Origin of the sequence: Vibrio sp. TRT 2004, from assembly GCF_050113735.1 — a bacterium.
GTDB lineage: Bacteria > Pseudomonadota > Gammaproteobacteria > Enterobacterales > Vibrionaceae > Vibrio.
Genome location: NZ_JBNJOH010000017.1, coordinates 1 through 57,671 on the forward strand (window position 1 = coordinate 1; position 57,671 = coordinate 57,671).

At 45.4% G+C, this 57,671-nt stretch carries 46 protein-coding genes and 2 riboswitches; of the genes, 37 read left to right on the forward strand and 9 right to left on the reverse strand.

Features of this window, described 5'->3' with window-relative positions; genetic code table 11:
• Positions 1–218: 218 nt before the first annotated feature.
• The gene (gene msrA, locus ACQEXR_RS09015; protein WP_427020155.1) at positions 219–845 is read right to left on the reverse strand and encodes a peptide-methionine (S)-S-oxide reductase MsrA; all 627 of its coding nucleotides are present in this window, start codon (positions 843–845) and stop codon (positions 219–221) included.
• Positions 846–961: 116 nt separating this feature from the next.
• Between msrA and tamA the strand changes: the two genes are divergently transcribed.
• From tamA to ACQEXR_RS09035, 4 genes are all read left to right on the forward strand, one after another.
• A complete protein-coding gene (gene tamA / locus ACQEXR_RS09020; RefSeq protein WP_427020156.1) occupies positions 962–2,677 on the forward strand; it encodes an autotransporter assembly complex protein TamA in 1,716 nt (571 codons plus the stop codon).
• Complete coding sequence (gene tamB, locus ACQEXR_RS09025) at positions 2,674–6,447, forward strand: autotransporter assembly complex protein TamB (protein WP_427020157.1); 3,774 nt, start codon at positions 2,674–2,676, stop codon at positions 6,445–6,447. Before tamA ends, tamB begins: the two co-directional genes overlap by 4 nt.
• Before the next feature lie 15 nt (positions 6,448–6,462).
• Positions 6,463–6,810 (forward strand): gamma-glutamylcyclotransferase family protein, encoded by a 348-nt coding sequence (locus tag ACQEXR_RS09030; protein ID WP_427020158.1) that lies wholly within the window; start codon positions 6,463–6,465, stop codon positions 6,808–6,810.
• Positions 6,811–6,873: 63 nt separating this feature from the next.
• Positions 6,874–7,233, forward strand: coding sequence for a DUF2799 domain-containing protein (locus ACQEXR_RS09035; RefSeq protein ID WP_426951996.1), 360 nt, complete (start codon positions 6,874–6,876; stop codon positions 7,231–7,233).
• A gap of 45 nt (positions 7,234–7,278) precedes the next feature.
• On the opposite strand, the gene fbp is transcribed toward ACQEXR_RS09035, so the two are convergent.
• Entirely contained in the window at positions 7,279–8,295 is a 1,017-nt protein-coding gene (gene fbp, locus ACQEXR_RS09040; RefSeq protein ID WP_138973855.1) for a class 1 fructose-bisphosphatase, read from the reverse strand.
• A gap of 307 nt (positions 8,296–8,602) precedes the next feature.
• Here fbp and mpl point away from each other — a divergent pair, with 307 nt between their 5' ends.
• The 5 genes from mpl to thiQ all read left to right on the forward strand — a co-directional run bounded on the left by mpl (position 8,603) and on the right by thiQ (position 14,129).
• Positions 8,603–9,955 (forward strand): UDP-N-acetylmuramate:L-alanyl-gamma-D-glutamyl-meso-diaminopimelate ligase, encoded by a 1,353-nt coding sequence (mpl, locus tag ACQEXR_RS09045; RefSeq protein WP_138973854.1) that lies wholly within the window; start codon positions 8,603–8,605, stop codon positions 9,953–9,955.
• A gap of 14 nt (positions 9,956–9,969) precedes the next feature.
• The gene (locus tag ACQEXR_RS09050; protein WP_427020159.1) at positions 9,970–10,593 is read left to right on the forward strand and encodes a flavin prenyltransferase UbiX; all 624 of its coding nucleotides are present in this window, start codon (positions 9,970–9,972) and stop codon (positions 10,591–10,593) included.
• A 53-nt stretch (positions 10,594–10,646) separates the two neighbouring features.
• A riboswitch (TPP riboswitch) is annotated at positions 10,647–10,767 on the forward strand.
• Between the two features lie 52 nt (positions 10,768–10,819).
• A complete protein-coding gene (thiB, locus tag ACQEXR_RS09055) occupies positions 10,820–11,827 on the forward strand; it encodes a thiamine ABC transporter substrate binding subunit (RefSeq protein ID WP_138973852.1) in 1,008 nt (335 codons plus the stop codon).
• Positions 11,828–11,836: 9 nt separating this feature from the next.
• Positions 11,837–13,441: a thiamine/thiamine pyrophosphate ABC transporter permease ThiP gene (gene thiP, locus ACQEXR_RS09060; RefSeq protein WP_426951990.1), complete on the forward strand. Its 1,605-nt coding sequence runs from the start codon at positions 11,837–11,839 to the stop codon at positions 13,439–13,441.
• Positions 13,425–14,129: a thiamine ABC transporter ATP-binding protein gene (thiQ, locus tag ACQEXR_RS09065; protein ID WP_427020160.1), complete on the forward strand. Its 705-nt coding sequence runs from the start codon at positions 13,425–13,427 to the stop codon at positions 14,127–14,129. The genes thiP and thiQ overlap by 17 nt, the downstream gene beginning before the upstream one ends.
• A 62-nt stretch (positions 14,130–14,191) precedes the next feature.
• Here the strand turns inward: thiQ and yjgA are convergent, their stop codons facing one another.
• On the reverse strand, positions 14,192–14,719 hold the full coding sequence (gene yjgA / locus ACQEXR_RS09070) for a ribosome biogenesis factor YjgA (RefSeq protein WP_138973849.1): 528 nt from the start codon (positions 14,717–14,719) through the stop codon (positions 14,192–14,194).
• 108 nt (positions 14,720–14,827) lie between these two features.
• On the opposite strand from yjgA, the gene pmbA reads away from it, so the two are divergent.
• Entirely contained in the window at positions 14,828–16,171 is a 1,344-nt protein-coding gene (pmbA, locus tag ACQEXR_RS09075) for a metalloprotease PmbA (RefSeq protein ID WP_426951986.1), read from the forward strand.
• Positions 16,172–16,229: 58 nt separating this feature from the next.
• Here the strand turns inward: pmbA and lysC are convergent, their stop codons facing one another.
• Positions 16,230–17,582, reverse strand: coding sequence for a lysine-sensitive aspartokinase 3 (gene lysC / locus ACQEXR_RS09080; protein WP_426951985.1), 1,353 nt, complete (start codon positions 17,580–17,582; stop codon positions 16,230–16,232).
• 113 nt (positions 17,583–17,695) lie between these two features.
• Positions 17,696–17,873: riboswitch (Lysine riboswitch) on the reverse strand.
• Between the two features lie 225 nt (positions 17,874–18,098).
• Between lysC and ACQEXR_RS09085 the strand changes: the two genes are divergently transcribed.
• Positions 18,099–19,220 (forward strand): pyridoxal-phosphate-dependent aminotransferase family protein, encoded by a 1,122-nt coding sequence (locus ACQEXR_RS09085; protein ID WP_427020161.1) that lies wholly within the window; start codon positions 18,099–18,101, stop codon positions 19,218–19,220.
• A gap of 38 nt (positions 19,221–19,258) precedes the next feature.
• Here the strand turns inward: ACQEXR_RS09085 and ACQEXR_RS09090 are convergent, their stop codons facing one another.
• The 4 genes from ACQEXR_RS09090 to ACQEXR_RS09105 form a co-directional block, all read right to left on the reverse strand.
• Positions 19,259–21,034 carry a PglL family O-oligosaccharyltransferase gene (locus ACQEXR_RS09090; protein ID WP_427020162.1) on the reverse strand — a complete coding sequence of 592 codons (1,776 nt, stop codon included), beginning with the start codon at positions 21,032–21,034 and terminating at the stop codon, positions 19,259–19,261.
• Between the two features lie 69 nt (positions 21,035–21,103).
• Entirely contained in the window at positions 21,104–23,926 is a 2,823-nt protein-coding gene (uvrA, locus tag ACQEXR_RS09095; protein WP_427020163.1) for an excinuclease ABC subunit UvrA, read from the reverse strand.
• Positions 23,927–24,061: 135 nt separating this feature from the next.
• Positions 24,062–24,937 (reverse strand): UTP--glucose-1-phosphate uridylyltransferase GalU, encoded by an 876-nt coding sequence (galU, locus tag ACQEXR_RS09100; protein WP_138973843.1) that lies wholly within the window; start codon positions 24,935–24,937, stop codon positions 24,062–24,064.
• Positions 24,938–25,053: 116 nt separating this feature from the next.
• Positions 25,054–25,707 carry a response regulator transcription factor gene (locus ACQEXR_RS09105; RefSeq protein WP_138973842.1) on the reverse strand — a complete coding sequence of 218 codons (654 nt, stop codon included), beginning with the start codon at positions 25,705–25,707 and terminating at the stop codon, positions 25,054–25,056.
• 281 nt (positions 25,708–25,988) lie between these two features.
• On the opposite strand from ACQEXR_RS09105, the gene ACQEXR_RS09110 reads away from it, so the two are divergent.
• The 26 genes from ACQEXR_RS09110 (at position 25,989) to tldD (ending at position 56,147) form a co-directional block, all read left to right on the forward strand.
• Positions 25,989–26,522 (forward strand): single-stranded DNA-binding protein, encoded by a 534-nt coding sequence (locus ACQEXR_RS09110; RefSeq protein WP_269377940.1) that lies wholly within the window; start codon positions 25,989–25,991, stop codon positions 26,520–26,522.
• Between the two features lie 170 nt (positions 26,523–26,692).
• Entirely contained in the window at positions 26,693–28,702 is a 2,010-nt protein-coding gene (gene csrD / locus ACQEXR_RS09115) for an RNase E specificity factor CsrD (RefSeq protein WP_426951981.1), read from the forward strand.
• Between the two features lie 6 nt (positions 28,703–28,708).
• A complete protein-coding gene (locus ACQEXR_RS09120; protein WP_426951979.1) occupies positions 28,709–30,145 on the forward strand; it encodes an MSHA biogenesis protein MshI in 1,437 nt (478 codons plus the stop codon).
• Entirely contained in the window at positions 30,145–30,795 is a 651-nt protein-coding gene (gspM, locus tag ACQEXR_RS09125) for a type II secretion system protein GspM (RefSeq protein WP_426951978.1), read from the forward strand. The genes ACQEXR_RS09120 and gspM overlap by 1 nt, the downstream gene beginning before the upstream one ends.
• A complete protein-coding gene (locus ACQEXR_RS09130; protein WP_426951976.1) occupies positions 30,788–31,117 on the forward strand; it encodes an MSHA biogenesis protein MshK in 330 nt (109 codons plus the stop codon). Before gspM ends, ACQEXR_RS09130 begins: the two co-directional genes overlap by 8 nt.
• 15 nt (positions 31,118–31,132) lie before the next feature.
• Positions 31,133–32,785, forward strand: coding sequence for a pilus (MSHA type) biogenesis protein MshL (gene mshL, locus ACQEXR_RS09135; RefSeq protein WP_426951975.1), 1,653 nt, complete (start codon positions 31,133–31,135; stop codon positions 32,783–32,785).
• 5 nt (positions 32,786–32,790) lie between these two features.
• Positions 32,791–33,630 (forward strand): ExeA family protein, encoded by an 840-nt coding sequence (locus tag ACQEXR_RS09140; protein WP_427020164.1) that lies wholly within the window; start codon positions 32,791–32,793, stop codon positions 33,628–33,630.
• A 3-nt stretch (positions 33,631–33,633) separates the two neighbouring features.
• Complete coding sequence (locus ACQEXR_RS09145) at positions 33,634–34,680, forward strand: tetratricopeptide repeat protein (protein WP_426951971.1); 1,047 nt, start codon at positions 33,634–33,636, stop codon at positions 34,678–34,680.
• Positions 34,670–36,394, forward strand: coding sequence for a GspE/PulE family protein (locus ACQEXR_RS09150; RefSeq protein ID WP_427020165.1), 1,725 nt, complete (start codon positions 34,670–34,672; stop codon positions 36,392–36,394). Before ACQEXR_RS09145 ends, ACQEXR_RS09150 begins: the two co-directional genes overlap by 11 nt.
• Before the next feature lie 8 nt (positions 36,395–36,402).
• Positions 36,403–37,623, forward strand: coding sequence for a type II secretion system F family protein (locus tag ACQEXR_RS09155; RefSeq protein WP_427020166.1), 1,221 nt, complete (start codon positions 36,403–36,405; stop codon positions 37,621–37,623).
• The gene (locus ACQEXR_RS09160; protein ID WP_426951968.1) at positions 37,607–38,095 is read left to right on the forward strand and encodes an MSHA biogenesis protein MshF; all 489 of its coding nucleotides are present in this window, start codon (positions 37,607–37,609) and stop codon (positions 38,093–38,095) included. Before ACQEXR_RS09155 ends, ACQEXR_RS09160 begins: the two co-directional genes overlap by 17 nt.
• A 69-nt stretch (positions 38,096–38,164) precedes the next feature.
• A complete protein-coding gene (locus tag ACQEXR_RS09165; protein WP_426951966.1) occupies positions 38,165–38,731 on the forward strand; it encodes a prepilin-type N-terminal cleavage/methylation domain-containing protein in 567 nt (188 codons plus the stop codon).
• A 27-nt stretch (positions 38,732–38,758) separates the two neighbouring features.
• The gene (locus ACQEXR_RS09170) at positions 38,759–39,235 is read left to right on the forward strand and encodes a type II secretion system protein (RefSeq protein WP_427020167.1); all 477 of its coding nucleotides are present in this window, start codon (positions 38,759–38,761) and stop codon (positions 39,233–39,235) included.
• Between the two features lie 124 nt (positions 39,236–39,359).
• The gene (locus ACQEXR_RS09175) at positions 39,360–39,818 is read left to right on the forward strand and encodes a prepilin-type N-terminal cleavage/methylation domain-containing protein (protein ID WP_427020168.1); all 459 of its coding nucleotides are present in this window, start codon (positions 39,360–39,362) and stop codon (positions 39,816–39,818) included.
• Entirely contained in the window at positions 39,818–40,378 is a 561-nt protein-coding gene (locus ACQEXR_RS09180) for a type IV pilus modification PilV family protein (protein WP_426951963.1), read from the forward strand. Before ACQEXR_RS09175 ends, ACQEXR_RS09180 begins: the two co-directional genes overlap by 1 nt.
• Positions 40,378–41,088: a PilW family protein gene (locus tag ACQEXR_RS09185; protein ID WP_426951962.1), complete on the forward strand. Its 711-nt coding sequence runs from the start codon at positions 40,378–40,380 to the stop codon at positions 41,086–41,088. Before ACQEXR_RS09180 ends, ACQEXR_RS09185 begins: the two co-directional genes overlap by 1 nt.
• Positions 41,078–41,530, forward strand: coding sequence for an MSHA biogenesis protein MshP (locus ACQEXR_RS09190; RefSeq protein ID WP_426951961.1), 453 nt, complete (start codon positions 41,078–41,080; stop codon positions 41,528–41,530). Before ACQEXR_RS09185 ends, ACQEXR_RS09190 begins: the two co-directional genes overlap by 11 nt.
• A gap of 6 nt (positions 41,531–41,536) precedes the next feature.
• Positions 41,537–45,313 (forward strand): DUF6701 domain-containing protein, encoded by a 3,777-nt coding sequence (locus ACQEXR_RS09195; protein WP_426951960.1) that lies wholly within the window; start codon positions 41,537–41,539, stop codon positions 45,311–45,313.
• 152 nt (positions 45,314–45,465) lie between these two features.
• Complete coding sequence (locus ACQEXR_RS09200) at positions 45,466–46,509, forward strand: rod shape-determining protein (protein WP_004747218.1); 1,044 nt, start codon at positions 45,466–45,468, stop codon at positions 46,507–46,509.
• Between the two features lie 53 nt (positions 46,510–46,562).
• A complete protein-coding gene (gene mreC / locus ACQEXR_RS09205; RefSeq protein ID WP_138973823.1) occupies positions 46,563–47,432 on the forward strand; it encodes a rod shape-determining protein MreC in 870 nt (289 codons plus the stop codon).
• A 5-nt stretch (positions 47,433–47,437) separates the two neighbouring features.
• Positions 47,438–47,926 carry a rod shape-determining protein MreD gene (gene mreD, locus ACQEXR_RS09210; RefSeq protein WP_269377959.1) on the forward strand — a complete coding sequence of 163 codons (489 nt, stop codon included), beginning with the start codon at positions 47,438–47,440 and terminating at the stop codon, positions 47,924–47,926.
• 3 nt (positions 47,927–47,929) lie between these two features.
• Positions 47,930–48,490, forward strand: coding sequence for a Maf family protein (locus ACQEXR_RS09215; RefSeq protein WP_427020169.1), 561 nt, complete (start codon positions 47,930–47,932; stop codon positions 48,488–48,490).
• 19 nt (positions 48,491–48,509) lie between these two features.
• On the forward strand, positions 48,510–49,979 hold the full coding sequence (rng, locus tag ACQEXR_RS09220) for a ribonuclease G (RefSeq protein ID WP_331417543.1): 1,470 nt from the start codon (positions 48,510–48,512) through the stop codon (positions 49,977–49,979).
• A gap of 9 nt (positions 49,980–49,988) precedes the next feature.
• Complete coding sequence (locus ACQEXR_RS09225; RefSeq protein WP_427020170.1) at positions 49,989–53,861, forward strand: YhdP family protein; 3,873 nt, start codon at positions 49,989–49,991, stop codon at positions 53,859–53,861.
• Between the two features lie 12 nt (positions 53,862–53,873).
• Positions 53,874–54,692: a carbon-nitrogen hydrolase family protein gene (locus ACQEXR_RS09230; RefSeq protein WP_138973818.1), complete on the forward strand. Its 819-nt coding sequence runs from the start codon at positions 53,874–53,876 to the stop codon at positions 54,690–54,692.
• Between the two features lie 9 nt (positions 54,693–54,701).
• Positions 54,702–56,147, forward strand: a complete 1,446-nt coding sequence (tldD, locus tag ACQEXR_RS09235; RefSeq protein WP_426951956.1) for a metalloprotease TldD — start codon at positions 54,702–54,704, stop codon at positions 56,145–56,147.
• A gap of 231 nt (positions 56,148–56,378) precedes the next feature.
• Here the strand turns inward: tldD and arcA are convergent, their stop codons facing one another.
• On the reverse strand, positions 56,379–57,599 hold the full coding sequence (gene arcA, locus ACQEXR_RS09240) for an arginine deiminase (RefSeq protein ID WP_331417540.1): 1,221 nt from the start codon (positions 57,597–57,599) through the stop codon (positions 56,379–56,381).
• Positions 57,600–57,671 lie beyond the last annotated feature (72 nt).

Sequence of the window (57,671 nt, forward strand, 5' to 3'; positions counted from 1 at the left end):
CTCGAATCGAGCAAGATCTTGCCCAGATCGAGCAAAAAGTTGCCCGGAAGCAAGAAATGCACCGAGGAGACTGTGAACCATCACAAATGATGAAAAATCAGAAAATACCCCACTGCTACAAAGGGGTCGTTCGCAACAGTATGGTTCGCTATCCAGTACGTTGCGAACACGTTAAGTGATAGGAGCTGGCCCAAATGGGCGTTTTTTTGCTTTTGTTCTTACTGGGGAGGGAAACAGACTCCAGTACCACCCAAACCACAGTAGCCGTTGGGATTTTTAGCCAGATATTGCTGGTGGTAGTTCTCTGCGTAATAGTACTTACCCGCGGGCAGAATCTCAGTGGTGATCGATTGCACATCGTCACCCAGTAGAGCTTGGTAAGCCTGTTTGGAAGCACTGGCGGTTTGATACTGTTCGTCACTATATACATAAATAGCAGATCGGTATTGAGTGCCGAGGTCATTACCTTGACGCCTACCTTGAGTAGGATTGTGTTTTTCCCAAAAAGCATGCAACAGTTGTTCAAAAGAGATCACTTGAGTATCAAAGACAACACGAACGACTTCAGTATGTCCTGTCTGACCACTACATACTTCTTGATAAGTTGGATTCGGTGTGAAACCACCAGAATAGCCGACCGATGTGCTGACCACGCCATCGAGTTGCCAAAAAAGTCGTTCAGCTCCCCAAAAACAGCCCATACCAAATAGAACTTGTTCGCAACCTTGTGGAGGTTCAGCGGTCAAACTGGATTGATTGACGAAATGACTATCGTCGATGGTGAGTGGTGTGTTTCTGCCTGGCAGCGCTTCTTGCGCGGTAATCATAGTTTGTTTGTTGAGCATCGTGAGTTTCCTTGCTGTGTATTATGAGATAGACCGCCTAGTTGACTGTTTTCATACAGACTTATTTTTTTTCAGGCGTTATTATTGCCTAACGTTATGGAGATAGATAATTAAGCATGATCATCAAACCTTTACCAGTCCTAATCACCCTAGCTTCACTCACTTTTCCAGTATGGGCAAATCAAGTTGATCTCAAGATCAATGGTGTCGATGGTGTACTATTGGACAATGTAGAAGCTTATCTATCTTCGATTCCTGAACAAGACTATGAAGTCAGCCTTAGGTTTAAAGCACGTTTAGAGCGCAACTTCACTGAATCACTAAATGCACTGGGTTACTACCATCCTAGTTACGATTTTAAAGTCTCTGATGATCAAAAACTGGTGACCGTTAATATTGATCCTGGCCCAGTAACGACCATAGCGCAGTTGGATATCCAGATAGCAGGTGAAGCAGAGAATGATCCTGAGTTCCAAGCCTTGATTGAGAAAAGTGGTTTGCAGCAGGGGAGTGCTCTACAACACAATCATTATGACTCACTCAAAAGTTCGATTCGTAACCTTGCTTTGCAGAGAGGATATTTCGAAGGCGAGTTTACGCAGAGTCGTCTTGAAGTTGCCCCTAGCCTAAATCAGGCGTTTATCCGACTCGAGTTTAATAGTGGTATTCGCTACCATTTTGGCGCGAATAGCATTACTGGAAGCCAAATCGAAGATGATCGCGTTGAGTCAATTTCACCGTACAAGCAGGGAGAACCTTACTTGGTGGCTAAGGTGGGCGAGTACAATCAAAACCTGTCCAATACCGACTGGTTTTCGTCAGTATTTGTGGAACCAGACTTGACTCAATTAGGCGAGGCAAGAGAACTGCCAATGAAAGTCTCTCTCGCGCCTCAGGCGAGAAACCAGCTTGAAACGGGTCTTGGCTATTCGACGGATGTGGGTGTCCGTGGATCATTAAAATGGAAGAAACCCTGGGTAAACAGCCGAGGTCATAGCTTTGACAGTAGTTTTTCTCTTTCTGCGCCTGAGCAGACGATCACCGCCGGTTATCGCATTCCGTTAGACGACGTATTGAAAGAGTACTACCGAATTCAATATGGTATGAAAAACCTTGATAGCCGTGACACCAAAAGTCTGGAATCCAATCTTGCTTTGGAGAGACACTGGGTGTTGGATAATGGCTGGCATAGAACGCTCTACATAAGATATCTACTGGAGAACTATGAACAGGGCTTACAAGATGACAATGCGCAGTTCCTTTTACCTGGTATCTCCTTTTCACGTAGTCGAATTCGAGGTGGGGCTATGCCAATGTGGGGTGACCGACAGAGCTTAACCGTTGAGTATGGTGACCCTAGCATGTTGTCAGAGACGCGAGTGACGCGTTTGCTGGGCGCGATGACATGGATTCGTGGTGTAGGTGAAAACCACCGAGGCATTTTCCGTATTGATGGTGGTGCTAACTTTGCTGAAGAGTTTGAGAAACTATCGCCATCTCTACGTTTCTTTGCTGGTGGTGACAACAATTTACGTGGTTATGGCTACGAATCTATCTCGCCAAAAGATACCAGTGGCGCTTTGACAGGTGCTAAGTATTTAGCGACCAGCTCACTGGAGTATCAATACCGAGTTTATGGTAACTGGTGGGGAGCCGTCTTCTATGATGTAGGTGACGCATTTAATGACACGCCGGATCTAAAACGAGGAACGGGGGTTGGTATTCGTTGGGCTTCACCCGTCGGACCAATTAGACTCGATTTTGCCTGGGGCTTAGACGCGGCAAAAGGCGATGAATTCAAGATCCACTTTACCTTAGGACCTGAACTATGACCCATGTTGTAATTAAGTGGTCAAAATGGATATCACTGATTTTTGCCGCATTAATGGTAATGATTTTACTGGCATTGGGTGGATTACTTTTTACCAATACCGGATTGAATCTTGCTCTATGGGGGGCTGAGAAATTTGTTCCTCAGCTAACGGTTTCTTCGACTCAGGGAGCGCTATTCCCTCGCTTTACGTTACATGGCGTCGTATTCAAAGATGACGACTTGCAAGTAGACACAAAGATTACCTCGCTTACTTTGGCCGTAACGCCAACGTGTCTCACTGAACCGAGAGTGTGTATCGATGAGTTAGCCATTAAAGGTCTGAATTTTTCTATGCCGCAGTTGCCTCCTTCAACTCCCGAGACAGAAACTGCGCCAGAAACGGCAACAACAAACATTACGTCACCAGTTCCAATAAAAGTGAGTTGGCTTAAGCTTGAAGATATTAATCTCGATGTGCTTGGAAACCAGATCTCTTGGCGTTTATTTACGTCGAGCGCTTCTTTTCAGGGTAATCGCTTACGCATTAACAAGACCAAGTTTCTCGACCCATTAGTCAAGCTTGCCCCAAGCTCAGATGAAGAAAGTAAGAATCCCCAAGAGTCGCCAGCATCTCCGACGACGGAAGAGGCACAAGCGATCACTCTACCAGAAGTGAAATTGCCGCTTCAGGTTGAACTCGTACGTCTCGATGTTGAAAACTTCAAGCTTGATCAAGAGACGCCGATCATTGTCAACCATCTTGGCCTTGCTGCCAAAGCGAAAGGTTCACAGGTCGTTATCGATACTTTAGAACTCGACATGCCTCAAGTTGAGGCGCAATTAAAAACAGACATTAAACTGAGCGGTGACTATCCGTTGTCGCTTGCACTAGATGCAACCATTAAAGAAGAAATTGCTGCGGGACAAAAGATAGATTTAAAAGTGTCAGGTAGTGTCGCGGATTTAGGATTAGCGGCGAACTTAACGGGTTTGGCTCAAGCTCAGTTATCTGCTCAATTACAGCCGTTAGAACCGAATGTTCCTTTTGATATCTCGTTGCTAAAAGCTAAAGCACAATGGCCGCTGACTGGGAAAGGTGATTACTTTGTTTCTCTCGACGAGTTAAAGGCTAAAGGTTCATTAGATGGATACCAACTCTCTCTTGTCACCGATGTAAAAGGTAAAGATGTTCCTGATGTTGGGGTGTCATTGCAAGGTGAGGGGGATTTGTCTCATGTTAATCTGAGTAAAATCGATGTCGATACACTCGGAGGCTCCGTGTCTGGCGACATAATGGCTGATTGGAGCGCTCCTGTGAACTGGGCCGCTAACTTATCTCTCTCTCATATACAACCTGGACTGCAATGGTCTGAAGCGGAAGGTGATATAAGTGGTGTTATTTCAACAACAGGTGCACTTACTGAACAAGGTGGCTGGACGATTGAAGTACCTAAGCTCGACATTGACGGTATCTTGCGCGATTACCCTCTCAATATCGAAGGAGCGCTGAGCGCTAAAGATAGCAAGGGCAACGGTGAGTTAAGTTTGCGCACTACCGGACTCGTATTGTCACATGGTCCGAATAGCATTAAAGCAAAAGGTGAATTGGATAAAGAATGGCGTCTTGATCTGGCGATAAACTTTCCTGATTTGATCAAAACCGTTCCCGATTTGCAGGGTAAAGCCGTGGGAAATGTCTCATTGCGTGGTGTGTTGAAAGAGCCGAAAGTTGGCCTTGCGTTAAACGTTTCAGCTGTTGATTGGCAAAAGCAAGCTCAAGTAGCAAAGATTGAGCTCAAAGGCAGTGTAACACCACTTCCCACTCCGAGTGGTCAATTAGCGTTGAAAGTCACTCAAGCTAAATATCAAGACTATCGAGTTGATAATGTCAGCATGAATTTTTTGGGCACACAACAGCAGCATCAGTTGCAGCTTGATGTTATTTCGAATATTGCCTCAACCAGTTTTGCGCTCAATGGTGTTCTGGTGGATAAGCCTGATTTTGTATGGAACGGCACCCTAGAGCGTATGAATATCTCTTCACAACAGGGTGAATGGCGTCTAAACCAAGCCACCAAACTGGGCTTTGAGATGGCGACGCAGCAAGTTGCAGTCGCTGCTCATTGTTGGCTTCAGGCGGATTCTAGCTTGTGTCTCGATAAGGATATTAAGGTCGGTCAAAGCGGCGAAGCAGCGTTGAGCCTGACAAGCTTCAACTTCGAACAGATCAAGGCTTTGCTGCCCAAAGAAACGCTCATCAAAGGTGTCGCCAATGCAAATGTGTGGGCTAAATGGGCTCCGGATAGTGCTCCGCAGCTCAAAGCTTCCGTCGATTTAACTCAGGGACAGGTAACGCAACAACTCGAACAGCCAGTTCAGATCGGTTGGGAGAGTGTTAACCTGAATGCTAACTTAGTCGACAATAAGCTCGAAGCAGACTGGATGTTGGACATTAGCAACAATGGTGATATCTCAGGTAACGTTACGATTCCTAACGTTTTAGAGAAAGATAAGCAGTTAGATGGTCGCTTTAAATTGAGCACATTTAACCTAGATTTCTTGGCGCCGATAATTGGTGAGTACAGTAAGTTAGAATCCAATCTAAGTACGGATCTACAGATTAGCGGTCCAGCGTTACATCCCAAGGTGAATGGTCAGTTTGTTGTCGATGATATCTTGCTTCAAGGGGACATCTCACCGGTCGAAGTTGATTCAGGACGTGTAGCTATTAATTTTGCGGGTTATGACGCTTCATTGGCCGCGACCATCCATACCCCAGATGGGAATCTAGAAGTTTCCGGTGACGCGGATTGGAATGATCTGAAAGATTGGAACTCCAACATTCGAGTCTTTGCAGAGGAGCTATTGGTTAACGTTCCGCCAATGGTGAAGATCAAAGTGCAACCGGATATGACCATTTCTGCTTCGCCAAAGGTCGTCCGAGTAGATGGAGACATCGCATTACCTTGGGGACGAATTGTGGTTGAAGAGTTGCCGCCAAGTGCGGTCGGAGTGTCCAAAGATCAGGTTTTACTGAACGATGATCTAGAGCCGATGGAATCGGAAAGTAAAGTCCCATTTGCACTAGAAACCAATATCAATATTAAGATTGGCGATGATTTTAAGTTGTCTGCATTTGGTCTTGAAGGTGGTTTGGTTGGTAAGCTCAATATTGCACAAAAAGACAAAGGACCATTTGTAACGGGTGAAGTTAACATCACTAATGGTTCGTACCGTTCATTTGGTCAGGATCTGATTATCAATGAAGGTAAGATCTTAATGAATGGTCCTGTTGATCAACCGTATGTGCAGATTTCTGCTATTCGAAATCCGGACAACACGCAAGATGATGTGACGGCAGGTGTTAAGGTGACAGGACCAGCCAGCGAGCCGACAGTGACCATCTTCTCTGATCCTGCGATGCCACAGGCAAATGCACTATCCTATTTGCTCAGGGGGCAGGATATTGATGGTGAGGCCGGGGGGAATGCTATGACCACCACTTTGATTGGATTGAGCTTGGCCAAGAGTGGCCGTGTTGTTGGTGAGATCGGACAAGCGTTTGGTGTACAAGATCTCCAACTTGATACAGCAGGCTCTGGCGATGACTCGCAGGTAACGGTGAGCGGCTATATTTTACCTGGGCTACAGGTGAAATATGGCGTCGGTATTTTTGATTCAGTGGGTGAGTTTACTGTGCGATATCGATTAATGCAGGATCTCTACTTAGAAGCAATTTCCGGTGTAGATAGTGCAGTGGATGTACTGTATCAGTTTGAATTCAACTAAGAGCGAAGGAAGGCGATGCAACATCTCGTTTTTGTCTATGGAACCTTACGTCAGGGTGAGAGAAACCATTATCTATTAGAGGACTCTCAATACCTTGGCAAGCATACGACCCCTCCTATTTACAGTTTGTATGATCTTGGCTCGTATCCAGCCGTATCAGATGGACAGAGTGCGATTTTCGGCGAGGTCTATCTAATAGATGAGCACACTCTTGAGCAGTTGGACTCCATCGAAGATGTTCCGGTCATTTATCGACGGAAGCAGATAGAGACAACATTTGGTCTTGCTTGGGTCTATATCTATCAAGATATTAGCCAGTTAGATGTATTAATCGCCTCAGGAGACTGGTGCCAGAAAGTGTAGTAATTTGCTCCAGTCTATATCAAGTAGCGAGGAAACTGCCCACTAAAGGTAAAGGAGGGGAGCATGAGATACATGTTAACACTGGGGTTGTTGTTGCTGGCGGGATGCGCTTCTCAACCGACCCCACTCAGTAGCGTAGAGAGTGATTGGTTCAATTATGGACTCTCTCGCGGAGACAAGGGTTATATACAGCAATCTGAGAAGCAACTTGCCAAGCTAGATAGCGGCAGCTTTTTTAATCAGGCACTTTATGACGCCTACACCAAAGGTTATCAACAAGGGCGTCTTAATTACTGCGGGCAGAATGCTTATATGTTGGGCGTGCGAGGAAGACCTTATCACGGTGTTTGCGATCAGCTCGATCCCTTCTTTAGTCAAGATTATATGTCAGGTCGAAACTCCACTGCGGGGTCGATGTTCTAACCTAGAAAAAGAGCCGACAACTGTCGGCTCTTTTGTGTGCAAAGGTTAGTTTTCTTCGCGATTAAGCTCTAAAAACTCTTCGACCTTTTTCACCATGTTTTTCGACCCGACAAAGAAAGGGACGCGCTGGTGAAGCTCGGTAGGTTTGATGTCCATGATTCGGTTTACACCGTCAGAGGCAACACCGCCCGCTTGTTCAATGATATAAGCCATAGGGTTGCACTCGTACAATAGACGAAGTTTACCGTTTGGGTGGCTTTGCGTACTTGGGTAAAGGTAGATACCGCCCTTGAGTAAGTTACGGTGGAAGTCAGCAACGAGTGAGCCGATATAACGTGAAGTATATGGGCGATGTTCACTTGGGGCGTTTTCCTGACAGTACTTGATGTATTTCTTCACGCCAAGAGGGAAACGAATGTAGTTACCTTCGTTAATCGAGTAGATGCTGCCATCTTGTGGGATCATCATATTCTCGTGAGAAAGGCAGAACGTACCTAGCGATGGATCGTAGGTAAAGCCATTAACCCCGTTACCTGTTGTGTATACCAACATGGTTGAAGAACCATAGATAACATAACCTGCAGCAACTTGTTTGTGGCCTGGTTGAAGGAAATCTTCTTCTGTCGGTGGTGTGCCGATAGGGGACACACGACGGTAGATTGAGAAGATAGTACCAACAGAAACGTTAACGTCGATGTTGGAAGAACCATCTAGTGGGTCCATCAAAACAACGTACTTAGCATTTTTGTTGAGTTCTTTATTAAACGCTACCGCTTCATCTTCTTCTTCACTCGCGACACCGCACACTTGATCTCGAGCTTCAAGAGCGGCTTTAAATTTGTCGTTAGCATAAACATCTAGCTTTTGCTGGTCTTCGCCTTGAACATTCGCAGTGCCAACAGCACCAGTAATATCACCTAGGCCAGCTGCGTTAATTTCTCGGTTAACAATTTTGGCCGCAAGACGAATAGAAGAGAGTAGGGATGATAGATCACCGCTAGCGTGGGGGAAGTCCGCTTGCTTTTCAACAATGAACTCGCCAAGGGTGCGCATTCCAGACATGGTTTTTCCTTTAAAAAGTCGCTCAAAAATATGGGGGATGGACAGTGTCTATCTCTTACGGATCTTGAATCAGTGCCCGTGTTAATTCTAAAAGTAAGATCTTTTTATTGGTAATGAACTAACTGCTTGAGATCTCAATTTATTTGTCGACTCATCTTCGGCTTGCATTGATGACCACGCCAGTTTGTGTGGATGAAGAGTAATCAACTGAATGGGTTAACATCATTATTGGTGATCAAAGTAGTTCGCTTTTCAGTGCTTTGTCGCCATAATGAACAGATAATTTTTGCCTAGGACAAAGTCAGTTATGCACATTCATATCTTGGGAATATGTGGCACCTTCATGGGTGGCGCAGCGATACTCGCTCGTCAGCTTGGACACAAAGTGACAGGTAGTGACGCGAATGTTTATCCACCGATGAGTACGTTGCTGGAATCGCAAGGTATTGAAATCATAGAAGGCTTTGACCCATCTCAGCTTGACCCAGCACCGGATCTGGTTGTTATCGGTAATGCAATGAGTCGAGGTAATCCGTGCGTTGAGTACGTGCTAAACAGCCAAATTCGTTACACTTCTGGACCGCAATGGTTGCAAGAGTTTCTACTCCATGACCGTTGGGTGCTAGCGGTGTCGGGTACACATGGCAAGACAACGACTTCGAGCATGCTTGCTTGGATCTTAGAAGACTGTGGCTATCAGCCAGGATTTCTTGTTGGTGGCGTACTAGGAAACTTCGGTGTTTCAGCACGTTTAGGCGAAAGTGTCTTTTTTGTCGTCGAAGCAGATGAATACGACAGTGCTTTTTTTGACAAGCGTTCTAAGTTTGTACATTACCACCCACGCACTTTAGTGATGAACAATCTTGAGTTCGATCATGCGGATATCTTTGATGATTTAGAAGCGATTAAGCGACAATTCCATCACCTTGTTCGTACCGTTCCTGGAAATGGTCGTATTCTCGCGCCTAAGCAAGATGCTGATCTTGCAGATGTATTAGAACGCGGTTGCTGGAGTGAGACTGAATTTAGCGGTGAAGAGGGCGATTGGCAGGCTGAGAAGCTGATTGTAGATGGTTCTCAGTTTAAGGTGTTCTTCCAAGGCGAAGAAGTGGGTATTGTTCGATGGGACTTGGTTGGTGACCACAACGTCGATAATGCCTTGATGGCGATTGCAGCGGCGCGCCATGTCGGAGTGACACCAGATTTGGCCTGTGAGTCATTGGCTAAATTTATTAATACTAAGCGTCGTCTGGAACTGAAAGGTGAAGTGAACGGTGTGACCGTCTACGACGATTTTGCTCATCATCCTACCGCAATTGAACTTACCCTAGGTGGATTACGTAACAAGGTCGGCAAAGAGAAAATTATTGCGGTATTGGAACCGCGCAGCGCAACGATGAAACGTGGTGTTCATAAGGAAACCTTAGCGGCATCATTGGCAACCGCTGACGAAGTGTTTCTTTACCAGCCTGACAACATTGATTGGTCGGTGGAAGATGTAGCCAATCAGTGCCACCAACCTGCCCAAGTGAGCGCACAGATTGATGAACTTGTGGAGAAGATCGTGACGAGTGCGAAAGCGGGTGATCACATTCTTGTGATGAGCAATGGTGGCTTTGAAGGTATTCACACTAAGCTGGTGGATAAACTGGCTCAATAACGTAGTTTTAAAGAATGAACAAACAACATAAAGCCATCACTTTAGCTTTTACTGGAGCATCCGGTGCGCCTTACGGATTGCGGCTGTTAGAGTGCTTACTTGCTGCGGACTATCAAGTTTATCTGCTGATTTCGTCTGCCGCTCGTGTGGTTCTCGCTACCGAGCATGATCTGAAATTGCCCGCTCACCCTGAAGCCACACAGCAAGCGTTGGTTGACCATTTTAAATGTGCCCGAGAAAAACTGGTTGTCTGCGGCAAGGATGACTGGTTTTCTCCTGTTGCTTCGGGATCTGCGGCACCAAAACAGATGGTAGTGTGTCCTTGCTCAGCCGGTAGTGTAGCCGCGATTGCACATGGGATGTCGGATAATCTAATCGAGCGAGCAGCGGATGTGGTGATGAAGGAGCGTGGACAGCTTCTTTTGGTGGTGAGGGAGACTCCGTTTTCGACTCTTCATTTGGAAAACATGCTCAAATTGTCGCAGATGGGTGTCACGATTATGCCTGCGGCTCCAGGTTTTTATCATCAACCCAAGTCGATAGAAGATCTTGTCGATTTCATGGTCGCACGTATTTTAGATCATCTTGGCATTGAGCAGGGCTTAGTACCGCGTTGGGGATATGACCAACGTAGTTAAGAGTTCTTCTCATCAACTCTAGCTATTGAGTCACATAACTATTACAATTTGTCCGTTACTCATCGGGGAGCGATAGAGGCCATTTATATTGGACTCAGCTGAGATCGAGCTTTGCTCGGGACCCGTGTACCTGAACCAGATAATGCTGGCGTAGGAATTGAGTCTGGACATCCTTAACCACATTGTCCCTCAAGCCTGTGCCGCTCATACAAGGAGAGAGCGAGCAGTGAAAACCACTCTAAATACCATTTCAATCAGTACTCTGGCTGTTGTTAGCCTAACGTCCTTTTCTGCTCTTGCGGCAGACAAAACCTTGACTGTTTACACTTACGATTCCTTCGCCGCAGATTGGGGTCCAGGCCCTACGGTAGAAAAAGCATTTGAAGCACAGTGTGGCTGTGACGTTAATTTTGTCGCGTTAGATGATGGTGTATCGATACTAAATCGCTTACGTCTAGAAGGGGAAAACAGCAAAGCGGACATCGTTTTGGGGTTAGACAACAACTTAATGGCAGAAGCGAAGAAAACGGGTTTGCTTAGCCAACATAATGTCGATACCAGTGCTGTGACTCTGCCGAATGGCTGGGATGACAAGACCTTTGTTCCTTATGACTTTGGCTATTTTGCTTTTGTTTACAACAAGGAAAGATTGGCGAATCCACCTAAGAGCTTGAAAGAGTTGGTTGAATCTCGTGAAGATCTTAAAGTTATCTACCAAGACCCACGTACTTCAACGCCGGGACAAGGTTTAATGTTATGGATGAAGTCCGTCTACGGTGATGACGTTTCTCAGGCATGGCAAAAGTTAGCGAAAAAAACCGTTACCGTAACCAAAGGCTGGTCAGAAGCGTACTCGATGTTCCTTGAGGGTGAATCTGATTTGGTTCTTTCGTACACCACTTCACCTGCTTATCATTTGATTGCTGAGAACGACGCGAAATTTGCGGCAGCAGACTTCGCTGAAGGTCATTACACTCAAGTGGAAGTGGCAGCCAAAGTTAAGGGTTCAAAAAACGAACAGCTTGCTGATGAGTTTATGAATTTTATCCTCAGTGACGGTTTCCAATCGGCGATGCCAACGGGTAACTGGATGTATCCAGTAACGGGAGTTGCATTACCGAAAGGTTTTGAGACTCTGACAGTACCAAGCAAAGCTCTCGGTTTTAGTGCTGATGAAGTGGCGGATAATCGCAAGTCATGGATTCGTGAGTGGCAAAGCGCATTAACTTTCTAAGGTTGTCTTTTGCGTAACATTCCCAAAATAGGCATTTGGGTCGCGATATTTATCGCGGCCTTTGTTATTTCTGCCTTAGGTGCATTGCTGGTCAATGCGCCAACTCTCGATGTGAGTCATGTTTGGAGCGATCCTTACTATCGTCATGTTACCAAGTTCAGCTTCTACCAGTCATTCCTTTCGACTGTGATCAGTGTAGGTTTGGCGATTCCTGTGGCGCACGCGCTCTCGCGTCGACAGTTCCTAGGCAAAGCGTTATTACTCAAGCTGTTTGCGACCACGCTCGTTTTACCTGTGCTGGTTGGTGTTTTTGGGCTACTGGCTATTTATGGCAATAGTGGTTTAGTGGCTCAGTTATTTACCAGTTTAGACAGTAAACTCCCATTTTCGATTTATGGGTTGAATGGTATTTTGCTTGCCCATGTGTTCTTTAATCTTCCTTACGCAACCCGTCTGTTATTACAAGCTTTAGATTCGATTCCTCAGCAACAGCATAAGCTTTGTGCTCACCTCGGGATGGGGCACTGGGACAAATTTCGTTGGGTTGAATGGCCCCGTATTCGACAACAGCTCCCACATGTCAGTGGTTTGGTCTTTATGCTTTGCTTTACGAGTTTTGCAACAGTAATGGCATTAGGGGGAGGCCCAAAATCAACCACTATTGAGCTTGCCATTTATCAAGCGATTAAATTTGATTTTGACTTACAGGCCGGTGCTCTGCTGGCGATCTGGCAGATGATGTTGTGTGGTGTTATGGCTTTGGCTATTCAACGCTTAGCTAAACCTATGGCGGTGACGCCAGGTAGCCAGTCTAGATATGTCTATCTATGTAAAGACACTCGGGCATCTAAGTGTTGGGACTGGGGGTGGATATGTGCTGCGATGTTACTTGTTTTGCCTCCGTTACTGATGGTGGTGTTGAGTGGTCTCAATCAGCAGGCGCTAGAGATATTTAGCGATGGCCGTTTTTGGTTGGCGTTATGGGCATCGGTAAAAGTTGCAACGCTGGCTAGCTTTGTTGCGGTGATAGCGGGTGTCTCGATATTGATTACTAGCCGTAGGTTAAGGCTCAATAAACGGGAAAAGAGCGCGGATCATATAGAGTTGATCGGGACGATTATTCTTGTCACACCAGGGCTAGTGATTTCAACAGGTGTGTTTCTATTACTGCGCAGTTTTACCGATGTGTTTAGCCTTGCGTTCTTTGTTGTCGTAGCTGTAAATGCCTTGATGGGGCTGCCTTATGTGATAAAAACATTAGCTCAGCCGATGCTGCATATAGAACAGCAATACCAATATGTATGTGCCAGTCTAGGAATGAAAGGGTGGCAACGTTTTCGGGTTGTCGAATGGAAAGCGCTCAAGAAGCCGCTCGCCCATGCATTTGCAATTAGCTTTATGTTTGCCATCGGTGATCTAAGCGCGATTGCCTTGTTTGGTAGCCAAGAATTTCGCACACTACCACTGTATCTTTTCCAACTCCTTGGTAGCTATCAAATGGACGCTGCAGCGGTAGTCTCCTTAACGTTATTAATGCTCAGTGTCGGTTGTTTTGCTGTGATTGAGAAACTGCTTAAAGCGAATTCAAAGGTAAATTATGTTAGCGCTGACTAAAGTCGATTATTACTACCATGATGAGTTGTTTCATTTTGATGTGAGTGTCGCACAAGGTTCTGTTGTGGCTTTGATGGGGCCTAGTGGTGCTGGTAAATCGACACTGTTGGCCTTAGTTGCGGGTTTTATTGAGCCTAGTAGTGGGCGGATTGAGGTAAACGGCGTCAATCTTGTGGGGCAAGAACCTCATCAACGTCCTTTTGCTATGTTGTTTCAAGAACACAACTTATTTGCTCATTTAACAGTAAGGCAGAATATTGCATTGGGCTTACACCCTGGCTTGAAATTGACTGCCGAGCAGAATAAACAGGTGGAACAAGCGGCTAAGCAGGTTGGCGTTGAGGAGTACCTTGAGCGTCTACCGGAGCAACTCTCCGGTGGTCAACGTCAGCGTGTTGCGTTGGCTCGTAGCTTCGTCCAGCCTCATCCCATCTGGTTACTTGATGAACCTTTCTCAGCTCTCGATCCGATTCTACGTGAGGAAATGCTGGGACTGGTTAAAACCTTAGCAAGAGAGCGACAAATTACCGTATTGATGGTGACTCATCATATTAGTGATGCCAGAGCAATTGGTAGTGATTTTATCTATGTTGCTAATGGAAAAGTGGAAGTGACGGGCAAGATAACGGAGTTGTCGTCACAGCATCAAAATGTATCGTTGAGTGATTTTGTTAGAGCAGGGGAATAGCTCTAATAAAAAGGCCGATGGATGACATCGGCCTTTAGAGTGCGTTTAATTGCAGAGGCTAATTAGCTTGCCGCTTCATTTAATGCTTTTAACATTTGAAAAATTTCGCGAGATGCCTTTGGTGGTTTATTCGCTGATTTTTCCTTTGCTGCCTGACGCGCTAGCTGACGAAGACGCTGACGATCCGCATCGGGATATAGTTCTACGGCATCATTGATAGCAGCATCCCCTTTCTCGATGATACGGTCGCGCAACAGCTCAAGTTTGTGTAACTCTGCGGTTGCTTGAGAGTGTTTGTTTCGTACTTTATCCAGTGCAGCTTGCAGCGGCTCTGGATCTTCTAAACGCATCAGTCTACCAATGTACTGAAGCTGACGACGACGAGCTTCATTTTTGAAACGTTGCGCGTCTTTGATTGCGTCTGCAAGGTCTTCACTGAGTGGAAACTTTTCAAGCACCGAAGGTTTCAGGCTAACGAGTTCTTCACCCAGCTTTTGAAGCTCGTCCATATCGCGTTTCATTTCGGTTTTACTAACCCAAATGATCTCTTCTTCCTCTTCCCATGGCGCTTTTTGATTCTTACGTGCCATCTTTCTGCCTTATTTGAACATCTATTTCTCTATTTTAACAAGAATCGTGGGGAGAAAGCGAAATTCTTGTTATTCTAATGGCAATTGATTTTGAGAAATTAAGTAAATATGGACGTAAGACAGCAAGTTGCTCAACAAAGAGTTGAGTTAGAAGCAGCAGTGGCAAAAGCGCTGGAAATGGCAGCAGAGAAATCTGATGCTGCAGAAGTGGCCATAAGCAAGACGACGGGCTTAAGTGTATCGACTCGTATGTGCGAAGTGGAGAACGTTGAGTTTAATAGCGATGGTGCTCTAGGTATTACGGTATATCGCAATCAACGCAAAGGCAGTGCGTCAACATCTGACTTGAGCGAAAAGGCGATTCAACAGACCGTACTTGCTGCGCTTGATATTGCTCAGTACACATCGGAAGATCCGTATGCAGGGCCAGCGCCTAAAGAATTGATGGTTAAAGAAATCCCAGATCTTGACCTGTTCCACCCTGATACGCCTGATCCTGACGTTGCTGCGCAAATCGCGATTGCTGCTGAGCGACAGGCTTTGTCTTACAGCGATAAGATTAAACAGAGTGATGGTGCAAGCTATGACAGCCACTACGGCTTGAAAGTTTATGGTAACAGCCACGGCCTATTGGCGAGTTATGCATCTAGCCGACACAGTACGAGCTGTTGCGTGATTGGACAGGGGCGTAATGGCGAAATGGAACGTGATTACAGCTATACCGTCGCCCGCCATAAAGATGATTTATGGACGCCAGAAGTGGTTGGCCAGAAAGCGGCTGAGAAAACGGTCAGCCGTCTTGATGCGCAAAAAATGAAAACAGGTAAATACCCAGTTATGTTCGCTGCTGACGTTGCCACTGGATTGTTAGGGCATCTCGTGATGGCGATCAGTGGAGGCAATCTTTACCGTAAATCGTCATTCTTACTTGATCATCTTGGCAAACAGATTCTTCCTGAGTGGTTTAGTGTCTCGGAGCGCCCTCACGTTCTTCGAGGTCTTGCCTCGACGCCATTCGATAGTGAAGGGGTTTTCACTCAAGATCTTGAAATCATTACCGATGGTGTACTTGCAACATATCTTCTTACTAGTTACGCAGCACGTAAGATGAACATGACGCCAACAGGCCATGCTGGTGGCATCCATAACTGGTTTGTAAAATCGACAGGTCAGAACTTCGATCAAATGCTGAAAGAGCTAGGCACGGGGTTATTGGTCACCGAAGTAATGGGTCAAGGCGTGAATGTTGTCACTGGCGATTACTCTCGTGGTGCTGCGGGCTTCTGGGTTGAAAACGGTCAGATTCAATATCCGGTGTCTGAAATCACCATTGCGAGCAACTTGAAAGAGATGTTTAACCAGATTGTTGCGGTGGGCAATGATGTTGAAACTCGCTCCCAAATCCAGACTGGGTCAATCTTGCTTGAATCGATGAAAGTCGCGGGCGAATAAGGTAAACCTTTGAGCTTGAAGGGTTGGTATAGTGTGCCAACCCTTCAAGATTTCCTCGCTACTTTTCAAACAACTCCGCATGCAGTTTTTGAATGGCGAGACGTGATACGGATTCATTGACCAAGAAACATAAATTGTGCGGGCTTGCGCCGTAACAAATCATTCGTAAGTTCAAGTCCTCCAAAGTACCAAATACCTGCTTCGCGTAACCTTTACTTTCACTCATGTTATTACCGATCAGAGCGACGACACTAAGATTATGCTCAACCTCTACACTACAAAGCTCTTCCAGTTCAACACGCGCTGATTCGGGTAATTGTGGTGCGCCACCCGATGTTCCCGTTTGATCAAGAGTTAGAGAAACACTGATCTCTGATGTCGTGATGAGATCGACGGATACCTTATGCTTCGCCAGTATTTCGAATACTTTCGCCAAAAAGCCGTACGCGTGGAACATTTGGGCACTGCGCAGCGTGACCATGGTTTGGTTGTTGCGCAAAGCCAATGCACGGAATAGTGGTGAGCTTTCGACTTGATGACGTATCCAGGTGCCGCCCTTCTCTGGCTCTTTCGATGAACCGACGAAAACAGGGATATCGTGGCGCAAAGCGGGTACCAGTGTTGATGGGTGCAGGATCTTGGCACCAAAGTTCGCCATCTCTGAAGCTTCACTAAAGCTGATCTCTGGGATTGGCGATGCTTTTGGCGCGATTCGTGGATCAGTGGTGTAAATTCCTGGAACGTCTGTCCAGATTTCCAGCCCTGACGCCTCTACGGCCTCGGCAATCAATGCTGCACTGTAGTCACTGCCACCTCGGCCTAATGTCGTGGTGTTACCTTCGTCATCGGAACCGATAAAGCCTTGTGTGATCACAACAAAATCTTGGCATAGCGGAACCAGTAACTGTTTGGCTAAGGCGCTGATTTGTTCCAATACCGGTTCTGCTTTTCCAAAATGGTTGTCTGTACGAAGAACATCACGAATATCAAAACGAACCGCATTGATGCCGCGCTCTTTCATCAGTTGAGTGAGCAGATGTGTTGACATCAGCTCACCACAAGCCACGAGGTGATCGGTAAGTTTGTGGCTAGATTGAATCGATGCCGCTTCAGCCAAGCTAGTAATCGTATCGAGGATTGAATAAACCTCAGTCGCAGTCTGAGTTGCATCTTCTAGCTGGCTTAGAATGGCGTCGTGAATTTCAGCGAGTTCAACAAGAACTTGATTGCGTCGACTTTGGTCTTGAACGCCGTTGGCAAGTTCAACTAATAGGTTAGTCACACCAGAACATGCGCTGCTTACAACGAGTTTGGTGTTTGGATTGTTTTCGATAATTGCAGCACAGTGGCTCATCGCCTCAAAGTTAGCGACACTTGTCCCACCAAATTTAGCTACATTAAAACTGCTCACAGCATTTCTCCCAAGGCTTCCTGAAATAAAAAATTTTGGTAGCTATACCAACATCCAATGTTTTGCTTTGATGAAGAGATTCGAGCGAAAGAGAGGTCTATATTTGAATGATTTACCTCAGAAGCTCATCATCAGACAGGGCTGATGACAGTTGCAGGGATTCAACCCTAACAACCGATAGATTCAAACCGACAATTTGAATCCATCTCGGCACTGCTCCCCCTCAAAGCGTTGTTTTGGAGTTGTGGCTCCACAACACATCTACCTGGGCAGTGCTCCTCTTCTGCAAAATAATTTGCTATGTGGCATAAATATCCACCACATAATCTGCATTGAACGTGTTTCTGTGAGTTATGTCAATGACTATCTGTAACTTTATGGCATTTATAATTTAACAAACTTGTGACACTGGTTTGACCTCACGACTTTGGGCTAATTGTCGCAGAGCCAGAATTGGATTAAGGTGGTTTGATGAGTAAAGATAGAACGAAAAATATAATTCAAAAGGAGCTGCCAATGACGATTCAAAGTTTTATTCCTCCCCACCGTATTCTGATGGGACCAGGCCCTTCAGATATCTCACCACAAGTTTTACAAGCCTTGAGTCGTCCAACCGTTGGGCATTTAGATCCATTGTTTGTCGCGATGATGGACGAGCTTAAATCACTACTTAAATATGCGTTTCAGACGGAAAATGAGTTTACCATTGCCGTTTCTGCTCCGGGCAGTGCGGGAATGGAAGCCTGTTTTGTCAACTTAATCGAAGCTGGCGAGAAAGTGATTGTTTGTCGAAATGGTGTGTTTGGCGAACGTATGCGTGAAAACGTTATTCGTGCTGGTGGTGTAGCCGAAGTTGTCGATGATGAATGGGGGGCGCCTGTTTCTATCGATAAAGTCGAGCAGGCATTGAAAGCAAACCCTGATGCTAAGGTGCTAGCGTTTGTTCATGCTGAAACTTCCACAGGAGCATGCAGTGATGCACAAGCTTTAGGTAAGCTCGCTAAGCAATATGGCGTGCTAACTATTGTTGATGCCGTGACTTCCCTTGGTGGCGTGCCACTTAAAGTGGATGAATGGCAGCTTGATGCCGTGTATTCGGGAAGTCAGAAGTGTCTCTCATGTGTACCTGGATTGTCTCCCGTGACTTTTTCACCGGCTGCTATTGAGAAGATTCAGTCACGCACGACGCCAGTGCAAAGTTGGTTCCTTGATCAAAGCTTAGTGTTGGGCTATTGGAGCGGAGAAGGTAAACGCAGTTACCATCATACAGCGCCAGTAAATAGCTTATATGCACTTCATGAAGCATTGCTGATCCTGAAAAATGAAGGGTTGGAATCAGCATGGGCTCGTCACCGTGCTATGCACGAAAAGTTGAAACAAGGTTTGGAAAAACTTGGTTTCGAATTTGTCGTCGAGGAAAGCTCTCGCCTTCCTCAGCTCAACGCAATCTATGTTCCTCAAGGCATTGATGAAGCAAAAGTTCGTACCCACCTTCTAGACACCTACAATTTAGAGATTGGTGCAGGTCTGGGTGCTTTGGCTGGTAAAGCGTGGCGCATTGGTTTGATGGGCTATGGGGCTCGTGCTGAGAATGTAGCTCTGTGTTTACGAGCACTTGAAGAGGCTCTTACTCAGTAGCAGCCATCTTTATTTAAGGCGACCTCGGGTCGCCTTTTTTATTGCGGCTGGTTTGTTCGGTCTGCTTTTAGTGCGTCTATGTCTGGTGGAATATAGTGAACGTCGGAGAAATTTATGTCAGGGAACAAAAACTGAGCTTCGCTACGAATTTGCTCTGCTTTGATCGCTTCCCCTAAGCCCAAATATGCCAAGATCAGGTTGTTGTAAAAAGCAGGTCTAGGTTTATCTCGAATGATTTTCAGTGACCAGTCAACATAAGCTTGAATGAGTTCATCTTGCTGCGTCATCAAACCAATATTGAGAAACGTGCTGTAGATGTCCCAGTTATACCTGTCTTGCCACACCACTGGGTTAGACACCTGATTAAGAATATCGGGGTTCTTTGGTTGAGAACGCTCAAAACCAGTAAGGACATAATTGGTATGAAGAGTTGTGGTTAAGTAAAACCCAGACACGATGGGCATGACTAAACTTAAAACACGCAGCGTGCTTTGGGAGATGATACTCAACGAAGCTTGTCGATAATGACATGCGCGTTGATCAACCCAGTAGAGCAGAATGATGAATGCGATCCAGTGAATCGCCGAGTGATAAAAAGGGTATTCCAGCTGGCTGTGCAACACGATGGGCACGAATAGGGCAAACATAGCTAAACGAGTCCCTTTCTTTGCCTGATATAGGCGTGCCAGAACGAAGAGAGCAGCAAGAAGAATCGCAAGTAGCGGCAATAAGCCCCCCTCCACCCCCCAATACAAGAGTTCGTTATGTGGGTGAACCATTGAAGCTAACCCAGGTTTATAACTGAGATTGAGTTGATGCTGGCGGGCGGTGTAAACAAGATACTCAGGCTCGAATCGACCGTAGCCATAGCCAGTAAATGGCTTTTCAATCAGCATGTCCAAAGCTTGTGGAAAGGTATATTGTCTTGGGCTTTGCAGATGCATTTTTTCAAGAGCAATTGGTTCTTGTTCTGATGGGATCGTCAAACAACTAAATCCTAGACCTACCCCCAATAAAATGGATACAGTCCAACCTATAAATCGCTTTTTAGTTGCAAAACGATAAACATAAGGAAGAACCAGCAGCGTTGATAAAAGCGCGGCTAGCCATCCTGTTCGTGAACCGAGCACGATAAGCAGTGGCACGCAAAGTAGCGGCATGAGATAGAGTAACGTTACTTCGCTAATGTGGCGTTGGTATTTGGTTGGCTGGCGAGTGAGTAAATAGCCAGAAAGAGCTAAGCCTGTAGCAAGGAAGCTCGCCATCACATTGGGTTGCTGAAAAATCCCATATGGACGATTTATTTCAGTGTCATAGCCGAAAATATTGCCCGGTTGTAGCAGAAAAAATTGAGCCCAACCGAATAGGGATTCAATAAAAACAGCAATCGTAATAAACCAGAGTAAACGTTGTTTCTGCTTATTACTGAATCGAAACTGTTGCAGGACAAAAAAGAGTAAGAAACCAGCCCAAAGCCCCGCTAACCTAATGGCGACGAGAGCGGGCTTAGACCCTGCATAAAAGATGGGCACAGTCATCATTACACAGCAAATAAATAATCCAATAGTGAGCTTGTTGTATCTTAGGTAGCCCGTAGTGCCTAATTGGTATAAACCGATAGCGAGTGAAACACTGATTGCCAGCCAAGTTGTTGCGTTGAAGGACAAGGCGAGGCCTGAACCACCAGGATTCGGCATAAAAAAATGCATAGCTACGAGAAATACAAATCCTAGTGATACTAGGAAAGGCTTGATTAATGGGAGTTTAGGTGCCTTGATCTCAAGTTCTGTCCCTGTTACGTGTACCGTCGCCATAAATCATAACACCTCAAATAATAGACCAGTGATGCAAGGTCACTGGTCTATCAATCTCACAATTAGTGGTTATTTTAACATAGGTTTTAGGAATCTAGCAGTATGAGAGCCTTCGACAAGTGCCACATCTTCTGGTGTCCCTGTAGCGATAATTTCACCACCCCCTTGACCACCTTCAGGACCGAGGTCGACAATCCAGTCGGCGGTCTTGATGACATCTAGGTTGTGTTCGATGACAACCACAGTATTGCCATGGTCACGTAAACGGTGCAATACATTCAGCAGTTGCTGAATATCATGGAAATGAAGGCCTGTCGTTGGCTCATCGAGAATGTAGAGCGTTTTCCCGGTATCTCGCTTCGAGAGTTCACGCGCCAGTTTGACTCGCTGAGCTTCGCCGCCAGATAAAGTCGTGGCAGCTTGCCCTAAACGGATGTAGGAGAGTCCCACATCCATCAAGGTTTGCAGCTTACGGGCGATAACAGGAACAGGGTCGAAGAACTGGCGAGCATCCTCAACCGTCATCTCTAGCGCTTCATCAATGGTTTTTCCTTTATAGCGCACTTCTAAGGTTTCTCGGTTATAACGTTTCCCTTTGCACACATCACATGGAACATAGACATCTGGAAGGAAGTGCATTTCAACTTTAATTACCCCATCTCCCTGACAGGCTTCGCAGCGACCTCCTCGCACGTTAAAGCTGAAGCGTCCTGGTTTATAACCACGAGCACGTGATTCCTGAGTACCAGCGAATAGCTCACGTATTGGCGTAAAAATCCCAGTGTAAGTCGCTGGATTTGAACGAGGAGTTCGTCCGATAGGGCTTTGGTCAATATCAATCACCTTATCAAAATGCTCTAACCCTTTTATTTTTTTGTAGGGAGCAGGGGTTGCAGTCGTAGCTCCATTGAGTTGCGTATGAGCAATTTTAAAGAAGGTGTCGTTAATCAGGGTAGATTTACCTGACCCCGAAACCCCAGTGATACAGCTAAATAGACCCACCGGAATTTCTAGAGAAACGTCTTTCAGATTGTTACCCGATGCACCAATCAACTCGACAACTTTTTTCGGGTCTATTGGGGTACGAGTTTGAGGTAGCGCAATCTGTTTTGCGCCACTAAGGTATTGACCTGTTAAAGAGTCTGGGTTGGCAAGAATTTGCTCCATGGTACCTTCTGCCACCACGTTACCACCATGAACGCCAGCCCCTGGACCTATGTCTATGACGTGGTCAGCCATGCGGATAGCATCTTCGTCATGCTCGACAACTAATACGGTATTTCCTAGGTCACGCAGATGTGTGAGCGTTTTAAGCAGGCGTTCATTATCTCGCTGATGTAGACCAATCGAAGGTTCATCAAGAACATACATGACACCCACAAGCCCAGCGCCAATTTGGCTAGCGAGTCGAATACGCTGTGCTTCTCCCCCAGAAAGTGTTTCCGCACTGCGGGATAAGTTGAGGTAATTCAGTCCGACATTCACAAGGAATTGCAGACGGTCGTTAATCTCTTTCATTACCTTATCGGCGATTTGTGCTCTTTGTCCGGACAGGGTTAGACCTGCGAAGAACTCTAATGCTTCAGCGATACTTAACTCAACGATTTCAGGAAGGGTGGTATCACCAATAAAGACATTGCGAGCTTCCAGTCTTAGGCGGCTGCCATCACAACTTGAACATGTTTTTGTCGAAATGTATTTCGCCAGATCTTCACGGACTGCATTCGATTCAGTATCACGATAGCGACGTTCAAGGGTATTGAGAATGCCCTCAAACGGATGACGTTTCACGCGAATATCACCACGATCATTGATGTACTTAAATTCGACTTCAGTTCGACCTGAGCCAGTTAAAATAATGTCCCGGGTCTTTTTCGGCAGAGAATTAAATGGTGCGTGCAGATCGAACCCATAGTGATCTGCAAGTGATGAAAGCATCTGGAAGTAATAGTAGTTTTTCTGATCCCAACCACGAATAGCGCCCTGAGCCAAACTTAGTGAATCATCAACAATGACTCGAGCTGGGTCGAAATATTGCTGTACACCTAAACCATCACAGGTACCACACGCACCAGCTGGGTTATTGAATGAGAACAAGCGTGGTTCAAGCTCTTGCATGCTATAGCCACAATGTGGGCAGGCAAAGTTAGCCGAAAAGACAATTTCCTCACCGTCTCCATCCATTGAAGTAACCACGGCAATGCCGCCAGAGAGTTCAAGGGTAGTTTCGAACGATTCAGCCAGTCGTTGCTGAATATCATCACGGACTTTAAAGCGGTCTACGACGACTTCAATGGTGTGTTTTTTATGCAGTTCAAGAGTCGGAGGATCGGAAAGATCACAGGTCTCTCCATCGATACGAGCTCTGATAAAACCTTGTGCCGCCAAATTCTCCAGCGTCTTGACGTGTTCGCCTTTACGCTCTTTGACGATAGGAGCGAGTAGCATCATTTTTGAGCCAGTAGGAAGTTCTAAAACCTTGTCCACCATCTGAGAGACGGTCTGTGCCGTTAGAGGCGTTTTATGCTCTGGGCAGCGAGGTTCACCTACTCGCGCGTAAAGGAGTCTGAGGTAATCATAGACTTCCGTAATCGTACCTACGGTAGAGCGAGGGTTATGTGACGTTGATTTTTGCTCAATCGATATCGCAGGTGATAGCCCTTCGATGTGGTCGACATCGGGCTTTTCCATCAGGGATAAGAACTGACGAGCGTATGCAGAGAGTGACTCGACATATCGACGTTGACCTTCGGCATAGAGTGTATCGAAAGCTAAAGATGACTTACCGGAACCAGATAGACCAGTAATCACAATCAACTTGTCACGTGGAATCGTTAGGTTAATGTTTTTTAGGTTATGGGTGCGGGCACCACGGATTTCAATCTGATCCATCTTGATTACTCTATGCAAAAACAAGTCGGCTAAGTATTACATAGAGTGAGAAATGTGCAAAGAAAAATACTGGATAAAAAAACAGTAACAAAAAGGCAGCTACCGATAGCTGCCTTAATCTTTGTAAAAGGCGGGTTATACGTCTTCTTTGGTGGTGTGTTGCTTACCAAGCTCAGATTTTTTTGTGTCTTTCAGATAAAGATTCTCAAAACAGTAATTCGTTGCTTCGATGTAACCCTCAACGCTTCCGCAATCGAATCGTTGACCTTTGAATTTGTATGCCAGAACACAACCTGCTTTTGCCTGTTTAAGCAACGCATCGGTGATTTGAATCTCACCACCTTTGCCTGGTTCGGTATTTTCAATCAGCTCAAAAATATCTGGCGTAAGAATATAACGGCCAATGATGGCTAAATTACTTGGCGCTGTTCCTGGCTCAGGTTTTTCAACCATGTCATCAACTCTGAAGATGTCGTCTTTGATCATTTCACCGGAAATCACACCATACTTGTGAGTTTCGCTTTCTGGCACTTCCTGAACGGCAACGATAGAACAGCGGAACTGCTTGAATAGGGCGACCATTTGCGCGAGAACACCTTCTTGTTCATTGACACACAGGTCATCGGCGAGTACGACGGCAAAGGGTTCGTCACCAACCAGTTCTTTACCAGTAAGGATGGCATGGCCAAGGCCTTTCATCTCACGTTGACGAATGTAAGTAAAGTTGGCGGTCTCAATAATGTCACGGATATCGATCAATAAATCTTCTTTATTGGTACCGCTGATCTGATGCTCTAGCTCATAGTTTTTATCAAAGTGATCCATGATGGAGTGTTTGCCACGTCCAGTGACGATGCACATCCCGTTCATACCTGCTTGAATCGCTTCTTCGACGCCATATTCAATCAGTGGTTTATTGACCACTGGCATCATTTCTTTTGGCATTGATTTCGTCGCTGGTAGAAAGCGTGTACCGTAACCGGCGGCCGGAAAAAGGCACTTTTTGATCATGATTAAACCTTTCAATTTTTTTACTGAATTCCTGACTGGCGCAACAATACCATGCTTTAACTAAATAGATAATGAATACGCCAGTATTCGTATTGAATTCGTTTTAACTATGTGACTTAGTAGTTGGGATTCATATGTTGTCTAGCCCACGATGCAGCCTGAGCACGATTTTTCACACACAATTTTTTGAAGATCTTTTGCAGATGAGACTTTACGGTAAATTCACTAATAAACATATCTTCAGCAATTTGTATGTTAGACGCTCCAGAGATCAGGCAGCGTAAAATTTGCAGTTCACGAATCGTGAGATCAACCGTTGCGGGTGCGGTCTGACTGTCGACGACACTGCGATAGTAATAGAGCAGTTGTGCAGATACTTTGCTTGGCAAGCAATTCTCGCCATTGATGATATCTTTGCAGCGTTTGGCGATGTGCTCAATAGAATCCTGTTGATAGAAGAGGCCTTTAAGGTGACCAAAAGCAAGAACTTCATCGGTTGAAAGCGGATGTGTCACATTGAAAATGATCGTTTCAAATGACTTATCGGCTAGTGGAAGATCGCGAATCTGGCTTTTGAGCCTAGTATAAGCGTAGTGATCAATTAATAAAATTCGGTGTTTGTGCCGTTGAAGTGCGATAAGCAGATCATTAGGTTGCATTCGAGGTATGGTCAATTCTAACTGTTGCTCAAGCTTATCAATAAATGGATTAGTGGCAGTGACGTCTTCAGATAAAAAGTGAATGGTTCTGGTGTATATTTTTTTGTTCATTTTTTAAATCCTGTGTATTTGCATTAGTGCACACATAGAGTGCTGCAACGAAACCATCAGTGCGAATCGAGGTGTGCAGTTTGCGTTAAAATTCATGACAAAAAGTAATTCATGAATTACTCAGGAGAAGGGGAGCTGAAGAGGGGTCTAAAAAAAGACTTAGAGTTGTTGGACTTAGAGCGACGACGATACATTGTCAGTCGAGGAATTTGTCCCGAGCGTAAAGCGTGTTATCCTATTGCGCTATTTATCTATCATTACCAATTTAGACGGAGCGAAACATGGCTAGCCGTGGAGTTAACAAAGTTATTTTAGTAGGTAATCTGGGTTCAGACCCAGAAATACGTTACATGCCTAGCGGCGGTGCAGTAGCAAATATCACTATCGCAACGTCTGAATCGTGGCGCGATAAAGCGACTGGCGAACAGCGTGAGAAAACGGAATGGCACCGTGTTTCGTTATTTGGCAAACTTGCGGAAGTGGCGGGTGAGTATCTTCGTAAAGGTTCTCAAGTTTATGTTGAAGGTCAACTTCAGACGCGTAAATGGCAAGATCAAAATGGTCAAGACCGTTACACAACTGAAATCGTTGTTCAGGGCTACAATGGCGTAATGCAAATGCTTGGCGGTCGTGCTCAAGGTGGTGCTCCTGCGCAAGGTATGGGTCAATCACAGCCACAACAAGGTGGTTGGGGACAACCACAGCAACCTGCAATGCAACAACAGCCTGCATATCAGCAACAGTCACAGCCACAACAAGCTCAGCCTCAATACAATGAGCCACCAATGGATTTTGATGACGACATCCCATTCTAAGTGCTTGTTATTGAAAAAAAGCCGCGCAAGTCGCGGCTTTTTTATATAGTAAATAATATCACATACGAAATCCCCCTAATTGCTGGGTAAGGAATGCTAGCTAAGTGACTGTTTATCTATTAGCATCCTGAAAATTTGAATCATACGTTGAGAAAAGGAATTCTTTATCCATGAGGTACACGCCTACCTTAAAATTGAGTACTCGACTCGTTGCCTTTGTGACTGTCATTGTCACGAGTGCGATGTTTATTCTATTTCTTGGTGGGACACTGTCGTTTAAACAACTGGGTCAAGAATATCTAGAGCACTCATTGAAAGGCATTGTTGAAGTTGTCGATAAAGAGATGGAAGACCCAGATGCGGCCTATTCTCTCCAGCGATGGATGCCAAAAATGCTTCAAGCCTCGAACATTGTCGAGATGGAGTTGCACTCGTCTTACGGTGTGATTTATCGATTCAAAGACACAACTTCTAAAATAGACGCCTCTCTGCTATATCAGACTCAATACACCTTGGATCGCAATGACGGCTATAGCATTCGTTTTAAAGCGGTCCCACCGTATATTGGTTATGGATACTCAATGCAAGCACTGTGGTCGATTACCTTAGCTGTTGCACTGATCGTCTTCTGTCTGCATCGTGGTCTTAAGTGGCTTAAGGAGCAACTGCATGGCTCTGAACTGCTTGAAGAGCGTGGCCGAATGATATTAGCGGGTCGAGTAGAGGAGTATGCGCAAGGCGATGTCAAAGAGTGGCCTTATACTGCTAGTGAAGCACTCGATCGACTTATAGAAGAACTTCAAGATGCGCGTCAGGAGCGAAGTCGTTTTGATACCTTTATTCGCTCGCAGACCTTCTTGGATCAGTTAACGGGGGCGGCCAATCGAGTGCTATTCGATAGCAAATTGGAAGCGGCTTTGTCTGAACATGGATCCCATGGTGGCGTGTTGATCATTCGGGTAGATGACTGGGAAGTGATTCAAGTTGAGCAAAGTAAGCAGGTGGCGAACGACTTTCTCATTGAAGTGGGTGAAGGACTGAATAATGTGATACAGAGATATCCAGATGTGATCCTCTCTCGTTATTACAGTTCGGATTTTGCTATTTTTGCGCCTAATTTGTCGACTAAAGAAGTGTCAAATATGGCTGGCCATTGTTTAAAACAGTTAGCCAAACTTGATCCTCCTTCTCCTCTTGAAACCGATAATTGGGTGCATATTGGTGTCAGTATGTACCGTGAGGCAGAGAGCCAAGGGCGAATTATTGATGAAGCTGAAACAGCGTTAAAAAGTGCACAATTGCAAGGCATCAATACTTGGAGTCGTTTTCAAAAACACATTGAAGCAGACGAAGAACGAGGCAGTGTCCGTTGGCGAACTTTGTTTGATGTAGTGCTAAAGCCTGAGAACCTGTACATATTCTCCCAGCCTTGCTATCTCCTGAACCAGCAGCAAGATAAGAAAGTTGACCATTTTGAGCTGTTTGCACGCATTAATGACCCAGATAAGGGAGTGATTAAGGCGTCGCGATTTAATTCAGCAATAGAATCAGTGGGCTACGAAGCTCGACTTGATACGGCGACAATCACGACAATTAGGCGCTACCTCGCTCAGTCAAACGATTCAGCAACTTACGCCATCAATTTGCATGTTGTTCCATTTGCCGACCGAGGTTACTTCAAGTGGTTCAGAGATGAACTCCTGCAATTGCCGTCGGAGCAAAGAGCGAGGCTAATATTTGAATTTGCTGAAGCCCGTTTGGTTAAGCATCTGGATTACATGCGTCCAGTGAGCAAGATGATTGCCGGTTTAGGGTGCCAAGTGGCAGTAGGGCAAGCTGGCCGTTCAATTGTCAGTACCCATTACCTTAAAGAGCTACCTGTCAGTTACTTGAAGCTCCATCGAAGTTTAATTAAAAAGATCGATCAACGGCATGAAAACCAGTTGTTTGTCCGCAGTCTAATGGGGGCGTGTGATGGACTTAAAACTCAGGTAATCGCCGTTGGTGTCGATAATAAGCAAGAACATAAAACGATTTTAGATTTGGGCGTGCACGGTATACAGGGTCGCTACTTATGTGCTGAGAAACAGATGCTGCCACTTGCAGCTAGCAGCATGAATGTCAGTCCATCTTCGAACAAAGTACAAGCTGGTCGGCGCAATCGCTGGAGAAGAACATAGAGCAGAATGAACATTCAATCACTGATTAGCAAATTTAAGCGCAGTAAAGAAACGGCAAAGCGTCTGAGCGTTGTTGTTCAGCCGAGTGCACTCTATTTTTCATCATTGCCTGGTGTAGAGTTAGCATTGTCGGTTCCTTATCAGGGCTCTACGTGGCATGAAACATTATTGGATGCTTTGCGAGATGCGAATGTGTCTGAGGTTGTGCTTGATGTCGTGCTCGACTCCAACCTGTACCAAACCTACCAGATAGAAAAGCCAAGTGTTCCAGAAAACGAACTTGCTGGGGCTTTGCCATTCTTACTCAAAGATCTTGTTAGCGAACGAGTGACCGATATTGTGGCAGACGCTGTGGCTCTGCCTAACAGCAGTAAACTGCAAGTCTATGTATTTTCGCGCAGTGCAGTAGTCAACTTATATCACGGTCTCAAATCACTCAACATAGAGTTGTCGAGAATTATGGTTGAGGACGAAGTCTGGGGGCATGCGAGTGAGAATAAAAACTTCTTATTACTTCAACGCAGCAGGCAAAGTCAGTTCAGAGTCAGTGCATTTGTGGAGTCGCAATGTGCATTCCAACGTACAATACGAGGCATTGCCTCACCATTGACGGGCGTTGCCAGTAGTATCTTACAGCTAGATGGTATCGCACTAGAGTTGCAACGTTCGATTGATTACCTTTCGTCACAGTTACGCACTGTTTCTCTGCACCAAATGTACATCTGTTGTGATGATGAAGAGCAGCAGCAAATCGTTGACGCTTTAAACGACACGCTTAGCGTAAAAGTCTCGCAGCTGTCGGAGTTGGGACAGCAATCCGGAGAAATTCTGGTTGGAATTGTTCAAAATTTTCAAAATGCACAGATCAACCTGTTCCCTGAAGAGTTCAAAACGAAGCAAGACTATTTCACCCTACGCAATGTTGTGCTCATCTGGGGAGTGTTAAGTGCCTTTCTTTTGCTCAGCAGTGCCGCATTGGTGTACCAGAAAACGCAGTTAACTCAAGAACTGCAATTATATCGGTCACAAGTCGCAGAGTTTGAAAAACAAACCGCGGTGTTGAACCAACGCCTTAGTCAGCATAAACCGACCCCGGCCAAAGTTGCTGCGGTAGCAAGGTTAAAGCTAGAAATAGAAGCAAAACGAAACTCTCTCAAAGCGGTCAGCGAGTTTGATGAAACTCAGCAAGTTGGTTATTCGGGTGTGATGCGTTCTTTGGCGGCTTTAGGTCGCAACGATATTTCGTTGAGTGAGATCTCCATTGATGCCGTCACGCTTGATCTGGTTGGTTTAGCCAGAAATCCGCAAGCGATCCCTAATTGGGTAAATCAATTCAAATCTGAGTTAGACCTCGTAGGGAGGACGTTTGAAAAACTCAAAATAGGTCGCAATGAACAAGGCATTATCACGTTTGAACTAAAGACGACTCAGGAGAGCGAATAATGCAGCAGTATTGGCAACAGTGGCAAGACAAGTTTGCTCAGTTAAGTCAGCGGGAGAAATGGCTGGTCGCTCTATGTGGCGTCGTGGTGTTTGGACTAGGAATATATGTTGTATTGGTTGAGCCGGTCTTAAAAAACAATCAAGCGGTGATGAAACAGATCACTGCCACTAAGCTCGATGCACAACGTTTAGAGGCCGACATATTATTAATGACGGCTAAACTTAAAAAGGATCCAGACCAAGAACTCAATCTGGAGTTCAAGCGTTTGATGTCTGAAAGCCAGAGTTTATCTGAGCAACTTGCAGAGATCGTTGAGAATCTGATTTCACCGAGCGAGATGGCGCTACTGCTAGAAGATGTCTTATCAGAGACAAAAGGCTTAAAGCTGGTCGCGCTCGAATCAATGCAAGCTGAGCCAATAGTAAGTAATGAACAATCAGAAACCCTGTCCAGTTACTACTTACATCCAGTCAGACTCGAAGTGACGGGGAACTATTTTGCCATCGTTGAGTATTTAGATACGCTAGAGAACTTACCGATGAAATACTACTGGCGAAGCTTTCGATACACGGTTGAAGCGTATCCTGAAGCCCGTTTAGTGCTTGAAGTGTATACCCTAGGTTCCAGACAGGAGTTTATTGGTGGATAGAAAGTGGCTGTTTGCAGTATGCATGCTTATTTCAACGACTGTTTGGTCAGCACAAGATCCGACGGCACCTCTGGGTTGGGAAGCTCAACGGCCTGCGGGTGAGAAACCTAAGCAAAAGGTGCGACCACCCCTACCGGAGCTTCAAGCTATCGTCTGTTCTGGTGAGCAAGATTGTTTAGCGACTCTTGCTGGTCAGGTAAGAGGGATGGGGGAGAAAATTAATGGCTACCGAATTAATCAAGTCCAGTCAGATGCTGTCATTTTGTCTCACGGTGAACAGCAATGGAAATTAGAACTCTTTTCTATGGAAATTAAACAGTAAGGTCAGTGGAAACATATGCGTAAACTCGCTATCGCAATTACGATTACATCTATATTGGCTGGTTGCTCCATGGGACATCGCGATCCGATAGAAGCGAAAAGCACTCTCAATCAAGCGATCAATGAGCAAAATAGCCGCAGCCTTGAAACTCTGCCGCCTTCTGTTGAGGCTGACTTGATGCCGGAACTTGCCAATGACGACATAACAGAAAGCAAGACCATAAAACGTTTTCGAATCAAGGCTAATGGCGTCGAAGCAAAAGCTTTTTTTACCAGCTTGGTTAAAGGAACGGAATTTAGCGCCGCTATCCACCCCAAGGTGACAGGTTCTATCACAGTTAATCTGAGTGATGTTTCTCTTGATGAGGTGCTATCGGTAGTTCAAGACATGTATGGCTACGAAGTGACTAAGTCAGGTAACGTAATTCAGGTTTATCCTGCGGGGTTACGAACGGTGACTATTCCGGTTGATTACTTACAGTTCAAGCGTTCTGGTCGTTCACTTACCTCGATTTCAACCGGTACGATTACGAATACCGATAACAGTTCGTCGAACAACTCATCCAATTCTAATTCAAACTCGAACTCATCAAGCAGTAACTCGACTAACTCGACTCGAGGTGGGACGGAGATTGAAACGACTAACGAAAGTGATTTTTGGCCTCAGTTAGAAAGTGCGGTTTCACAACTTATTGGTTCTGGCAATGGACAAGGTGTTGTAGTGAGCCCTCAGGCGAGTGTGATTACCGTCAGAGCTTATCCTGATGAGATTAGAGAAATTCGCAACTTCTTAATGGTCTCCCAGCAACGTATGCACCGACAAGTTATTTTGGAAGCAAAGATTTTGGAAGTGACCTTGAGTGATGGCTATCAACAAGGAATAAACTGGTCGAAAGCCTTTACATCAAACGGGACGAATTACACTTTAGGTCAGGGCTCTACGGTCAAAGACTCGAATGGTTTGCCTTTTCCTTTGCCCGGCTTAGATACGATAGGCACCTTGTTAGGCGGTCAGTCTAATTTGGTTATTTCGAGCGGTAGCTTTGAAGCCGTATTGAGCTTTATGGCAACGCAAGGTGATCTGAATGTTCTTTCAAGCCCTCGGGTGACGGCCTCCAACAACCAGAAAGCGGTTATCAAAGTAGGCACGGACAGTTATTTTGTCACTGATTTCTCAGCAAATACGGATTCGAACAGTTCGACATCGAATACCACAACAGACATAGAGCTAACCCCTTTCTTCTCCGGTATTTCGTTAGATGTCACTCCGCAGATTGATGACCAAGGTAATGTGTTATTGCACGTTCATCCTGCTGTCATTGATGTGACTCAAGAGCAGAAAGAAATTGATTACGGTTCGAGACGGCTAACCTTGCCATTAGCAACAAGCTCGATTCGAGAATCGGATTCGGTGATTCGTGCTCAAGATGGCGATGTCGTAGTGATTGGTGGCTTAATGAAGTCGAACACGGTTGAGCAAGTGTCAAAAGTGCCATTTTTAGGTGATGTACCCGCATTAGGGCATCTGTTCCGCAATACGACTCAACTGACGCAAAAAACCGAATTGGTGATTCTTTTGAAACCATCAGTCGTTGGTATCAACACTTGGCAAAAAGAGCTGGAACGTTCGAGAGATTTGCTGCAAGAGTGGTTCCCTGACGGGCAGTAGTATATATGTACCTCGAACACTTTGGTTTTGAGCACTTGCCGTTTCACCTCACTCCAGACACAGACTTGTTTTTGGGGTTAGAGCCTCATTATGAGGCGATTCAGACAGTCATGGCGGCACTGGCCATGGGGGAAGGGCTAATCAAAGTGACAGGGGAAGTGGGCACGGGTAAAACCATGATATGTCGAGTCATGGCAAAGCTGTTTGAACCCCATATCCAATTGGTATTTGTACCTAATCCCGCTTTGGATGGAGAGCAGTTGCGAAAGGCGGTCGCCAGTGAACTGGGTATCAATAATAGTGAGTCAGCATCGATTGTTGATGATATTCAGGGGCGTCTGATTGAGCTGACGGCGCAAGGCAAGCAGGTTGTTGTGATGATTGATGAAGCACAAGCTCTTAGTGATGATGCTTTGGAAGTGCTGAGGTTGTTCGGCAATCTAGAAACTGAACGGTGTAAGCTGTTGCAAACGGTAATATTTGGTCAGCCTGAATTGGATGAACGTCTGTCACAGCATCATTTACGTCAGTTTCGCCAGCGGATTACTTTTAGTGCTCAGTTACGCGGACTGACTCTTGACGAGACCGTGGCTTACATTGACAACCGACTAAGCAAAGTCGGTGGTCAAACTTCTCTATTTTCTCTCAATCATAAGAAGGCTATCTGGCGAGCAAGCAAAGGTTATCCAAGATTGATTAATCAAATCTGCCATAAAGCACTGCTGTTGGCTTGCAGTCAACAGCTAGCAATTGTCACTAATCGACAACTATTTGCTGCCATTCATGACACTTATGACAGTTGTAAACCTAAATTTAAGAGCCCGCTATTGTGGGGGTGGAGTTAAATCATGAGTGCAATTAATAACGCGCTTGCCAAGTTAGCTAAAGAGTCGCCATCGAAAGTGACACTTACCAAAGCTGATATCGCCCCAGTGAAACAACGTCCTGTTTTACCTTGGGTGGTAGGAAGTTTTGCGCTGAGTTTAGCGGTTGGTGGCTGGGCAATATCTCAGCAAGCACCGATGAGCGATCGACTTGAGACCATCGAATTTGCGAGCGAGCAAATTGAGGTTGCTTCACCCACTCAGAAAGTGACGCCCAATCACTCTGCCCTGTATCGGACGGATCGCCAAGATAAGCCGTCCCAATCCGCTATAGAAACGCAAAAGGTGAGTAAAAAAACGCCACATTTACAGCAAGCTCCGACTGTTTTGCTGGCTCAAAATAAAGCGACAAGCAACCAAGCTTCTCAAGTGACACAGGCTCAACTAGGCGAAGTGGTCATTGAGCAAGTCGATTTAACGCCACAGCAGTTGTCGGATAAAGCACAACAGCGCGCAAAAAAAGCACTGGATGGCAACAATCTATCAGAAGCACTCAATCATTATAGTGAGGCATTGCGTTATACACCGGCCGATGCCTCAGTCAGAAAACGCTTATCTGCGCTTTACTATGGTAAAGGAGAAGTAAGAAAAGCCGCTGAAATTTTGCAAAAAGGTATCGCCCTCAACCCAGAGGATGTTGATTTACGCTTAGCTTTGGCAAGAATGCTGATGAAAGAGCAGCAGAACGGCGTGGCTTTAACGGTACTCAGTGCCCTACCAAAATCTGTCTCAGTGGAGTACTTAGCTTTACGTGCTGCTTTAGCGCAAAAAGAAAAGCAAGATGAGATGGCTCTGCAAAGTTACCAGCAGTTAGTTGCCATCGAGCCTGATAGTGCTCGCTGGTGGTTAGGACTGGCTATTCAACAAGAGCGAGCTTTTGATTTAGCATCGGCAAAAAGCGCCTACCATCAAGCGTTGACTAAGCTTGGACTCTCTAGCCAGTCGCAGCAATTTATCCGAGACCGACTAACTCTGATTAGCAGTTTAGAGGAATCCAGCAGTGAAAATTAAATTAAGAAAGCGCTTGGGTGATTTGCTAGTCGAAGAGGGCATTATCACTGAACACCAAGTTGAACAGGCGCTAAATGCACAGCAATCAACGGGTCGAAAGTTAGGTGCGACATTAATCGAGTTAGGATTCTTAAGTGAGCATCAGATGCTGACATTTTTGTCTCAGCAACTTGATATTCCCTTGATCGATCTCAGTCGAGCCAATGTCGATATCGATGCAGTCCAACTTCTGCCTGAAGTGCACGCTCGCCGTTTGCGGGCATTGGTCATTGCTCGTCAAATGGATACCTTGCGAGTCGCAATGAGCGATCCTGCCGACCTGTTTGCTCAGGAGGCGCTACTCGGTCAATTATCGCAATACGCGATCGAGTTTGTTATCGCACCAGAAAAACAACTGGTGGAAGGGTTTGATCGCTACTATCGCCGAACTAAAGAAATTGCTTCGTTTGCAGAGCAGTTACAGGCGGAGCATCAGGTAACCGAAGCCTTCGATTTTAATATTGAAGGTGAAGACAGTGACGAAGTGACTGTGGTTAAGCTGATCAATTCACTGTTTGAAGATGCCATCCAAGTGGGAGCATCGGACATCCACATTGAACCAGATTCGAATGTTCTGCGTCTACGCCAGCGTATCGATGGTGTCTTGCATGAAACATTGCTCAATGAGGTCAACATTGCCTCGGCGTTAGTGCTGCGTCTAAAACTAATGGCTAACTTAGATATTTCTGAAAAGCGTTTGCCGCAGGATGGACGCTTTAATATCCGAGCCAAAGGGCAATCGGTGGACATTCGTATGTCTACTATGCCAGTGCAATACGGTGAGTCGGTGGTTATGCGTCTGCTCAATCAGTCTTCTGGCGTGAGAAAACTAGAAGAGTCAGGTTTGCCCGATGATCTACTCGTCAGGTTAAGGCGTCAATTGCGTCGACCTCACGGCATGATATTAGTGACTGGCCCAACTGGTTCGGGAAAAACAACGACTCTGTATGGTGCACTCAATGAACTCAATGAGCCAGGCAAAAAAATCATTACTGCTGAAGATCCCGTTGAATACAGATTACCGCGAGTCAATCAGGTTCAGGTTAATCCTAAGATAGACCTCGATTTCTCTACTGTGTTGAGAACATTTCTACGTCAAGACCCTGATATCATCTTGGTCGGTGAGATGCGTGATCAGGAAACGGTCGAAATTGGCCTTCGTGCAGCACTTACTGGGCATTTAGTGCTAAGTACATTGCATACCAATGATGCGGTTGATAGTGCGCTACGAATGATGGACATGGGGGCGCCAGGCTATCTTGTTGCGAGTGCTGTTCGTGCGGTCGTCGCTCAGCGATTGGTGCGAAAAGTATGCCCTGATTGTAAAACGGAAGATGAGCTTGATGCGGCAGACAAGCAATGGATCGCTCAACGCTTCCCTAATCAGGTTGAAAGTCATTTTGTTAAAGGCCGTGGTTGCCAAAACTGTAACCTAACGGGTTACAGAGGGCGTATTGGTGTATTTGAAATGCTTGAGCTTGAGCAAGATATGATGGATATGCTGCGCGCAAATGATGCCGTAGGCTTTTCACGCGTGGCGCGTAACGCACCCAACTACAAACCGTTGCTTGCTTCTGCCATGGAGTTAGCTTTGCAAGGCATTGTCAGTTTGAGTGAAGTGAAGACCTTGGGAGAAGGTGACTCTTCAGGTTCTGCACAGGCGATCTACATCTAGGAATCACTATGCCACATTTTCGATATCAAGGCAGACACTCAGATGGCTCAGCGACGTCTGGAACGATAGAAGCACCAACTCAGGATGCGGTTGCCGAACAGTTGTTGAATAAGGGAATCATTCCGACCCGTATTCAGGCTGGCGGTGGTCAGGCTGCGTTCAATATTGATGTCAAATCGTTACTCACTCCAACGATCCCTTTGGAAGTGCTGGTCATTTTCTGTCGTCAGCTATACAGCTTAACTAAAGCCGGAGTTCCCTTGCTGCGCTCGATGAAAGGGTTGAGTCAAAATAGCGCCAACAAGCAACTTCATCAAGCGCTTGAAGCGGTCACTCAAGAGCTAACCAACGGTCGCAGTTTGTCGAATTCAATGCAAATGTATCCTAAAGTGTTTAGCTCACTGTTTGTCTCTATGGTCCATGTCGGGGAGAACACAGGTCGTCTTGATCAGGCCTTGTTGCAACTGGCGAACTACTATGAGCAGGAAGTTGAAACACGTAAGCGTATTAAAACAGCGATGCGTTACCCGACGTTTGTGATCAGTTTTATTGTGGTCGCGATGTTTATTCTCAACGTTAAAGTGATCCCTCAGTTTACCAGTATGTTCGCTCGCTTCGGTGTCGATCTGCCACTGCCAACACGAATCCTCATTACAACGTCAGAATTCTTTGTTAACTATTGGTTGGTTCTGGTCGCTATCATGATAGGTGCCTTATTTGCCCTGAAAGCTTGGATCGGGACTGCCAATGGCCGTGAGCAGTGGGATAAGTTTCGCTTGAGAATGCCTGTGGTCGGAGAGTTGATCAATCGAGCTCAACTGTCACGATTTTCAAGAACCTTTGCCTTGATGCTTAAGGCGGGGGTACCGCTTAATCAATCATTGGCTTTATCTGCGGAAGCGTTAGGAAATCGATTTCTAGAAAACCGACTTCTTGAGATGAAATCCTCCATTGAAGCGGGCAGCCCTATATCATCGACAGCAATTAATAGCGGCATCTTTACACCATTGGTTATTCAGATGATTTCTGTCGGCGAGGAGACGGGGCGAATAGACGAACTACTACTAGAAGTAGCTGACTTCTATGACAGAGAAGTGGACTATGACCTAAAAACACTAACAGCACGCATCGAGCCGATATTGTTGGTGATTGTCGCCAGTATGGTGTTAGTGCTTGCGCTGGGTATCTTCCTGCCGATGTGGGGCATGCTTGATGCTATCAAGGGTTAATGCGGCACTGTTCCTTCAGCGCTCAAGATTAATCACTTGGTTGCTGGTGGTGATGGTTCTGACTCTCAGCTTGCTACTCGCGTGGCAGAATGTAGAAGTTAAGGCCAACGATTCTGCTTTTTTGCTGGCGACGCAAAGAGTGATTGAACGAGCGAGTTACTTTAAGCAGCAGTGGTTATTGGCAAAGAGAAATACGCCGTTAGAGGTTGATGGTAGGGTGTTGAACTACACTAATAGTGGGTGGATTGAACCGCTTGATAGTGACAGACAGAATAGCTGTATTTTTTGGTTAGAGGTTCTATACCCAGAGAAAGAAATCCTAGGTAAAGAGCCATGGAAGATAGTCGATGATTCAATAGGCACCAGCTACAGTTGTAGCTATTTTTATCAGCAAGGCAGAGTGTTCACTATCAATCTGATCGGTAACAAGTTTTCTGCTAAAGTTGGATTCTTAGCTGAGTCTCATAATTGAAGTTTGGCTTCTAGCAGAAGTAAGAAAATTCCGTATAATACGGTGTACTAAATAGTAGGTTATTAATTTATGGCTAACAAACAGTCTGGTTTTTCATTGGTTGAGTTGGTCGTGGTCATTGTCGTGGTAGGTTTACTTGCCGTGGCGGCGTTACCGCGCTTTTTAGACGTGACTGATGAAGCAAAAAAAGCCAGTGTTGAAGGTGTTGCTGGCGGATATGCGACGGGCGTGTTATCGGCTAGAGCCCAGTGGGAAGCAGAGGCGAGACCCTCGGTGACCATTGATGGTACAACACGTAATACAGTGAACTATGACGGTGTTGATTTTTGGCTTACAAGTTCTGACCAAGCTGGTGGGGATTTTAGAGATGGCTATCCGTATGCCATCAACAACGGTGACAATAGTTTTCCTGCCGGACTGACCAATGATATTTGTATCGAACTCATGTCTAACCTACTTCAGAATCCGCCAAGAGTGGGCACAACTGCTCAAGCTGAGGCCGATTCAAATATTAAGTATTCAGCCCAGGCTGATGACGCGGCTTCAACTTGCACCTATATTCAGCAAGAGGGTAATAGCGAAAATCAGTTTGTTTATGAAATTGAAACGGGTCGTGTGACCGTAACTCTGCAGTAATGCGCTATAAAATAGAGAGATAGAACGATGAAAAGACAAGGCGGTTTCACCCTTATTGAACTTGTGGTAGTCATTGTTATTTTGGGTATTCTTGCCGTCACTGCGGCACCACGTTTTTTGAATATTCAAGACGATGCGAGAATTGCTACGCTTGAGGGTTTAGCTGGAGCTATGCAGGGTGCGGCAGGTATTGTATATGGTAAGTCAGCGATTGAAGGACGCGAAGCTCTTGAAGATTCCACGGTTACTATGAGTGGAACTACAATTAATACCGCTTATGGTTATCCGAAAGCAACTGATGCAGATTTGTCTGCAATTGTTACTGGGTTAGGGACTGGTGAGGATTTCGAATATATTAAAAGTTATACCGTAGTTAGTGCGGCGGCATCTTCATTTGGTATCCCATCATACACTACTAGCTGTGTTCAATATGTACAGTCGACAAGTTTAACTGTTGCAGCTAGTGTCTCAGTTGTCAGTGGTGCTGTGTGCACTAACAACTAGAAGTTAAAAAAGGCCAGCAACGCTGGCCTTTTTCTTACGTTATACCATCATCTTTCAGTCCCCATCACGCAGCTCTTTTGCACCAACTGATATACTTTAAAGGTCTCCCTTCACGGTACTAGGCATGATTAAGTCGAAGTTCTCTGGTTTTACATTAGTTGAGTTGATTATTGTCATCCTACTTATTGCGATTGTTTCTGCGTATGCTAGCAGTCGTTATGCTGGTACCTCTGGCTTTTCTCCCTTTGTTGCTCAAGAGCAGGTAATTTCGGTTATTCGTCAGGTTCAGGTTAACCGCATGCAATCGAATAGGGAGGCTTCATGCGCTGACGATAGCAATACCGCTTTGCGAATATCTTCAACCTGCTTGGGTTCAGTTGAAGGTTGTGTGCTTTCTAATACACAAAGGAGCGACTGGGTGTCTATCGATGGAGTGAATTTTACTCCAGCTTTGAATTGCTTAGAGTTTAATTTACTTGGAGAGCCAAGTGATGCGGTTAATATACAAATCCGCTCAGGTTCTTCTACCTGCCTAGTCTCGATTGCACAAAATGGTTATGTATCACAAGGGAACTGCTCATAATGGAAAAGGTGGAGTCTCGCTTTAAGGGTTTTACCCTTATAGAAAGTGTGATTGTGATAATTATCATGGGCCTGGCGATGATCACGATTACTAATTTTCTTGTTCCACAAATATCCCGTTCTGCTAACCCTCATTATCAAACCCGAGCAGCAGCGTTGGGGCAAAGTGTGATGACGCAAATTTTGGCACGAGGGTTTGATCATAACAGTGACTTCACTGGTGGAGTTAGGCGTTGCGGTGAAGTAATCGCAGGACAGGCTACCGTTAGTTGTACTGCTCAGGCTGATTTTGGTGCAGAAGAGGACGTTGGGGTTGAACCAGAAGCAATTCGCCCAGACCTCTATAACGATGTTGATGATTTTATAGGCTGTTGGGAGCCACAAGCGGCAAATGGTTGTCGTGATCTAAATTTGTTATTAGCTGATAATAGTTATCGTAATTTCCGCTTGGACATTAGTGTTAGTTATGCCAATGGGACAAGCTTAAAAAGAATTAGACTGACAATCTCGGCAACAAATCAATCCCCAGTTAACTTAAGCGCTTATCGAGGTAATTACTGATGAGAGCAAAAGGTTTTACGCTAATTGAAATGGTGATTACTCTGATTGTCGGGGCGATTTTAGTTTTGGGTATTGCTGGTTTTGTAGAGCTAGGAGCGCGGGGTTATACAGATACTATTGACCGCCAGCGTTTACAAACTCAGGCGAAGTTTGTTTTAGAGAAAATGTCGAGAGAAATACGTCACGCTGTACCAAACCTATTTCGCTCACAAGATAATTGTGTGTTTTTTTATCCAATTGTTTACTCGGGATTCTATGCATTATCAGGGAATGATGTGGAGTTTATTGTTGGTCAACGAGATGACCTCAATGCAAATAGCTTTGACGGTTTATCCCTGATTATTAATCCCACAACTAACCTTGGTGTTCGTGATGACTCTATAATTTTGACCAACAAAGTGTCTGTGTTGGCTAATCAGGTTTTCTCATTAGAAAATGAAGCCAGTAATCTTCGCAGTGAATCAGTGGCTAAACGTTATTATATTTTCAATCGCAATCAAGAGCGTAGTTACTGTATTTCAGCTGGAGTAGGTCAAGGACGAGTCGAACGAGATGGTGATGCTCTTTCAGATTTTGTCGTGATAGGAACTCTTAACTATATCCCCGCGACTGTGCAAAACAACGGATTGGTTCGGGCGAATTTAACTTTTAGTCAAAATGGTGAAACAACGAATTTTGAGCAGGATATACAGGTGATTAATGTACCGTAAACATGAGCAAGGGAATCTCTATGTTGTTGTGATATTTGTGCTTGTTGTTATGGGCTTTTTGGCTACGGCATTAAGTCGAATAGAGCTATCTAATAGCGATGCTCATACTCGCGATGTATTGGGAACACAAGCTTGGTTGTTAAGCCACTCAGTGAACGAGCTTGCATTAACTCTGTTTTATCCCCTTAACTCAACCGAGTCCTCGGTTGCTGCGCATTGCGACCCCGATTCAAACAGTAATACCACAGATGTCTCCGCGGAATTGCAAAATCGAGCCAACGCGCTTATTTCAACGGTTGCAAGCTGTAGAAACGTCGAGCTAAGCTGTACTTTAAAGGGGCCACTCGATGGTGAGACATTCTATATATTCGAGAGCAGTGTGACGTGTGGTTCAGGATTATCTGAGGTCGTGAGAAGTCAGCAAGCATGGGTGAAGGAATAATGTACAATGATTAGGCACTTGAACTGTCGAATTAGACTGTTAACTTTATTGTTCATTACACTGTTGTTGCCTTCACTTGCCGTGGCGAAAAATTACTATCTAAATGATTTAAATGACTTTGCGGCATTGTGTTCAGGTGGCGTCTCATACAGCCCATCTCCTGCCCTAAGGCATTATTACTGTAATGGTCAATTCATCGCGCGAAACAGCACAATATATGTCAATAATGGCTCGACTATTGTTGCGTATGGTGGTTATAACCTAGATAACTCGCAGATTGGGCAGTTAGGTGTAACAACCCAGTTACAATCAAGTAATTGGAGTTCAGTCAGTTACTTCGATGACTCGGTTATCTATGGGAATATTAACTTACACACGGGGCTCCAACTATCGGGTACCTATGTTTACGGTTACCTCAAAAATAACGTTAATCAAAATATCTCGATTAATGACGGGAGCTATATCTCGGGTTACGTAGAGGGATTTGGGCGTATTGAGGTCAAAAATTCACAAGTTTATAGTGATGTTTGGAATAATACGAACCAGTCAATCTACATTCATGCAGGCGCGCATATTGAGGGAGGTATTAATGCGGGCACACAAGTAACCATTTTGGATTCAGTGATCAATGGTAACGTAGTCAATCGATCCAATACGGATATTTACATTGGCAATGACTCTCAAATCAATGGTTACGTTGATGTTGGAACCACGCTTACAATAGATGATTCCGTGATACAAGGGAGAGTCTCCAACCGCAGCAATAATCGGATTTTTGTTACGAATGCCTCACGTGTTGATAGTGACGTCATTAGCTTTGGAGAGGTATTTTTAACCGATGTTGAAATAGTCGGTAATGTACAAAGTTATAATCATCATATCAATTTAGACAACACAGTTGTTCGTGGAGACGCCACGGCAGCAAATAACAGCTGGGCCACAATCTTCTTTCGCAACGAGAGCGTGGTTGAAGGGCAGTGCTTATACAGAACTGATCCAGTCAATGCCTGTGATGGCACAACTCTTAGCCCTATAGCTAAGTATCATTTTGATGAAAGCCTCTGGGCAGGTGGTATGACATATGATGTTGTTGATAGTGTTGGCGGTTATGATGGTCGTGCTGTTAACAATCCAAATCTAAATCATGTCCCTTTCTTGCCGGCCTTAGAGAATAACTCACTAGATTATGGTACTTGTGGTTATGCAGAGTTTAATAATCGCGATAACTCTTTTGTTCAAGTTGACCATTCACAAGGTCTTAGTTTTGAAGACGATTTAGCTGTGTCAGCGTGGGTTAAGTTAAGTGACGGATACCCGCGCTCTGGACAACTGTTTACTATTGTGGCTAAAGATACAAACTATGAGTTTCACATCAATAGCCAAGGAAAAATTTACTGGTATTGGTTGCAAAAAAACAATCAGGTCAAAACATTAACCAGCAATACCACGATACAATTAGATACTTGGTACCATATTACTATTGATTACGATGCGAGTAGAAAGAACCAGCAAGCCAAATTATATATTAATGGTTCTTTAGATAAGGTCGTAGGGGGCAATGGCAAGCGAAAGCTGAAAACTAATTTCGAAGCTTTACGTTTAGGAAATGATGCCAATTTTACCACTCGCTCTTTTAACGGATACATAGACGAAGTAACCATTTTTGACCGTTCACTTTCAGACTCTGAAGTATCCACACTCTATCGGCAGCGACACTTATGTGAACCTACAGAAGAACAACTTACTTTCGTCATAGAGCCTCAGTATGAGTTTGCACTTACCTGTGAGGAGTTACCTGTTCTATTTAAAACCATCAATGAGAATGGCGTAATCACTCAACCAGCAACCCCAAATTTTACAGTCAATGCCAATCCTTTCTCTTCAAGCAAGTGGTGCGATAACGGAAATTGTAGTGTTAATGGTTCAAATTATTCCTCTAGTTTGGTGAATGGACAAAAGACACTGCATTTACGTTCAACTGATGTAGGGAGTTACTCGATTTCAGGTTCATGGAATGGAGAAAACGGTCCAGCTAGCAATCAGGTTAACTTTGTACCGTACAAATTTGCGGCCAGTGATATCAACGTTATTGCTGGAAGAGAATATGAACAATCACTTAGTGTGCTGGCGTGTAATGATGGAGCATCGACAGTGGTCAATTACACTGGCACCCCAACGGTCAATTGGCTGCTGCAATTGCCGTCTACAGGGATAATTGGCAGTACACCGGTGTTTAGCCCGGTTTTTCAAAATAACAGTGCAGTATTGACGCCAATTCAGGTAAATGAATCAGGTGTCTTTAAGGTGCAAGTTCAAGATAGCGCATTTCCGTGCAGTGAATTAAGTGATTGTCCAGAGAGTGGCATTGCAAGTTTGGCGGGTAGCTTCTTGGTTAATGCACGTCCATGGACATTTGCGATTTGTAGTGATGATGATATTTCAGGTACATCGAATGGCGGCGTCGGATATAAAGCCTCGGGGGAGAGCTTTGACGTTCAAGTAAAACCAATTATTTGGCAGAGTGGAGGTGCAGTTTCCGGTCCGATAGAGGTTGCAGGACTATGCAATGTGCCCGTAACTAGGAATTTCTTTGATTCCAATTCCGTCTCAACTGCAGTTGAACTAACTCACCAAATAGACTCACCAACTGGCGGAGATCCTGGTCAACTAACTGGTAAGTTGTCGGTTGAACATGATGAGAAAGCATCCAGTGGTAATTATTTTGAGTTCCCAGATTTGAGTTGGAGTGAAGTGGGGAGTGTTCGTTTGCAAGCCGAAAGCTCAAACAGTTACTTAGGGATGGACATTAATCAAGGTTTCCGTCCTATAGGACGCTTCTACCCAGACTATTTTACCATCGAAAGTAATGCGTGGAATGACTCAGTCACCGCAGGGGCTATTCAAGGTTTTACCTATATGAATCAGCCTTTTGAAAGCGTATTGGCAACTGTTGGAGCGTTTAACGTACAAGGTGGTACAGTGAAAAACTACGGCCTGTTCTCTAATGATTTACAAGCAGTGTTTTTCATGGATAACCAAGATAGGCTGCTCAATGCTGATGCTGCTAGTCTCGCTATGAACTCCGATTATCAAGCCCATCAATGGCGATTGAATAGCTCTCAGATTATCTGGAGTAAGGCTCCTAACTTCACTCCCGATGGTCCATATAATTACTTCTCAGGTGATGCTCTTGAAGTGAGTTTGCAGATAGAACCTTCATTGATAGGCGACCCTGTACGCTTTAAGCAGTCCTCTAGTGACCTCGAACCTACCAGCAGTCAGGTGTTACCTGATGAGCAACCCCGCCTCGTTTTTGGTCGATTCAATATGACAGATGTGGGAGGGGTAGAAGCGGCCACGTTACCTGTACCATTACAAGCTCAGTACTGGAATGGCAGTCGCTTCATCACTAATCCTGAAGATAGTTTCTCCTCCTTTGACAGTACACATTACTGCACAGAAATGATCTGGCCTAACGAGAGCGATAAGGGAGATAATGTTCGTCTAACTGGTGTTGGTACATTGGTTGATGGTGCTTCGTCTGCGATTGTTGCGACACAAAACACCCCGAATCGCGAGCAAATCGAAATTTGGTTGAGACTTGATGCTAGTGCTTCATCGGCCACTTGTAATGGCACCAATAATGGTCAAACTTGGCTAATGTATGACTGGGATCAGAATCAGATTAATGAGGAAAACCCCTCAGCAGTGGTGACGTTCGGAATTTATCGAGGAAATGATCGGGTGATCTTCAGAGGTGAACCGGGCTTAACTGGGCAGTAATTTCTGTGTTTTTTTTGCCCATCGTTAGGAATCTGTTAGAAATTGCGTGTTTCAGCCCATGTTTACACTTCAATGCCTTGCTGTAGCGGCAAGGCATTGGTACATTTAGTGCAATTTTCTATCTTATAATTCTTTCAGGACGAGCGAAGAATATGTTCAAAAAACTTCGTGGCATATTTTCAAATGACCTATCTATCGATTTAGGTACTGCCAACACTCTTATCTACGTTAAAGGACAGGGCATCGTCCTAGACGAGCCTTCTGTCGTTGCAATTCGTCAAGACCGCAACCGTGCGGGCAAAAGTGTCGCTGCTGTCGGACACGCCGCAAAGCAGATGCTAGGCCGTACTCCAGGTAACATCTCTGCAATCCGTCCAATGAAAGATGGCGTTATCGCTGATTTCTACGTGACAGAAAAAATGCTTCAGCACTTTATTAAACAAGTGCATGACAATAGCGTACTAAAACCAAGCCCACGTGTACTTGTTTGTGTCCCTTGTGGTTCAACTCAAGTAGAGCGTCGTGCAATCCGTGAATCTGCGCTAGGTGCAGGTGCTCGAGAAGTTTATCTAATTGACGAACCTATGGCAGCAGCGATTGGTGCAGGTCTACGCGTTTCTGAGCCAACGGGTTCCATGGTGGTCGATATTGGTGGTGGTACGACGGAAGTTGCGGTTATCTCACTAAATGGCGTGGTTTACTCTTCGTCAGTGCGTATTGGTGGTGACCGTTTCGATGAAGCGATCATCAACTATGTGCGTCGTAACTACGGTAGCTTGATTGGTGAAGCAACCGCAGAGAAGATCAAACATGAAATCGGTTCTGCTTATCCAGGTGATGAGGTTGAAGAGATCGAAGTTCGTGGTCGTAACCTAGCAGAGGGTGTGCCGCGTAGCTTTAGCCTAAACTCCAATGAGATTCTTGAAGCACTTCAAGAGCCACTAACAGGTATTGTTTCTGCAGTAATGGTTGCACTTGAGCAATGTCCACCAGAGCTTGCTTCTGATATCTCAGAAAACGGTATGGTACTAACGGGTGGTGGTGCGTTACTTAAAGATCTTGATCGTCTTCTGACTGAAGAAACAGGTATCCCTGTTGTTATCGCAGAAGATCCACTAACGTGTGTTGCGCGTGGTGGTGGTAAAGCTCTTGAAATGATCGATATGCACGGCGGCGATCTGTTTAGCGAAGAATAATTGATTGATCTTGGCGTAACGCCAAGATTGGCAAGATAAGGATCTCATATTCTATGAAGCCTATTTTTGGCCGGGGACCTTCACTTCAGCTACGTCTGTTTTTTGCCGTCATTCTATCAGCCAGCCTAATGCTGGCTGATAGTCGTTTAGGCGCATTTGCCCACGTACGTTATCTGCTCAATAGTGTAGTAGCCCCAATCCAATATTTAGCGGATGTTCCTCGCGTAATGTTTGATGGCGCTTATGAGCGTTTTAACATCCGTCAAGATTATATGGAAAGCACTCGTACGCTTAAGCGCGAGGTGTTACGCCTTAAAAACGATCTACTGCTGCTTGATCAGTATCGTGAAGAAAACCAGCGATTACGAAAGCTACTGGGTTCATCATTTATTCGAGATGAACGCAAAGTGGTGACCGAAGTGATGGCGGTTGATACCTCGCCATATCGTCATCAAGTGGTGATAGATAAAGGTCAGATTGACGGTGTTTATGTCGGACAACCAGTCGCCAATGAAAAAGGCATCGTGGGTCAAGTCACCTTCGTGTCGGCTCACAACAGCCGAGTGTTGCTGTTGACTGATAGCCTTAGCGCCATTCCTGTGCAAGTGATTCGCAATGATATTCGAGTTATCGCCTCGGGAAATGGTAAGTCAGATCGTATCAATCTTGATCACATCCCAATCAGTTTAGATATTGAAGAGGGTGATCTATTAGTGACATCGGGTTTAGGTGGCATTTATCCAGAAGGCTTCCCTGTGGCACATGTTGCCGAGGTTGAGCGAGATACTGCTCGTGAATTTGCTGTGATTGAAGCAGAGCCTGTGGTCGACTTTGAACGCTTACGTTACTTGCTATTGATATGGCCGAATGATTCTCGTCAGGAGAAGATCCAACAAGTACTGCCTGAGAATTTGGAGGAGTAATACCAATGGCGAATAGTGTACTAAAAGGTAAGCTTGTCATTGCTTGCTCTTTCTTAATCGCATTGACACTCCAGACCATTCCTTGGCCTGGTATGCTTGACCTACTACGCCCATCTTGGTTGCTGTTAGTAGCTTGCTATTGGGTTTTGGCTCTGCCTCATAGAGTGAATGTCGGCAGTGCTCTGATTTTGGGTCTTCTATGGGACTTGTTGCTCGGCTCAACGCTAGGAATTCGCGGTATGATGATGTCTATCGTGGTCTATCTGGTGGCGTTGAACTTCCTTGTGATTCGCAACATGGCTCTTTGGCAGCAAGCCATTTTAATTGGCATTATGTCGATGGTCTTAGATGTACTGATCTTCTGTGGTGAGTATTTGATTCAGGATGTAACGTTTAATCCAGTTTCTCTTTGGAGTGGTTTGATTAACTGCATACTCTGGCCATGGATGTTCCTCTTAATGCGTCGCGTTAGACGCCATTGGCATATACGATAATAAATGAATACATCACTGATTTTGGCCTCAGGCTCGCCGAGACGCAAAGAGCTGCTTGCACAGTTAGGCTACTCATTTTCTGTTGTTGTTACCGACGTGGAAGAGTGTCTCAAGCCAGGAGAAAGTGCGCAGCAATACGTCGCGCGGCTGTCTAAAGATAAGGCGATGGCTGCGGCTAAGCTTGAACCAGAATCAGTGGTGATTGGCTCTGATACCATCGTTGTTTGTGACGATATGGTATTGGAAAAGCCGCATGACTTGGCGCATGCTAAACAAATGTTATTGATGCTTTCTGGACGAGCGCATCAGGTGATGACAGCGGTGACTGTCGCAACACAAGAGATTCAAGAAACTGTAGTGGTCTCTACAGACGTATGGTTTAAAACCCTGTCAGAACAAGAAATAGAACAATATTGGCAAACGGGTGAACCGTGCGATAAAGCTGGTAGTTATGGTATTCAAGGAATTGGTGGGCGATTTGTAACGCGTATAGAAGGAAGTTACTACGCGGTTGTGGGCCTGCCTCTTTATGAAACCGACCAGCTCTTGCAAAAATTTTTATAATTTATTTTGAGGTGCGCTCATGAGTGCAGAGTTGCTTATCAACGTGACCCCGAGTGAAACTCGAGTGGCCATGATTGAAGGGGGAACCCTACAAGAAATCCATGTTGAACGTGAAGCAAAACGCGGAATTGTCGGAAACATCTATAAAGGCAAAGTGAGCCGAGTCCTACCGGGCATGCAGGCTGCATTTGTTGATATCGGCTTAGAGAAAGCGGCCTTTCTTCATGCTTCGGATATCGTGCCACATACTGAGTGCGTTGCTGAAAATGAGAAGCAGCAGTTTCAGGTTCGTGATATTTCTGAATTGGTACGCCAAGGTCAGGACATTGTCGTTCAAGTGGTAAAAGATCCTCTCGGGACAAAAGGTGCCCGCCTAACGACCGACATTACTCTGCCGTCGCGTTACCTAGTCTTTATGCCTGGGGCGAGCCATGTTGGAGTATCGCAGCGAATTGAGAGTGAAGAAGAACGCAATCGACTGAAAAAAGTGGTCGGTCACTACTGTGATGAAAACGGCGGTTTTATCATTCGTACGGCGGCTGAAGGTGCGGATGAAAAAGAGCTCTCCCAAGATGCAGCTTTCCTGAAGCGTCTATGGTCAAAAGTCATGGAACGTCGCAGTAAGTACAAAACACGTTCGACGCTCTATGGCGAACTTGGTCTTTCTCAACGTATCTTACGTGATTTTGTCGGCACTGAGCTTAACAAAATCTTGGTCGACTCCCGTACAGAATTCGAGAATCTCAAAGAGTTCACTTCGGAATATGTCCCTGAATTAACCGAAAAGCTAGAGCTGTACGAAGGCGACAAACCCATCTTTGATATGTATGACACCGAGAATGAAATTCAACGCTCTCTTGAGCGTAAAGTGGATTTGAAATCAGGTGGTTATCTGATCATTGATCAAACTGAAGCCATGACAACGGTGGATATCAACACGGGTGCGTTCGTTGGGCGACGCAATCTCGAAGAGACGATTTTCAACACCAATATCGAAGCGACTCAGGCGATTGCGCGTCAACTTAGATTACGTAATCTTGGCGGGATTATTATTATCGATTTCATCGATATGGCGTCAGATGAGCATCGCAACCGTGTTCTTACATCTTTGGAAGCCGCGCTAAGCAAAGATCGTGTCAAAACCAATATCAATGGTTTTACTCAGCTTGGATTGGTTGAAATGACCCGTAAGCGTACTCGCGAAAGCATTGAGCACATCTTGTGTTCTTCGTGCCCTACGTGTGAAGGTCGTGGCAGCGTTAAAACTGTTGAGTCTGTATGTTATGAGATCCTACGTGAAATTACTCGCGTCAATCGTGCTTACGATGCGGATAAGTTTGTTGTCTACGCATCCCCAGCCGTTGCAGATACCTTACATGGTGATGAGTCTCACGCATTGGCAGAGCTTGAAGTCTTTATTGGTAAAGAAGTAATAATTCAGGCAGAACCTTTGTACATTCAAGAACAATTCGATGTCGTAATGATGTAAAGGTTGTTTGTGAGCTCAACTACCCCTCGCCTGCTTAGAATATTGCTTTGGTTCACTGTAACGGTATTAGTGTTTTTAGCGATTACCGTTACAGTGCTGCGTATAACCTTACCTCAACTCAACCATTTCCAACCGCAAATTCAGGCTTGGATCAATCAGGGCTCAGGACTTGATTTCAAAGTGTCTGATTTACATGGTTTTTGGCGAAATTCGCACCCTTCGATATCTCTGAAAGGGGTCAAGGCCAATACGCCTGAGAGCAGTGGTATTCATTTTTCAGCAGATACCGTTGAAGTTGAACTTGATCTATTCCAGTCACTGATTCAGAGAGAGCCAGTCGTTGCTGAGCTCAAAATCTATCAACTTAATCTTGATATCACATCGGTTGAGTGGGCCAATACTGAGCAATCGCCGGAATTGAAGCCTCAAGGCGAGCAGAAAGGGGTATTGGAGCAGCTAGACAAACTCCTTCTACGCCAGCTCGACAGTTTCTCTCTAACTCAATCGAAAATTGATTTTCTCGGTATTGATGGAACGCCTCGCACGCTAGCGATCGCTAAACTGAAATGGCAAAACAATGGCCGTCAGCACTTAGCGGATGGCGAAATCAGTTTGGCTAATAGTGAACTCAATTCTGCGCAAGTTAGAGCCGATTTTGTTGATTTTGGCTCGCTGGTTGATGTGAGTGGTGAGTTCTATGTATCCGCTCAAAACGTCTTAGTGACGCCTTGGTTAACAAAGTATCTTAAGACTGAAACGGGTATTGAAAAAGGCCAACTGAGTTTTAGTAGCTGGTTAACGTTGGAACGAAGCCAACCACTCAATGCCTATGTTGAACTGGAATCTTCTGAATTAAGTTGGAAGGAAGGGCAACGGCATGAACTGTGGATTGAATCTGGAGTTCTTGAGTTAGAACCTAAGTCAGATGGTTGGCAAGTTAACGCTCACTCACTCAATCTGAGTACAGATGACAAGCAGTGGCCTGTGCTTGACGCAGCCTTTGACTGGCAACCTGACCAGTGGCGATTGAACGTATCTCAACTGGATATTTCGGCTATTACCCCATTAGTTAAACTCGCGCCGGACTCTAAAATCACCACAGAGTTACTTCAGAAGTTATCTTTGGGTGGTTTAATTGAAGATGTGCGAGTGTCTATGGGTGAATCAATAGATTCGCTGAAGTATTCGGCACAGCTATCTCAAGGCACCATGTCACAATGGGAGTTGCTGCCGGGTATTCACCATCTGTCGGCATCGATTTCTGGTACCCCAACTCAAGCTAAGGCGAGCGTTAACTTAATCGACGATGTTTTACCTTATGGTGAAGTGTTTCAAGCCCCGTTAAATATCAAGCAAGGACAGGTTGATATTGTATGGCAAAAAGACGACACGGGGTGGCGTCTATGGGCAGATAAAGTCACTGCGGCGACGCCTGATTTACAAGTTCTTGGCGCGTTTCGTCTTGATTTTCCAGATAACAAAAGCCCGTTTCTTTCCTTCTATGCTGAGGCCAATCTTTTCAATGCGGGAGAAACTTGGCGTTATTTGCCTACATTAGCATTGGGATATGAACTTACAGACTATCTCAGCACCGCCATCCAAGGTGGTAAAGTCAATGCGGCGAAGTTGCTATGGTATGGGGAGCTCGCTGACTTCCCGTATAAAAATAATGACGGTATGTTTCAGGCTTGGGTAGGACTCAAACAAGCAAAATTCAGTTTTGATACGGCGTGGCCACCAATTACCGATCTTCAGCTTGATCTGTTGTTTCAAAACGACGCAATGTACCTAGATTCACGAAGTGCAACCCTGATGGATATGACGGCCAAACGCATTACTGGTCGTATTCCAGAATTAGCCGAAGGTGGGCATATAGAGATCGAAGCACAGGCTATCGCACAAGGGAATGCGGTCAGAGATTATATGACGGCATCTCCGCTAGTGGATTCAGTTGGCGCAGCGTTAACAACGATTCAGGTTGATGGCAAAGTGGAATCCAGTTTCCAGCTTAATATCCCGTTTAGTGCCGATAAGGAAGCAAGAGCTTGGGGATACGCCGATCTTGCCGAAAATTACGTCACCATTGAATCACCACCGATGACATTAGAAGCGGTTTCGGGAAGGGTAGAATTTGACAACGATGTTGTCAGTGCTGCTGGTTTATCCGCCGATATACTCACTCAGCCCGTTTCAATTGATTTTCGTGGGGAGAACATTGCTCAAGGGTATGGCGTAGCGATTAATGTGGTTGGTGACTGGGATGTAGAACCTCTGACTCCTTATCTTGGCAACCGCTGGCTTGATCCTCTGGAAGGTCATGCGCCTTGGCTGATGGATATCGACATTCAGCTTAATGACATTGGTTTCACTTATCAGATAGATACTGAAGCCGATCTAAAATCGATTACCAGTCATTTTCCCGCGCCTTTAGCGAAAGCAAGCGGAATGGCAGGCAAAGGACGACTACAAGCGTCGGGTAACCAAGAAAGCATTACGGCTCGTGTACAATTGCCAAACTTTAAATATCAAGCCGAAATTGATATTCGACCAGACACGCCTGTGTTGACCGATACGAATCTTGTTTTAGGCAAAGGTAGCTTCAAAATTAGTCCGGTTGCTGGACATCAGGCTCAGATCAGGCTTAACAAGCTAGATCTCGACCAATGGATTGATCGACTGGCGAGTGAGCAAGGGCCTTCAGAAGCCGTGTTGGCACAGATGAATACGCCCAAAATTCCCCTACCCGCTAGAATTGATATTGATGCCAAGGAGCTGACTTTAGCGGGTATTGAGTGGAACGATGTCGATTTCTCGGCGAAGAGAAAAGGGCTTGGTTGGTACATGAGTTTAGATAGTCAGGAGGCAAAAGGTGAAGCATCTTATCTTGAGCCGTATGACTTATCGGTTTCACTCCAGCGTCTGCATGTTTACGTTCCTAAATTGGATTCTGCCGAGTACAAAGATAAAACCATGTTTGACAGTGACGCTCAGCAAGCGCCGTTGATTAGCCATTTTGATCGAACCTTCCACCAGCAAGTACCGAATATCACTCTCGCCATCGATGATTTTTGGCTCCAAGGGTATAAAGTCGGTAAGACTCACCTCGATTTGCAGCGACAGGGCGAGAAGTTGGAGTGGAAGAAGCTGACTTTCGAAAGCGGCAGCAATAAGGTCGACATGAAAGGATGGTGGCAGTTGAACGATACCCTGAGCCATACTCGTTTCGATGTGTCGATGTCTGGTGAAAACAACAGTGATGTTATGGAGCGATTTGGTATCTCTTCAGGCATCCAAAAGGCACCGTTTGAGCTCAATGCTAAGGTCGAGTGGGATGGTTCTCCTTGGTCAGGTAAAATTGATACCCTCAAAGGTGAAGTTAACACCAAACTGGGTAAAGGCACGATTTCCGATGTCAGTGGTGCCGCGCGTTTATTGGGCTTGTTCAGTCTTGATTCGATCATTCGTAAAATGCAGCTCGACTTTAGTGATGTTTTTGACAAAGGTATGGCATTTAACTCCATCACAGGCAGTGGTTCTATCCGTAACGGTGTGTTCTTAACAAACGATATCAAGATGGATGCGGTAGCGGGTGAGATGACGATTAAAGGCCTCGCTAACCTCAATACTAGAACCGTGGATGCTGAGGTGAATTTCACTCCTGACATTACCTCCGGTATTCCGGTGTTAACTGCCTTCGCGGTCACACCGCAAACAGCACTTTATGTCTTGGCGATTACGACAGTTATCTCTCCTGTGGTCGAAGTATTTACTCAGGTTAACTATGAGGTAAAAGGCCCGTTAGACGCCCCTATAGTTAAAGAATTGTCACGTAGTAAAGGGGAATTTAAACTCCCTGAAACGCTAAGAGAAGCGATCAAGTAAGGATTTTTGCTCATGGAACGAGTCGGACTCATTCAAATGACATCAGGGCCTAACCCACAGCAGAATATGGCCTATATTCAACAACAGGTAGGTGAGTTGGCGCGTGCAGGGGCTAAATTGATAGTCACTCCGGAAAACGCTCTGGTGTTTGGTAGCCGTAGTGACTACCACCAACATGCGGAGCCATTAGGGGAAGGAACTATCCAGCACTTCCTTGCTCAGTTAGCGCGTGACAATAACGTTTGGCTGTTGATTGGAAGCATGCCAATCAAGCGTGATGTGGGGGTTACAACAACCTCATTACTGTTTGATCCAAACGGAATACGAGTTGCTGATTATGACAAACTACACATGTTTGATGTAGATGTCGCCGATGGACACAAGCGTTACCGCGAGTCAGAAACCTTCACGCCGGGAGAACGAATTGTCTCCTATCAAGCACCGTTTGCCCACCTAGGGTTGACTATCTGCTATGATGTTCGTTTTCCAACCTTATACAGCGAACTGGCTAGATCTGGAGCTAACCTTATTTTTGTTCCTGCGGCTTTTACTGCAGTAACAGGGAAAGCACACTGGGAAATATTGCTACGAGCACGTGCTATTGAAACCCAATCTTGGCTAGTCGCAGTAAATCAAGTCGGAACACACCCGTGTGGACGTGAAACTTGGGGCCACTCGATGGTTATTTCACCTTGGGGAGAGGTTATGAGTAGCCTTTCTGATCAAGCCGATAATTTATTGGTCGATATCGACCTAACTCAAGTAGAAGAATTAAGAGCAGCGATGCCAGTAGCTCAGCATGCTCGATTCAGCAATCAGTTACAACATTAAGAGCAAAGTATGACCATAAATCACGTAGAAGACGCGTTGTTAAAGACCGCCGGGCTCAGCGAACAAGATATTGCTGATACATTGTCGAGCATAGCAACTCGCCAAATTGATTATGCCGATATCTATTTTCAATCGAGTTGGCATGAATCGCTTGTTCTTGAAGATAGCATTATTAAAGATGGTTCGTTCAATATTGACCGTGGTGTCGGCGTTCGTGCAGTAACTGGAGAAAAGACAGGTTTTGCGTACTCTGACCAAATTCACTTGGAAGGTCTTAAGCAGAGTGCAATCGCTGCTCGCGGAATTGCTCAGCAAGGACAGAGCGGCCGTGTACAAGCATTTACGCGCAGTGATAATCAAGATTATTATGCGGCTGTAAACCCACTGGAAAGTTGGGAAAAAGAGCAGAAAACGCAGTTGTTGAAAGAGCTGGATGCTTATATTCGAACTAAGGAACCGTTAATCAAAGAGGTTTCTGTGAGCCTCAGCGGTGTTCATGAGCAGATGCTGGTGGCGGCAACCGATGGCACTTATGCTGGGGATATTCGTCCGCTTGTACGTTTATCTATTAGCGTTCTGGCCCAAAAAGGTGACCGTCGCGAGCGTGGTAGCTCTGGCGGTGGTGGTCGTTTTGGCTACGACTTCTTCCTCACTGAAACTGACGGTGCAAAAGTCGCTTATCAGTATGCTGATGAAGCGATTCGTATGGCTCTCGTTAATCTAGAAGCCGATGCAGCTCCAGCAGGAACAATGCCAGTTGTGCTCGGCTCTGGTTGGCCGGGTGTGTTGCTCCATGAAGCGGTAGGGCATGGTTTAGAAGGTGACTTCAACCGTAAAGAATCTTCGGTCTTTAGTGGTAAGATTGGTGAAAAGGTGACATCAAACCTTTGTACGATCGTTGATGATGGCACATTAAAAGACTTACGTGGCTCTTTGAATGTTGATGATGAAGGCGTGAACGGTCAATACAACACACTGATTGAAAATGGCGTACTAAAAGGCTACATGCAGGACAAGCTCAATGCTCGTTTAATGGGGGTTAACCCGACAGGTAATGGCCGTCGTGAATCCTATGCACATTTGCCTATGCCGCGTATGACTAACACCTACATGTTGCCTGGTCAGCATACACCTGAAGAGATCATTTCAACGGTGAAGAAGGGCCTTTACGCTCCTAACTTTGGCGGTGGTCAGGTTGACATTACATCTGGTAAGTTTGTTTTCTCTGCATCTGAAGCGTATTTGATTGAGGACGGCAAGATTACTCGCCCAGTGAAAGGCGCAACCCTCATCGGCTCAGGTATCGAAGCCATGCAGCAGGTCTCTATGGTAGGTAATGACCTAAGCATTGACCGCGGTGTTGGTATATGTGGTAAAGCAGGCCAGAGCGTACCTGTAGGAGTTGGGCAACCAACATTGAAATTGGACTCAATTACAGTGGGTGGTACGGAGTAGAAATCGAGTACGCATTGCTTCGAGTACCTAGAGCGGACTTCGTCCTTCTAGAGGTAGCGGTGGTAAGTGAGACAAAAATTGAAGGCAGTGATATTTTTTTAGGAGTTAATTGCCTGGATGTAAAAGTAAAGGGTTGACACTTTGTGTCAACCCTTTAAATTTTCGGAACTCGGAACTCGGAACTCGGAACTCGGAACTCGGAACTCGGAACTCGGAACTCGGAACTCGGAACTAGATCCCGTCACGCTCGATAGGGCAACTCATACAACGCGCACCACCACGTCCACGACCCAGTTCATTGCCCGGAATCGTGAGTACTTCAATTCCTGCTTTATCATATTTCTCGTTGGTGTAGACATTGCGTTCGTAGCCGATCACAACCCCTGGCTTGACCGTCAGTACGTTGTTGGCATCATTCCACTGCTCACGCTCCGCTTCGTAACTGTCACCACCAGTAGTGATGATTTTCAGGTAATCGAGCCCAAGAGCTTGTTCAATAGCATGGATAAAGCTTGGCACTTTTTCGACCTTCATATCACCGTGATCTTTTGGTGTCAGGCGCCAAGTATTGAGATCTTTACGCATGATCTCTGGATAGACAGAGAAGGTGTCGATGTCCATATGCGTCATTACGGTATCAAGGTGCATACATGAACGGTGTTTTGGCAACTCAATTGCGATGACTTCTTTAGCTTGACCATGTTTGAACAGACTTGCCGCAAGATTTTCAACACCTTGCGCGGTCGTGCGTTCAGACATGCCGATAAGAACCGCCCCTTTACCAATAACCAGTACATCACCACCTTCAATATTAGCGTTGTCGTAGTGAAGGTCTTCATCGCCAAAATACTTGATGAAATCTTGTCCTGCGAAGACGGGATGCCAACGATAAATTGCTCGTAAATGATTGGTTTCACGTTGACGTGCAGGCTTCATCATAGGGTTGAGCGACACACCACCGTAAACCCAGCAAGAGGTATCACGAGTAAACAAGTGGTTAGGAAGTGGCTCGATAACAAAGTCGAGTGGACGATGCATGCTAGGCAACATAGAGGCTGACTGAATTGGCAGCTCGGAATACGCTAATCCACCTAGTAAAACAGTCGCTAAGTGCTCATTGTCCATCTCTGCGAGATAGTGGCGCAAATCTTTCGCAAATGTCGGCCCATAGCGAAGGTCGGATATCTGGGTATTGAGCAGCCAAGTCTTAGCTTCCTCGACCGCTAAGGTTTCAACAAGTAAGTCGTGTAGTAGTAGTACTTCAACCCCCTGAGAGGTAAGGGTTTGGGCAAACTTATCATGCTCTTCCCCTGCCGCTTCAACCGCGAGAACATCATCAAAAAGCAGTTCATGACAGTTTGAAGGGGTGAGGTGGGTGAGTGCTCGCTCTGGACGGTTTAACAGAACACGTCTTAATTGACCAACTTCTGAGCCTACGTACAACTTACTCATTTTGTATCCTTACATTAAGTTTCAGAGCGTATTTATGGCAAGATTGTTATAAAGATGCAAGCGCACTTACTG

Bases quoted from the DNA above. Each gene is read 5' to 3' on its own strand.
- msrA (WP_427020155.1), bottom strand. From the start codon at position 845: ATGCTCAACAAACAAACTATGATTACCGCGCAAGAAGCGCTGCCAGGC.
- tamA (WP_427020156.1), top strand. From the start codon at position 962: ATGATCATCAAACCTTTACCAGTCCTAATCACCCTAGCTTCACTCACT.
- tamB (WP_427020157.1), top strand. From the start codon at position 2,674: ATGACCCATGTTGTAATTAAGTGGTCAAAATGGATATCACTGATTTTT.
- ACQEXR_RS09030 (WP_427020158.1), top strand. From the start codon at position 6,463: ATGCAACATCTCGTTTTTGTCTATGGAACCTTACGTCAGGGTGAGAGA.
- ACQEXR_RS09035 (WP_426951996.1), top strand. From the start codon at position 6,874: ATGAGATACATGTTAACACTGGGGTTGTTGTTGCTGGCGGGATGCGCT.
- fbp (WP_138973855.1), bottom strand. From the start codon at position 8,295: ATGTCTGGAATGCGCACCCTTGGCGAGTTCATTGTTGAAAAGCAAGCG.
- mpl (WP_138973854.1), top strand. From the start codon at position 8,603: ATGCACATTCATATCTTGGGAATATGTGGCACCTTCATGGGTGGCGCA.
- ACQEXR_RS09050 (WP_427020159.1), top strand. From the start codon at position 9,970: ATGAACAAACAACATAAAGCCATCACTTTAGCTTTTACTGGAGCATCC.
- thiQ (WP_427020160.1), top strand. From the start codon at position 13,425: ATGTTAGCGCTGACTAAAGTCGATTATTACTACCATGATGAGTTGTTT.
- yjgA (WP_138973849.1), bottom strand. From the start codon at position 14,719: ATGGCACGTAAGAATCAAAAAGCGCCATGGGAAGAGGAAGAAGAGATC.
- pmbA (WP_426951986.1), top strand. From the start codon at position 14,828: ATGGACGTAAGACAGCAAGTTGCTCAACAAAGAGTTGAGTTAGAAGCA.
- ACQEXR_RS09085 (WP_427020161.1), top strand. From the start codon at position 18,099: ATGACGATTCAAAGTTTTATTCCTCCCCACCGTATTCTGATGGGACCA.
- ACQEXR_RS09090 (WP_427020162.1), bottom strand. From the start codon at position 21,034: ATGGCGACGGTACACGTAACAGGGACAGAACTTGAGATCAAGGCACCT.
- uvrA (WP_427020163.1), bottom strand. From the start codon at position 23,926: ATGGATCAGATTGAAATCCGTGGTGCCCGCACCCATAACCTAAAAAAC.
- galU (WP_138973843.1), bottom strand. From the start codon at position 24,937: ATGATCAAAAAGTGCCTTTTTCCGGCCGCCGGTTACGGTACACGCTTT.
- ACQEXR_RS09105 (WP_138973842.1), bottom strand. From the start codon at position 25,707: ATGAACAAAAAAATATACACCAGAACCATTCACTTTTTATCTGAAGAC.
- ACQEXR_RS09110 (WP_269377940.1), top strand. From the start codon at position 25,989: ATGGCTAGCCGTGGAGTTAACAAAGTTATTTTAGTAGGTAATCTGGGT.
- csrD (WP_426951981.1), top strand. From the start codon at position 26,693: ATGAGGTACACGCCTACCTTAAAATTGAGTACTCGACTCGTTGCCTTT.
- ACQEXR_RS09120 (WP_426951979.1), top strand. From the start codon at position 28,709: ATGAACATTCAATCACTGATTAGCAAATTTAAGCGCAGTAAAGAAACG.
- gspM (WP_426951978.1), top strand. From the start codon at position 30,145: ATGCAGCAGTATTGGCAACAGTGGCAAGACAAGTTTGCTCAGTTAAGT.
- mshL (WP_426951975.1), top strand. From the start codon at position 31,133: ATGCGTAAACTCGCTATCGCAATTACGATTACATCTATATTGGCTGGT.
- ACQEXR_RS09140 (WP_427020164.1), top strand. From the start codon at position 32,791: ATGTACCTCGAACACTTTGGTTTTGAGCACTTGCCGTTTCACCTCACT.
- ACQEXR_RS09145 (WP_426951971.1), top strand. From the start codon at position 33,634: ATGAGTGCAATTAATAACGCGCTTGCCAAGTTAGCTAAAGAGTCGCCA.
- ACQEXR_RS09155 (WP_427020166.1), top strand. From the start codon at position 36,403: ATGCCACATTTTCGATATCAAGGCAGACACTCAGATGGCTCAGCGACG.
- ACQEXR_RS09160 (WP_426951968.1), top strand. From the start codon at position 37,607: ATGCTATCAAGGGTTAATGCGGCACTGTTCCTTCAGCGCTCAAGATTA.
- ACQEXR_RS09165 (WP_426951966.1), top strand. From the start codon at position 38,165: ATGGCTAACAAACAGTCTGGTTTTTCATTGGTTGAGTTGGTCGTGGTC.
- ACQEXR_RS09170 (WP_427020167.1), top strand. From the start codon at position 38,759: ATGAAAAGACAAGGCGGTTTCACCCTTATTGAACTTGTGGTAGTCATT.
- ACQEXR_RS09175 (WP_427020168.1), top strand. From the start codon at position 39,360: ATGATTAAGTCGAAGTTCTCTGGTTTTACATTAGTTGAGTTGATTATT.
- ACQEXR_RS09180 (WP_426951963.1), top strand. From the start codon at position 39,818: ATGGAAAAGGTGGAGTCTCGCTTTAAGGGTTTTACCCTTATAGAAAGT.
- ACQEXR_RS09185 (WP_426951962.1), top strand. From the start codon at position 40,378: ATGAGAGCAAAAGGTTTTACGCTAATTGAAATGGTGATTACTCTGATT.
- ACQEXR_RS09190 (WP_426951961.1), top strand. From the start codon at position 41,078: ATGTACCGTAAACATGAGCAAGGGAATCTCTATGTTGTTGTGATATTT.
- ACQEXR_RS09195 (WP_426951960.1), top strand. From the start codon at position 41,537: ATGATTAGGCACTTGAACTGTCGAATTAGACTGTTAACTTTATTGTTC.
- ACQEXR_RS09200 (WP_004747218.1), top strand. From the start codon at position 45,466: ATGTTCAAAAAACTTCGTGGCATATTTTCAAATGACCTATCTATCGAT.
- mreC (WP_138973823.1), top strand. From the start codon at position 46,563: ATGAAGCCTATTTTTGGCCGGGGACCTTCACTTCAGCTACGTCTGTTT.
- mreD (WP_269377959.1), top strand. From the start codon at position 47,438: ATGGCGAATAGTGTACTAAAAGGTAAGCTTGTCATTGCTTGCTCTTTC.
- ACQEXR_RS09215 (WP_427020169.1), top strand. From the start codon at position 47,930: ATGAATACATCACTGATTTTGGCCTCAGGCTCGCCGAGACGCAAAGAG.
- rng (WP_331417543.1), top strand. From the start codon at position 48,510: ATGAGTGCAGAGTTGCTTATCAACGTGACCCCGAGTGAAACTCGAGTG.
- ACQEXR_RS09230 (WP_138973818.1), top strand. From the start codon at position 53,874: ATGGAACGAGTCGGACTCATTCAAATGACATCAGGGCCTAACCCACAG.
- tldD (WP_426951956.1), top strand. From the start codon at position 54,702: ATGACCATAAATCACGTAGAAGACGCGTTGTTAAAGACCGCCGGGCTC.
- arcA (WP_331417540.1), bottom strand. From the start codon at position 57,599: ATGAGTAAGTTGTACGTAGGCTCAGAAGTTGGTCAATTAAGACGTGTT.